Genomic DNA, 55532 nt, shown 5'->3' with positions numbered 1-55532 from the left:
GGGCGGAACGGAAAGGCATTGGCGAACATGGCAGCACAAGCCACCGGCGGCAGGGCCACCCCACGGAGCCCGCAGCCCGCCCGGGCCCCCAAGAGCCTCACCGTCCGGCAAAAGAAAATCCTGGAGACCATCCAGCGGTCCGTCACGGACAAGGGCTACCCGCCGTCGATGCGCGAGATCGGCGACACCGTCGGTCTCGCCAGCCTCTCGAGCGTGACCCACCAGCTCTCCCAGCTTGAGAAGCTTGGCTACCTGCGGCGTGATCCGAAGCGGCCCCGAGCCATGGAAGTGCTCATGCCGCTGACCCTGGACGAGGGAACCACGCCGATATCGGGGATCGAGAAATCCAGTCCCTTGCGGGCCGTGGGCGGCCTGTCGGTAACCGAGCTCGCCAGCGCCACTGACACGGCAATGGTGCCGTTCGTCGGACGCATCGCCGCCGGCGGCCCGATCCTCGCGGACCAGGTGGTGGAGGACGTCATGCCGCTGCCCCGCCAGCTCGTGGGTCATGGCGAACTCTTCATGCTCAAGGTCGCTGGCGATTCAATGATTGACGCCGCCATCTGCGACGGCGACTGGGTGGTTGTCCGCCGCCAGGGTGATGCCCTGAACGGCGACATCGTGGCCGCCCTGCTGGACGACGAAGCCACGGTCAAGACATTCCGCCAGCGGGACGGCCACACCTGGCTGCTGCCGCAAAACACCCAGTACGAGCCCATCCTCGGCGACCACGCCGTCATCATGGGCAAAGTCGTCTCGGTACTGCGCTCCCTCTAAACCGCGCTCCCTCTAAACCGCGCTCCCTCTAAACCGCGTTCCCTCTAAGCTGCGCTCCCCTTAGCCATCCCGGGCCAGGCCGCCAGTGGCGGCCACCCCGCGCGGAATTCCGCGCAGGGTGGCGCCTGGCTTGGGACCTAGTCTTTCGCGGGGTCCTTCGCCAGGCGCTTCAGGGCCGCCATGGCTATCGATGAATCGGTGGTGGGCCAGAACGGCGGCAGCGCGGCGCGCAGGAAGCCGCCGTAGCGCTCCGTGGAGAGCCGCGAATCCAGCACTGCCACCACGCCCTTATCCGAGGTCGAACGGATCAGCCGTCCGGCGCCCTGCGCGAGGCGGATGGCGGCATGCGTGGCCGAGACGGCCATGAAGCCATTGCCGCCGGCCTGGGCCACGGCCCGCGAACGTGCCGTCATCAGCGGGTCGTCCGGCCGCGGGAAGGGAATCCGGTCGATGACCACCAGCCGGCAGGACACGCCAGGGACGTCGACGCCCTGCCAGAGCGACATGGTGCCGAACAAACACGTGTCGGGCTCGTCGGCGAACTGCCGCACGAGCGCCGTCATGGTCGACTCCCCCTGGCACAGGATGCTGAGGCCCAGCCGGGGCCGCATGGCCTCGGCTGCTTCCTCGGCCGCACGCCGCGAGGAGAACAGGCACAGCGCACCGCCGCCGGAAGCGCGGATCAGCTTCTCGAGTTCGTCCAAAGCCTCGGGGGACGTTCCGCGGCCGGGTTTGGGCAGGTGCCTGGCGACGTAGAGGATGCCCTGCTTCGGGTAGTCGAACGGGGATCCGACGTCGACGCCGGTCCAGCTCGGGGCGCCGTTGCCAACCAGGCCCAGGCCTCCGGCGGCGGGTTCGAAGGCGGCGCCGATGGCCAGTGTGGCCGAGGTCAGGATGACGGTGTGGTCCGCGAACAGGCCTTCGCGCAACCGTCCTGCGACGCTCAGCGGGGCAACATTGATCAAGGCCGGCGCGCTCTCGTCCGGCTGGGAGTAGCCCTGTGCCGGGTCGAAGCTGCTGTTGCGGGAGAACCACACGACTTCGCGGTTTTCGCGCGCGGCCAGGAGGCGTTCACAGAGTTCCAGGATGACCATGAGCCGTGAACGGGCCAGCTGGCGTCCGCCGTCGGCCGTCGCGGAGCTGTCCCCCTTGGAATCGGACAGGGCGGCGCGGCACGCGTCGCGCAGCTGATCGATGCAGTCCAACTGCTCGCTGTTCAGGCCATTGGGCATCAGCCCGCTGGGGACGCCGTCGATGGCCAGCTCCAGGTGGGCGGCGGCATTGTTCAGCGCATCCACGGTGATGCCCGTGTGCTTCCGGGCCCCGGACGCGGCGGCGTGCACCATCGCCACGGAGAGCTGGCCCGAAACCGCGCCCGTGACGCGGTCCTGGAGTTCGTGCGCCTCATCCACCACCACGACGTCGTACTCGGGCAGCACCGCCAGGCCTTCGAAGGCGCTGACGGCGAGCATGGCGTGGTTGGTGACCACGACGTCGGCGTCGGCGGCGTTCTGACGCGCCAGCTCGCTGAAGCATTCGGCCGCGAGCGGGCATTTCTGCGCGCCGAGGCACTCCATGGAGGTGACCGAGACCTGGCGCCAGGCCCGGTCCGTGACGCCGGGCATGAGCTCGTCGCGGTCCCCCGTCGCGGTCTCCTCGGCCCATTCGCGCAGGCGGACGACTTCCTTGCCCAGCTGGGAGGACGGCCCGCCCAGTGCGGCGGCGAAATGCGGCACGCTGGTGTCCTCGCCAAGGGAAAACAGCTGTCCCTCGGAAGGTTCTTCGGACGGGAAGCCGCCCTCGAGTTTGTGCCGGCAGACGTAGTTGGACCGGCCCTTGACCAGGGCGACCTTGACGGGCCGTTCCAGGGCAGGCGTGATGGTCTTGAGCAGCCTGGGCAGGTCGCGGCCCACGATCTGGGTCTGCAGCGCCAGGGTGGCGGTGGAGACCAGGGTGGGTTTGTTGCTGGTCAGCGAATGCGCGATGAGTGGAATCAGGTAGGCCAGGGACTTGCCGGTGCCGGTGCCGGCCTGGACCAGCAGGTGGTCGCCGCTGTCGATCGCGCGCGCCACCTGCCGGGCCATTTCGTGCTGGCCATCGCGGCTCTGCCCGCCCATGCCGGACACGGCACGGTCGAGCAGCTTAACCACAAACTCCTCGCCGGCCGCGCCGGCAACCGAACCGGCATCAGGCTCGGCCGATCCACCATCCGCTGGTTCGGCGTCGGCTGGATCCGCGTCAGCTGGATCGGCGTCAGCCCTGGTCACCGCAGCCTCAGTCATTGCTGATGAAGGGATCCAGTTCGGCGGCGAGTCCTTCACGCACCATCACCACGGCACGGGTCCCGGTTTCCTCGTGGTCGAGGCTGAGGATCTCGGCGTCGCTTTCGTGGAGCTTGCTGATCAGATCCCCGCGGTTGTACGGGATCAGCAGTTCAAGCTTCACGCTGGGCCGCGGAATGCCGTCGCTGATGGCCTTGAGCAGTTCCGGAATGCCTTCGCCGGTGCGGGCCGAGACCACCACGTGGCGCGGCTCGCGCTGCTTGAGCCGCTCGACCACGAACGGGTCAGCGGCGTCGGCCTTGTTCAGGACAATGATTTCCGGAACCTTGCGCGCGTCGACTTCGCTGAAGACCGTCCGGACAGCGGCGATCTGGCCTTCCGGATCCGGGTGCGAGACGTCCACGACATGCAGGATCAGGTCAGAGTCGGCCACCTCTTCCAGCGTGGAGCGGAATGCCTCCACGAGCTGGGTGGGCAGGGAACGGACAAAGCCCACGGTGTCGGCCAGGGTGTATCCCAGCCCGTCAGCGGTTTCGGCCTTGCGGACGGTGGGGTCCAAGGTGGCGAACAGGGCGTTTTCCACCAGCACCCCCGCATCGGTCAGCCGGTTCAGCAGCGAGGACTTCCCTGCGTTGGTGTACCCGGCGATCGCGACAGAAGGCACGGCATTACGACGGCGGTTGGCGCGCTTCGTTTCCCGGGCAGGCTTCATGGCGGCGATTTCGCGCCGCAGCTTGGCCATCCGGGTGCGGATCCGGCGGCGGTCCAGTTCGATCTTGGTCTCACCGGGACCACGCGAGCCCATGCCGGCACCGGCGCCGCCCACCTGGCCACCGGCCTGGCGGGACATCGATTCACCCCAGCCGCGCAGGCGGGGAAGCAGGTATTCGAGCTGGGCGAGCTCCACCTGCGCCTTGCCTTCACGGCTCTTGGCGTGCTGGGCGAAAATGTCCAGGATCAGCGCTGTACGGTCAATGACCTTGACCTTGACGATGTCCTCCAGCCCGCGCCGCTGGGACGGGGCCAATTCGGCGTCGACGACGACGGTGTCGGCGCCGGTGGACATCACGATGGCCTTCAGCTCCTGTGCCTTGCCGGAGCCGAGGAAGGTCCCGGGATCGGGCTTGGCGCGCCGCTGGACGAGCCCGTCGAGGACCTCGGAGCCGGCCGTCTCAGCGAGGGCGGCAAGTTCGCGCAGGGAGTTCTCGGCGTCCGCGAGGGTGCCCTCGGTCCAGAGGCCGGCCAGGACGACGCGCTCAAGGCGCAACTGCCGGTATTCGACCTCGGTGACGTCTTCGAGTTCGGTGGACAGGCCGGCCTTGCGGCGCAGGGCGTGCCGTTCCTCAAGGTCCTGCTGGTCGCCGTCGAAGTTGGTGTAGACCTCGTCCAGGCGGGAGATGGCCTGCGCCTTGCCGAGCACCGACGTCGGGCTGCTGGTGCCAGCACCGGCGGCGGTGCCGTGGCTGGTGCCGCCGCCGCGGCCTGGGGCGGGGGTGTCCTTGGAAAGGATCCGGTCGATTACAGCTTGGATCTCCTCAGGGCTCATGTCCTGGGCTGCTGAATCGGGTCCGGTGTTGGGGTGGCTGGTCATGGTCTCCTTTAAGGGTTCGGCTCTTTCAGAATAGTGCCGATTGCTGCTCTGTGGGGCGGTATTCGCGCTGGGCTGACGGCGGGGGGTCATGCAGGCCTCCTGGAATGCCCGCGGCAACGGTGCCGGGGCGGGGCTGGCTCCGTCCGGAGCTATGGCTGGCTGAAGGGTAGAGGCGGCAGAAGCGCCTGGCTGTGGGACCACAGAATGTGGAGATCACAGTGAGGTAGGTGCCGTCCGCCAAGCCCGGCCACGGTGCACGCTGCCAAAAAGACACGGTGCTGGAAAGCGGCTGGATTCCAAGTGGTGCGGGCGCCAGCGGGTGAGAAAACTCACCCTTGCGATGGCGCACTCAGCGGAAGGCGTTTACCTGCGTCGCTCCGGGGACGGGCTGTCGCTCCTAAGAGAGACCAGGCCCGTGTCGGCTACTTGGAGATCAAGATCATGTTTCGTAGCGTAGCAGACGCCGGCGCTCCCGCCCGGTTTCCCATACGGGCTGGCCGCGAACTAATCTGGCCCATTATGGAGTCTGCACACTATTTCAGCGCCCAGCCGGCCGGGCCGTTCACCCGCAAGCCGCTCACCGTGGATCTTGCCGGCGAGACGCGCCGGCTGCAGACGTCCTCGGGGATCTTCAGCCCGGACGGGATCGACAAGGGGACGGCGGTGCTGCTCGCCGACGTCCCGGCGCCGTCGCCGCAGGGCAACCTGCTGGACATCGGCTGCGGCTGGGGACCGATCGCCCTGACTATGGCCCTGCGGGCACCGCACGCACAGGTCTACGCGGTGGACGTGAACGAACGTTGCGTGACCCTGACCAACGAAAACGCCGGCCTGTTGGGGCTGAACAACGTAACCGCCAGCACGCCGGACGCCGTCGACCCCGAACTGCGCTTTGACACCATCTGGTCCAACCCGCCGATCAGGATCGGCAAGGATGAGCTTCACGCCCTCCTGCGCCTGTGGATTCCCAGGCTGGCGCCGGGCGGATCGGCCTGGCTCGTGGTCCAGAAAAACCTCGGCTCGGACTCGCTGCAGCGCTGGCTCTCGGCGGAGCTCGACTCCAGCTTCAGCGTGACCCGGGAGAGCACGTCGAAGTCGTTCAGGATCCTTCGAATCAGGAAAGCGTCCCGCTAGCGACGATCACGGCCGGGCCGCTGAGTTCGACGTGTTCGTGCCCCTCCGGGCCCAGGAAGAATTTCACGCCGACGACGCCGCCGGGGACGTGGACGTTCCACGCGTCCGGTGCGCCCTGGCCGGCCCAGTGGCGAATCGCGACGGCGGCAGCGCAGGCGCCCGTGCCGCATGACTGGGTCTCCCCCACCCCGCGCTCGTGGACCCGCATGGTGATGGTGCCGGTGCCGTCGTGGACGAGTGGTTCGGCCGGCACAACGAATTCGACGTTGGTGCCGTGCGGCGGCGTCGGGTCCACCCGGGGGGCCGTGAACAGCTGCGTGGCTTCCAGTTCGGCCGTTTCGGCCAGGGCTACCACGGTGTGCGGGTTGCCCATGCTGACGGAGAGGGCGGGGCGCGCGACCTCGAGCCCGTCGGCGCTGACGAGCGAATCCATGGCCCGCGCCGTCGCCTCGCCCGGGAAAATGAACTCCCAGGGCCCCATGTCCACGGCGTACCCCGAAGCTGTCCGGACGATCGTCTTGGCACCGCCCCGGGTTCCAATGACGAGGGATTCGCCAGCCGGCAGGTCCACGAGGCCTTCGGCGATGAGGAAGTGCACAAACACGCGGACTCCGTTGCCGCACATCTCAGAGAGCGAGCCGTCGCCGTTGCGGTAGTCCATGAACCACTCGGCGTCGGGGTGCGCGGTCAGCAAATCCTGTCCCTCGGACAGGAGCCGCGAAGGCACGGCGCGGATCAGGCCGTCGCCGCCGATGCCGCGGTGCCGGTCGCAGAGCGCCGCGACGTGCTCCGGGCTGAGCTCGAGCGCGCCGTTGGGGTCTGCGATCAGGACAAAGTCGTTGCCCGTTCCGTGGCCTTTGGAAAACTTCAGACCGCTCAGGGGTGCGGTATCGCCGGCAGTACGGTCAGCGGCTACGGCTTGGGATTCGTCCATGCTCCAAGGTTACCGTTCCGTCCTGACCGCTACGGTACCGTGACCCAAGCGCTACGCCGGAGGCGGAACCGGCGTCGCCCGGCAGAGGCCGGCGGCCTCGGCCACCAGATCAGGATCGTTCCAGCCCAGCCACGTGATCCGGGGATCCGCACGGAACCAGGTCAGCTGCCGGCGCGCGAACTGCCGGGTGGCGATGATGGTTTCGTCCGCGGCCTGCTCCAGGCTCGAGGCACCGTCGAGCACCCGCAGGAACTGGGCGTAGCCGAGGGCCCGTGGCGCGGTCCGGCCGTTGCGGAGTCCAGCGGCGTCCAGCCGGCGGACTTCGTCCAGCAGCCCCTGGTCGACCATTGCGTGGACCCGGTCGGCGAGGCGCTGCCGGAGCAGTTCCCGGTCCACCTCGAGTCCGATCTGGACGGCAGGCTGGAAGTATTCGCGGGCCGGCATGAAGGAGCTGAATGGCCGCCCGGTGAGCTCGAAGACTTCCAGGGCTCGGATGATCCTGCGGTCGTCGCCGAGCCTGCCCGCGGACACGGGGTCCACTGCTGCCAGCCGTTCCCGCAGGGGCGCGGATCCCGCGGTGGCCAGTTCCGCCTCAAGCCGGCCGCGGATCTCCGGATCCGTGCCGGGGAACTCGAGGACATCGAGGGCGGCGCGGACGTAGAGTCCGGAGCCGCCGGCCAGGATGGCCCGCTTGCCCCGCCCGTGGATGTCGGCGATCAACGCGCGGGCCTGCTGCTGGAAGTCCGAGACGCTCGCTTCCTCGGTCACGTCCAGAATGTCCAGCAGGTGGTGCGGCACACCGCGGCGCTCGGCCTCGGTGATCTTGGCAGTGCCGATATCCATGCCCCGGTAGAACTGCATCGAGTCGGCGTTGATGACTTCACCGTCGAGCTCGAGGGCGAGGGAAACTGCCAGGTCTGATTTGCCGGATCCCGTCGGCCCGACGACGGCGATCACCGGCGGCGCAACCGGCTGTGCCCCCGGCACCGCCGTATTTTGCGCAGTGTCCCGCCGGGCAGTTTCCTGCTGGGCTGTGTCCTCGACTGGTGTGGCCTGGGCTGGTCTGGCCTGGGTTGCTGCGTCGTGCGCGGCACCCTGCGGGCCGGGCACGGCGCTAACGGCCGCGGACCGGAAGGCTGGGCATGCCCAGCGACACGCCGGAGGTGCCCTGCGCGCTGGCCTTACCCGCGGGGCTGGCCGGGGCTCCGCAGGAATCTGCCTGCGAACGGTCCCAGGCGTCACCGGCACGGGACCGGCGCAGGCTGTAGTCCTCGGCCGAGGCAGGGTCCGAGACGAGGTGGAACGCCGCCGCCTCCGTGATGGTGACGGTCACCAGATCGCCGGGCCGGGGCACTTCGGCCCCCGCGGGCACGGAGAAGTGCACCAGCCGCTGGTCCTGGGACCGGCCGGAGAGGCGGTGGGTTTCTCCAGCCTTACGGCCCGACTGGGCGGTCACCATGACTTCGACGCGGCGGCCGAGCTGCCGGGCGTTTTCCTCTGCGGCAATCCGGTCCTGCAGGGCCGTGAGGCGCTCAAAGCGTTCCTGGACGACTGCCTTGGGCAGCTGGTCCGGCAGGTCCGCAGCGGGCGTGCCTGGCCGCTTCGAGTACTGGAAGGTGAAGGCGGTGGCGAACCGGGACTTCTCCACGACGTCGAGGGTGGCCTGGAAGTCCTCCTCGGTCTCGCCGGGGAACCCGACGATGATGTCCGTGGAGATGGCGGCGTGCGGGATCTTCTCGCGGACCTTGTCCAGGATGCCGAGGAACTTGGCTGAGCGGTAGGACCGCTTCATGTCCTTGAGGACCTTGTCCGAGCCGGACTGCAGCGGCATGTGCAGCTGCGGCATGACGTTGGGGGTCTCGGCCATGGCGTCGATGACGTCGTCGGTGAAGGCGGCAGGGTGCGGGCTGGTGAACCGGACCCGTTCCAGGCCCGGGATGTCGCCGCACGCACGCAGCAGCTTGGAGAACGCCTGCCGGTCGCCGAATTCGACGCCGTAGGAGTTCACGTTCTGGCCCAGCAGTGTTACCTCGATGGCGCCGTCATCCACGAGCGCCTGGATTTCGGCCAGGATCTCGCCGGGGCGGCGGTCCTTTTCCTTGCCCCGCAGGGCCGGGACGATGCAGAAGGTGCAGGTGTTGTTGCAGCCCACGGAGATCGATACCCAGCCTGAGTAGACGGAGTCCCGCTTGGTGGGGAGGGTGGAGGGGAAGACGTCCAGCGATTCGAGGATCTCCAGCTGGGCCTCATTGTTGTGGCGGGCCCGGTCCAGCAGCACCGGCAGGGCACCGACGTTGTGGGTGCCGAACACGGCGTCCACCCACGGGGCCTTCTTGAGGATGGTCTCCCGGTCCTTTTGCGCGAGACAGCCGCCGACGGCGATCTGCATTCCGGGGTTGGCTGCCTTGACCGGGGCGAGGATGCCGAGGTTGCCGTACAGCTTGTTGTCGGCGTTCTCCCGGACCGCGCAGGTGTTGAAGACCACGACGTCGGCCAATTCGCCGGCGGAGGGGACGTAGCCTGCGGCTTCCAGCATGCCAGCCATACGCTCGGAATCGTGCACGTTCATTTGGCAGCCGAAAGTGCGCACCTGGTAGGTGCGGGGCTGGGCCGGGGCGGGACTTTCCGGTGCGGAAACGGGGTCTGCGCTGGTTGCTGGCTGCACCGCCGGTGGCGCTGTTGGAGAAGTCGTGCCGGCTGCTGGGGAGGGAATGGTAAAACTCACCTGTTAAGGGTAACGGGTATGGGTAGCGGGCAGCGGCTGGTCCCGCGCAGACCCCCGCCCGGCGGCCCTAGTTCCCGTCCCCGGCATGGCCGGCGGCGGCATCGAGCACCTCGCCCACCACCCGGAAGGCGAGCGACGGCTGGTATCCCTTGCGGGCCAGCATTGAGGCAAGGCGGCGCGTCACCTTGTCGCGTTCCGCCCGGTCTTCGCCGCCGGTGAATCCCCGCAGCTTGCGCTCCACGAGCTCCCGGGCTGCTGTTTCCTCGTCGGCGTCGCTGAGCTGATCCAGTGCGCCGGCAGCAGTCTCCGGGTCGATGCCCTTGTCCGCAAGTTCGCGCCGCAAGGCCCCCTTGGCGAGCTTGCGGGTCTGGGACCTGCTGCGGACCCACATGTCGGCGAACTCGGCGTCGTCAACCAGCCGCACTTCCTCGAAGCGGTCCAGCACGGCCTCCGCGACGTCCCCGGGGACGTTGCGTTCGGCCAGTTTACGCGCGAGCTGCAGCCGGCTCTTGGGCGAATTCGTCAGCTGCCGCAGCACGATGGCACGCGCCACGGCCGCGGGGTCCGCGTCCCGGTCTTGTTCGGCCGGCGAACCTGCGCCATGGGCGCTGTCCGCGGGCTGGTCGGGGTCGACAAAGCCGGGGGCAGGATTCCGTGATGGAAATCCTGCCCCCTTGCGCCGCCGGCTGTTAGAAGCCGTCAACGGCCTTCAGCTTCGGTGATTCCTCGGTCTCGGCCGGGGCCTTGACGCCGACACCGAGCTTTTCCTTGATCAAACGCTCGAGTTCGGCCGCCAGCTCCGGGTTGTCACGCAGGAAGCGGCGGGAGTTCTCCATGCCCTGGCCCAGCTGGTCGCCATCGTAGGTGAACCAGGAGCCCGACTTTTTGATCAGACCGTGCTCGACACCCATATCGATAATGCCGCCCTCACGGGAAATGCCCTGGCCGTAGATGATGTCGAACTCGGCGATCTTGAAGGGCGGGGCCATCTTGTTCTTGACGATTTTGGCCTTGGTGCGGTTGCCGACGGAATCGGCGCCCTCTTTCAGGGTCTGGATGCGGCGGACGTCGATGCGGATGGAGGCGTAGAACTTCAGCGCCTTACCACCGGTGGTGGTTTCCGGAGAGCCGAAGAAGACACCGATCTTTTCACGCAGCTGGTTGATGAAGATGGCCGTGGTCTTCGTCTGGCTCAGGCGGCCGGTGATCTTACGCAGGGCCTGGCTCATCAGGCGGGCCTGCAGGCCAACGTGGCTGTCGCCCATGTCGCCTTCGATTTCCGCGCGGGGAACGAGGGCGGCCACGGAGTCGATGACGATGACGTCAAGGGAGCCGGAACCAATAAGCATGTCCATGATTTCCAGTGCCTGCTCGCCGGTGTCCGGCTGGGAGACCAGGAGCGCGTCGGTGTCGACGCCCAGCTTGGCGGCGTATTCCGGATCGAGGGCGTGCTCGGCGTCGATGAAGGCGGCAATGCCGCCCTGGCGCTGGGCGTTGGCAACGGCGTGCAGCGCTACCGTGGTCTTACCGGATGATTCCGGACCGTAGATTTCCACGACGCGGCCGCGGGGCAGGCCGCCAATTCCCAGGGCGACGTCCAGTGCGATGGAGCCGGTCGGGATGACTTCGATGGGCGCACGGACTTCATCGCCGAGGCGCATAACCGAGCCTTTGCCGAACTGCTTGTCAATCTGGGCAAGCGCTGCGTCGAGCGCCTTCTGGCGATCCGGGGCTGCGGCCATGATTCACACCTCTAATACTTTCTCGCTGTGGAGTGGCCGTGGAGGCCTTTGTCTGTCATCACTGACGCTACTGGCACCCTCCGACAAAGTTGTCGAGGGAACCACTTATGTGGAAAACGGTCTGAAAAAAAGCATATCGCTATCCGAACAGATATTCGAACAAGCGGGCGGCGTGTCAGGCGCCAGCGGGGCTCAGCCGGCGTCAGCGGGGCCCGGCAGGCGCCAGCGGGGCTCAGCCGGCGTCAGCGAGGCCCGGTGGTGTCACGGGGTTTGACGTCCCGGCCCAGGCGGCGCTCCGGCGGGACGTCCTGGACGTCGCACAGGGCAAGCCACACCTGGCGGGGCGCAACGCCGGCGCTGAGGGCCTGGTCCGCGGTGCGGCCTCCAACCCCTGCCAGGACCAGCGAACTGCTCAGGACGCGGGAGTATCCCGCGCCGAACTCGTCGTCCATAAGCCGCCAAAAGTCACTGATTCGCACGAGTAAAGTCTCTCACGGCCCGGGACTCTAGAATGGTTGCCATGAGCAACCCAACTGAGTCCGCGGGAGATGCCGCTCCCGATCCTGCCGGCGCGGACGCCGCCCTGGACGCCGTCGAGAACCAGCTGAGCCTGCTCTGGCGCCGGGGCCGGTCGATTTCCCATCAGCTCTCGCGCCAGGTCCATCCGGACATGGAACCCGCCGCCTACGGGCTGCTCAGCGTGATCCGCAAGCAGGGCCCCATCCGGCTGACCGATCTCGCCTCCTGCATCGGTGTCGGCAAGCCTTCGGTGAGCCGGCAGATCGCCTTCCTCGAGGGCCTCGGGCTGGTGTCCAAGGAGGCAGACCCCCTGGACGGCCGGGCGCAGGCCATCCGGCTGACGCCCGAAGGCGAGGAAAGGATGCACCAGGTCCAGGACGCCCGGCGTGAGGTGTTTCGGGAACGCCTGGCGGAATGGCCCGCCGAGGATCTGCAGGCGCTGGCCATGTACATGGCCAAGCTCAATGCCACCTACGAACGCGATGGGTTCCCCCGGGACGAGCCCGCCTGACTCCCCCGCCGGGATTCCAGGTCCCCGGAACACGTCAGAGGACCTCCGGCCGGGGCCGGAGGTCCTCTTGTGCGTCTTAGGTCTTAAGTGAGTTGGGGGTTAGCGTGCTCCGGAGAGGAGGCCCTTAGCCAGCTCGTCCGTGAGGTCGGAGTTGAGCTCCCGGTCGAGGTCGCGGCCGTAGCGCTGCGCGAACTCCTGGGGAACGGTATCCGGAACCGCGACGCCTTCTGCGACTGCGACGCGGTCGCTGACTTCGCGGAGCATGCTCGAAAGCGGAACATCGAGGGCCGAGCAGATCGAGGAGAGCAACTCCGAAGAGGCTTCCTTCTGGCCGCGTTCCACTTCGCTCAGGTAGCCCAGGGAAACACGGGCACTGTGCGAGACTTCGCGGAGCGTACGGCCCTGGCGCTGGCGGACGTCGCGCAGGACATCACCGATTTCGTGACGTAGTACAACCATCTTGCGCTCCTTCTGTTCGCTCTTGGCCTGATCGGCGAGGCCCACATCCTTCCAGCGGACAACGCCGTTTACGGATACGGGCTGCTTTACCATCTGTATCGCCTTGCTCCTCGTACTGTCGAGTCCGCCGGTGGGGGCGGACTCTGCTGATGATTTCATCCTAGGCGCCTCCCTCATTTGGAAGCGACACAATGTAACAACTATTCGGAATCAACTTTTGTTCCCGGCAACTTTACGCCCGGTAGCCTTCGGAAGATAGGGCCTCCAGCAGACGCTCCAGCGCGGCGCCGCACGCGAGGGCGCGGATCTCGGCGCGGCTGCCCTCAAAGGAATAGGGGTACGACGTCGATCCTTCCGCCGTGGCGATGCCGATAAAGACCGTGCCGACCGCTTTGCCGTCGTGCGGTTCGGGCCCGGCCACGCCGGTGGTGGACACGCCGATGTCGGCGCTGCAGATGCGGCGCGCGCCGTCGGCCATGGCTGCGGCTACGTCGCCGTCCACGGAGCCGACGGAGTCGAGCAGCTCACCGGGGACGCCCAGGACGTCGGCCTTGACCGTGTTGGCGTAGGACACCACGCCGCCCTGCAGCATCCCGGAGGCGCCGGGCGTGTCGGCCAGCACGGCGGTGACCATCCCGGCGGTGAGGGATTCGGCGGTGGCGGCGGTCATGCCGCGGCCGAGGGCGCCGGTGACGGCCTGCTCCGCCAGGCGGTGCAGGTTGGGGTGCAGGTTGGGATGCAGTTGGGGATGAGGAGCGGGGTCCGGCTGGTTCATGGCTTGTTCTCCCTTGCACGTTGTTTCTCTGCCCTGATGCCGGCGGCCCGCAGCTTGAGCGCCTCGATGACGTATTCGCCGCCGGTCCACAGGGTGATGACCAGGGCAGCCATCATCACGACGAACGCCACAACGCCCAGCCACGGGGCGAGGGACGCCAGCGGAAGGACGTAGAGGAAGATGGCCACCGTCTGCACCACGGTCTTGAGCTTGCCGCCGCGCGAGGCCGGGATGACGCCGTAGCGGATCACGAAGAAGCGCAGCGCGGTGATGCCCCACTCCCGGACCAGGATCAGGATCGTGACCCACCACGGCAGTTCCTGGAGCAACGAGAGCATGACCAGCGCGGAACCGATCAGGAGCTTGTCGGCAATCGGGTCAGCAATCTTGCCGAAGTCGGTGACGAGGCCGCGGGACCGGGCGATGTCGCCGTCGAGCTTGTCCGTGTAGATGGCCACCGCGAAGACGAAGGCGGCCGCCCAGCGCCAGACGCCGTTCTGGGCCTGCAGTCCCGGCGCGTCGAGGAGGAGGAACCAGACGAAGAACGGCACCAGCACTATCCGCAGCATCGTGAGGACATTCGGCAGGTTCCAGATCCGCGAGGCGGATCCGGCGTTGGCTTCGGCGCTATTCACCTTCCTAGGCTACCGTCTGCGCTACCGCCCGGTGAGCGACCAGGCGTCCTCCGAGCCGTCCTCGTCGCTGGAACCGCCGTCGGCGCCGTCGTGGTAGTCGATCGCCTGGGTGCGGTTCTCCAGGTCGGCCGCCACGAGGTCCTCCGCGTAACCGCCCTGGGCGATGTTCGCGTTGGCGTTATCGCTCAGTGCCGCGGTCTGTGAGTCGGCGGACACCGGACCGTCCTGCCCCTTCATCGCGGCCAGCACGGCGGCGAGGTCATCGGGCTTGACCAGCACGTCGCGCGCCTTGGAACCTTCGGAGGGCCCCACCACTCCCCTGGACTCGAGCAGGTCCATGAGGCGGCCGGCCTTCGCGAAACCGACACGGAGCTTGCGCTGGAGCATCGAGGTGGAGCCGAACTGCGTGGTGACCACGAGCTCGGTTGCCTGGAGCAGGACCTCGAGATCGTCTCCGATGTCGTCGTCGATCTGCTTCTTCTGCGCCTCGGGCGCGACGTCGTCCCGGTAGACGGCCTTGAGCTGGCCCTTGACGTGCTCGACGACCTTGTGGATTTCGGATTCGGTGACCCAGGCACCCTGGACACGCATCGCCTTGGACGCCCCCATCGGCAGGAACAGGGCATCGCCCTGGCCGATGAGTTTTTCGGCGCCCGGCTGGTCCAGGACCACGCGGGAGTCGGTGACGGAGGACGTGGCGAAGGCCATGCGGGAGGGCACATTGGCCTTGATCAGGCCGGTCACGACGTCGACCGACGGGCGCTGGGTGGCCAGGACCAGGTGGATGCCGGCCGCACGGGCCAGCTGCGTGATGCGGACGATCGAGTCTTCGACGTCGCGCGGGGCCACCATCATGAGGTCGGCGAGTTCGTCCACGATCACCAGCAGGTACGGGTACGGCTTGATGACGCGCTTGGAACCCTCGGGCGGGTGGACCTTGCCGGCCCGGACGGCCTTGTTGAAGTCATCGATGTGCTTGAAGCCGTAATTGGCGAGGTCGTCGTAGCGGGCGTCCATTTCCCGGACCACCCACTGCAGGGCCTCTGCCGCCTTCTTCGGGTTCGTGATGATCGGGGTGATGAGGTGCGGGACGCCCTCGTAGGCCGTGAGTTCCACGCGCTTGGGGTCCACCATGACCATCCGGACCTCGTCCGGGGTGGCCCGCATCAGGATCGAGGTGATCATCGAGTTCACGAACGAGGACTTGCCGGCACCGGTGGCACCGGCCACGAGCAAGTGCGGCATCTTAGCCAGGTTGGCCACGACGTACCCGCCCTCGACGTCCTTGCCGACCCCCATGACCATGGGGTGGTCGGTGCGGCGGGCGTTCTGGCTGCGGAGCACGTCGCCCAGGGACACGGTTTCGCGGTCCGTGTTGGGGATTTCGATGCCGATGGCGGACTTGCCCGGGATGGGGCTCAGGATGCGCACATCCGAGCTGGCAACGGCATAGGAGATGTTCTTGGAGAGGGCGGTGACCCGCTCCACCTTGGTGCCCGGGGACAGCTCGATTTCGTAGCGGGTCACGGTGGGGCCGCGGCTGAAGCCGGTGACCTGCGCCTCCACGTTGAACTGGTTGAGGGTCTCGGTGAGCGAGGCGACAATCGCGTCGTTGGCCTCGGTGCGTTCCTTGGGGATGGAACCGGGTGTCAGCACGTCCGACGCCGGCAGGGTGTAGGTGACGTCGCCGGCCAAGGAGAGCTGTTCGGTGCGCTGCGGAATCGGGGTGGGCAGCGGTGCCGGCGCGACCGGGTTGGAGGGGACCTTGGCGGCCGCGGCGGCGGCATTGAGCGATCCCGCGGCCACCATCCCCGGAGTGACCAGCGGGATGGCCTCGGTGGCGTCGCCGCTGGACTCCGCCGCAGCGCCGGCGGATCCTGCCGAGCCCAGCCCCTGGGCGGCCTTGATCTTTTCGACGGCGATCTCGGCCTGGGTGGGACGTCGGACGCCGGGCGCCACATCGGGCGCGGCATCGGCCGCGGCGCCAGGGCGCGCCTTGCCCTTGGCGCCCTTGGCCGGACGTGCGTCGGCAGCTTCCTCATCTGCGATGAGGGCGCGCTCGAAGGCCTCGTCGCCGACGTAGCCTTCCAGGCCGGACTCGTCGTCGTGGTCCTTGCCGAAGAGGCGCTTGCGCTTCTTCCTGGCCGGGGCCGGTGCGTCGTTCTCGTACAGGTAGCTGCGGTCGTGGCGATCGCCGTCTTCGTCGTCCTGCAGGTCGATGCCCATCAGGTGCTCGTAGGCGTCGCGCAGGCGGCCGGGGATGGCGCCGAAGGGCGTGGCGGTGACGATCAGCAGCGAGGTGAAGGCCAGCAGGCCGTAGACCGCGACGGGGACGGCGGTGTGCACGGCGGCCAGCGGGGCGGCGGCGAGGTAGCCGAGCATGCCGCCGGCCCGGCGCAGGCCGTCAAAGCCGTCGGCGACGGTCGGCTGGCCGCCGATGATGTGGGCCAGCCCGGAACCGGCGAACGTCATGATGAGGAAGCCGATGCCGATCCGGTTGTTGCCGCGGCCGTCGTCGGGCTGGCGGAACAGGCGGAAGGCGCACACGAACAGCATGAGCGGCAGCAGCAGGGCCATCCAGCCGAATGTGCCGTTGACGATCGCAAAGATGAGATCGGGGAGCCAGCCCTGGAATCCCCACCACGCGAAGGTGGCGACGAAGACTCCCAGGGCCAGATTGAACAGGGCGGCGCCGTCGCGGCGGTCCTCGGGGGCGAGGTCGCTGACGTCGTGGCCGACCCGGCGGATGCCGGCGCCGATCACGTGGGCGACGCCCAGCCAGGCTCCGGCCAGCACCCGCACCACCCAGGGCCGGTGCGGCTCAACAACGGCCAGCTGCCGGGTCCGGGCGGTGGCTGTTGTTCTACCTGCGGTGCCGCCTGCGGCGCCCCGCGGCCGCGCGGATTTGGATGCGGCGGGACTGGACCCCCGGCCGGGAGAACTGCCTGATTTGCCGCTTGAGTTTCCTCTAGGCGCGGAAGAAGTACGAGTCGCCATACCCGCCACGGTACCGGATGCCGGGCCGAAAACCCCGAATTTCCGGGCGTCCGGGATCATGTTGCCGCCGGACCCAACGGGAACGGCCTCCCCCGCCTCCCGCGGCGCTCAGGCTGCGGGTTGGCCGGGAAGGCCGTTGACCAGGCGTGCGCCGGGTACGGGTGGAGGACTTACGCCCGGCGAACCACCTGAGGCTTACGCCCGGTGAACCACCTGAGGCTTACGCCCGGTGAACCACCTTAGGCTTACGCCTCAAGGACCACCGGGATGATCATGGGCTTGCGGCGCAGCTTGCGGTTGACCCACGTGCCGACGACCCGGCGGACGACCTGCTGCAGCTGGTGCGTCGTGTGGTCCGTGCGGTTCAGCACGGCTTCCTCGAGGGCCTCGTTGATCTTGGGGATGATCTCGTCGAAGACGGAATCATCCTCGGCCACACCGCGGGCGTGGATCTCCGGCCCGGACACCACCTTGCCGGTGGCACGGTGGATGACCGTGATGATGGAGATGAAGCCCTCATCGCCGAGAGTCTGGCGATCCTTGAGGTCTGCTTCCGTGACTTCGCCGACGCTGGAGCCGTCGACATAGACGAACCCAACCTCGACCTGGCCCACGATGTCGGCCTGGTGGTCGCGAAGATCGATCACGGTGCCGTTGTCCGCGAGCAGGATGCTTTCCTCCGGCACTCCGGATTCGAGGGCGATCTTGCCGTTGGCGATGAGGTGGCGGGTTTCGCCGTGCACCGGCATGGCGTTGAGCGGCTCAAGGATGTTGTAGCAGTACAGCAGCTCCCCGGCGGCAGCGTGGCCGGAGACGTGCACCTTGGCGTTGCCCTTGTGGATGACGTCGGCGCCGAGCTTCAGCAGGCCGTTGATGATGCGGAAGACGGCGTTTTCGTTGCCCGGGATCAGGCTCGACGCGAGGATGACGGTGTCGCCCTCGCCGACGACGACGCGGTGGTCGCCGTTGGCCATGCGGGACAGGGCGGCCATGGGCTCGCCCTGGGAGCCGGTGGACATCAGTACAACCCGGTTGTCCGGCAGGTTGTCGATGTTCTTGATGTCGACCAGGATCCCGGCCGGGACCTCCAGGTAGCCCAGCTTCGCGGCGATGGCCATGTTCCGGACCATGGAGCGGCCGACGAAGGCAACCTTGCGGTTGTGGTTGGCGGCGGCATCGAGAACCTGCTGGACGCGGTGCACGTGCGAGGAGAAGGACGCGACGATGATGCGCTTGGAGGCCTGCCCGAACAGCCGGTCCAGGGTGGGCCCGATTTCCTTCTCGGCGGTGGTGAACCCCGGGACGTCGGCATTGGTCGAATCCGACATGAACAGGTCCACGCCTTCTTCGCCCAGCTTGGCGAAGTGCCGGAGGTCGGTGATGCGGCCATCAAGCGGCAGCTGGTCCATCTTGAAGTCACCGGTGTGCAGGACGGTGCCGCCCGAGGTGCGGAGGAACACGGCCAGGGCGTCCGGGATGGAGTGGTTGACGGCGACGAACTCGCATTCGAAGGGCCCGTACTTCTCGACCTGGCCCTCGACGACGATCTTCGTGTTCGGCTTGATCCGGTGTTCCTGCAGCTTGGCCTCGATCAGGGCCAGTGTCAGCTGTGAACCGACGATGGGGATGTCGGCGCGCAGGCGCAGGAGGTAGGGGACGGCGCCGATGTGGTCTTCGTGACCGTGGGTCAGGACTACCGCGACGATGTCCTGGAGACGGTTCTCGATGTAGGAGAAGTCCGGCAGGATGAGGTCGACACCGGGCTGGGTCTCTTCGGGGAAGAGCACGCCGCAGTCAACGATGAGGAGCTTGCCATCGATCTCGAAAACGGTCATGTTGCGACCGATTTCCCCGAGTCCGCCGAGCGGCACGATCCGCAGGGTGTTCTTCGGGAGGCGGGGCGGCGTGACAAGGCCGGGAAGGGCGGTTTGGGTCATAGTGCACTACTTTCCAGGCTGAAGCCGGGCTGGTTCTTAACGATCAGGATTGGCTCCCGATCAGGAAAAGACCATCCCCGCTTCCGCCAAATCCTCGCGGATGGTTGCGATCTCGGCCTCGCCCGGCTCCACGAGGGGCAAACGGACAACCGAGTTGGGCAGGACTCCCTGCCACTTAAGAACCTGCTTGGCAGCGACAGCACCCTGAATGTGGGTCATCACTGCGCGGACCACGGGGTCCAGTTCGAAATGTAGGGTGCGGGCGGTAGCAAAATCGCCTGCAAGTGCGGCATCGATCAGCGCACGGAATTGCCGGGTCGCGACGTGCGCGGAAACGCTGACCAGCCCGACGGCGCCGGCGGCCATCCACGGCAGCGTGAGGCCGTCGTCGCCGGAGTAGACATCAAGATCGGTGTTCGCCAGGACGCGCGTAACGGCGTTGAAGTCGGCCTTGGCATCCTTGAGGGCGACGATCCTGGGGTGGTCGGCGAGCCGGATCATGGTCTCGGGCAGGATGGGCACGCCGGCGCGGCCGGGGATGTCGTAGACCATGACGGGGAGGTCGGCGGCGTCGGCCACGGCCTCGACGTGCGCCTGAATGCCCGCCTGGCTGGGCTTGTTGTAATACGGCGTGACGATCAGCTGGCCGTGTGCTCCGGCCTTGGCGGCGCGCTTGGCCATCTCGATCGAGTGCGAGGTGTGGTTGGTCCCGGTTCCGGCGATGACCTTGGCGCGGTCGCCCACGGCCTCGACGATGACGCGGAAGAGCTTCTCTTTTTCGTCGTCCTCGAGCGTGGAGGTCTCCCCCGTGGTGCCGGAGATCACGAGGGCGTCATTGCCGTCGTCGACGAGCTTGCTCGCCAGTTCCGCCGACTGCCGGTAGTCGACCTCACCGTCCGATGTGAAAGGCGTGACCATGGCAGTCACGAGGGTCCCGAACGTGTAAGAGCGAATATCAGAGTCAGCCATATGAAAAACGTTACCTTGTCTGCGGCATGTTAGGACAATGGCGGCGGTGTGACGAACGTCAAACTCGGCGGCCGTGCGTCACGTTTCAGCGGCCCGGCCGGACTCAGGCCGCCGAAACCGCGCCAGCACGCTGTGTTGAAGACTGGCGGTCAGCACCTCGGTACCGGTGCCGGCCGCCTGCCGCAGCGGGAGCCCGTCAGGACCCCAGAATCCGCTCAGGCCACACGACGGGCCGAGCGGCGTGGCGCCTGCCAGGTTCGCCAGGACGGAGAACATCCGGTTGTCCATGGCCCGGGCGCCGAGATGCAGTGCCAGCCGGTGGTCTTCGCCGGCCGTGTAGAGGGCCGAGACGGCATAGATGTCCGCCCCGGCGTCCGCGGCCCATTCCGCGTGGCCGGGGCGGGCTGCGTCGAAGCAGATCGCCAGGGCGACCTTCCAGCCGTCGATCTCCAGGATGGCGGGATTGCTGCCGGCCACGAAGAGCTCCTGTTCCGGTCCGTGCAGGTGCGTTTTGAAGCTGGTCTCGATGGAGCCTGTTGGGTGGACTGCGAGGGAGGCCAGCCGCGGCGTACCGTCCGGTTCTTTGAGCGCGGCCCCGATCACGGCGGTTATTCCGGTGCGCCGGCAGATTTCCCGTATGCCGTCCAGCCGCCGGTCCGCCGCGCTCAGCCACTCCCCTGACCCCTCCAGAAGGTCCAGCCGGTACCCCGTCAGCGAGAGTTCGGGAAAGATGACCAGCCGGGCCCCGTGCGACTCGGCGTCTTCGATGAGCCGGATGTGCTCGGGCACGTTGGCGGCGACGCCACCATCCAGGGCTTGGTATTGGACGGCGGACAGCGTCAGCGCGGTGATTGAGCCAGTGGTCACCCTGCCATCCTATGCACCCCGTCTTTCGCCGGAGGGTGCGGATCTTTCGCCGGAGGGTGCGGATCTTCCACCGGAGGGCGCCGAGCAGTAACGCCCAACGGCGGTTTCGCGCAGGGCCTCTGCCCAGGCGGCAAGGCGCTGGGCCGCCCGCACGTAGTCGAACAACTCTGTTGGAGTGAGGGCGTCAAGGTCCGTCTCGGCCAGCCGCCGGGCCAGCTCAGCCCCCGGCGGCACCGCAGCCAGCGCCGTGCCTTCGTTCCCCCACTGGACGTCCTCGGCCGGTTCGCCGGCCACCAGGCGCCGGAAGAGGAAGTCCACGACGCCCGGGCTCATGGCTTTGAGGACGCCGGCCGCCGACTCGCCACGGCCGGCCCGTCCGCCCGGCGTGGTCCTGGCCAGTTCCGGGCCGAACGGATCCGGACCCGGGATGTGCCGGTTTGTGGAATCCCGGCCGGTGGATCGGGGTTTCGGGAAGGCGGGCTCTGCGGCGTCGTTCATGCGCCCATCGTATTCGAACATATATTCGAATACAAGACTTGTTCGGAGCCGGGTTGGAGCTGCGGGCAGGCCGAGGATGGGACGATTACCCGGCCGATCGTGAGACGATCGGATGATGACCGCGCGCGGAATGACCACTGCTTCCCGGACCGTCCGGGGCACTTCCTCCGGCGCCCGGCTGGCCGGCATCGACGCCGCACGCGGCCTGGCCCTGCTGGCCATGATGGCCACGCACGTGCTGGCGACCTTTGAACCGGACCCGCAGCTCACGCCCACCTGGATCGGCCTGGCGTTTTCCGGACGGGCAGCCGCGCTGTTCGCCGTGCTGGCCGGAGTCGGCCTCGCGTTGTCCACGGGGAAGCAGCAGCCGCTCGAGGGCCCCGAACTGGGCGCGGGCCGCAGAGGCATCGCCCTGCGGGCGCTCGTGATCGGCGCCGTCGGGCTCTCCCTGGGCGGGCTGGAAGTCAATATCGCGATAATTCTGGTCCACTACGCCCTCCTGTTCCTGTGCGTGCTGCCCTTTATCGGGCTCGGGGTGAGACGCCTGGCCGCACTCGCGGTCCTCTGGATACTGGCTGCGCCCGCCCTGGCCTACCTCCTGCGGCCGTGGTTGCTGTCCGCCGATCCGCCCCTGCGGCTGGGTCACAACCCCAGCTGGGAGGATCTGGCCACGCCGGCCAGGCTGCTGGGCGACCTCTTCCTTACGGGCTACTACCCTGTCCTGCAGTGGATCGCCTATGTCCTTGTAGGGCTGGTGATCGGCCGGATGGCGCTGTGGAAAGCGGCCGTGCCGTTCCTGCTGCTGGCTGCCGGAACGGTGGTGGCGGTCATGTCCAAGTGGCTGGGGACGCTCATGTTGGAGGACTGGGGCGGCCGGCAGGCCCTGCAGGCGCACCTCGGCGATCCCGCCTACCCGCTGGAGAGCCTGCTGCAGGTCAACCTTGCCGGCGTCGACCAGTCAGGCTCGGTGTGGTGGCTGGCCACGAGTGCACCGCACTCCGGCACCACGCTGGATCTGTTGCACACTTCGGGGGCCGCTGCCGCCGTGATCGGCCTGTGCCTGCTGCTGGGACGGCTGGGTGAATGGCTGGAACTGGATCTGCTGCTCCCGCTGCGCGGCGCCGGGGCCATGACGTTGAGCCTCTACACGGCTCATCTGTGCATCATGGCTGCCCTGCACGATCAGCCGCTGATGCCGGGCTGGACCGTGGAGGGGGTGTACTTCGCGCAGGCTGTCGGGATGCTGGTGGCCGGCGGAGTCTTCGCGGCGATGGCGTGGCGCGGGCCGCTGGAGTGGGCAACGCATGCGGCCAACCAGGTTGGCAGCTATCAGCCGGCCCGGGTCCGCCAGCCTCCACGCCTCCGCTAAGGTCCGACGCCGGACCGGCGCGGCTGGTGCCACGGCCGGATCCGGCCTCATCGGCGATGGGTGTCCGGCTAGGGTTTCTGCGCCCCGGCACGGAACATCCGCACGGCGTCGCGCATTGCGGCGCGGGCGCGCTTGCGGTCTCCGGCAGCATCGTAGGCACAGCTGAGCCGGAACCAGGAACGCCAGTCCTCGGGGGCGGCTTCGGCCTCGGCGCGATACTTCTCAAATTCGGCGTCGGCGGCTTCGCGGATGATCCGGCCGGCGGGCGTGCGCGGCAGCGTGTCCTCCGGCAGGCCTCCTTCGGCTTCGAGGATCTTCGCCAGCCGCTCAGTGCGGGCGCCGAACAGCAGTTCCCGGATCAAGGCCCAGGCCCCGATGACCGGCAGCACCAGGTAGGCGACGCCGATCGCCTTCGCCACGAGGTTGGGGTCGGACATCAGCAGCACGGAACGTTGAAGGGACACCACCAGGTAAAACACGAGCAGCAGGGTGACGGCCCCCACCCAGATCTTGGTGCGGTTCGCTTTCAGGGCTGTCAAGGCAGCGGACATCGGGCTTAGAGTCCCAGGTCCAGGTAGCCGTCGAGTCCCACGGTGAGACCGGGGTGAGCGGCGACGTTGCGGATCCCCAGCAGCACTCCGGGCATGAAGGAGGCGCGGTCGAAGGAGTCGTGGCGGATGGTCAGCTGCTCCCCCGGCCCGCCCAGCAGGACCTCCTGGTGCGCAACAAGGCCCGCGAGCCGGACGCTGTGGACCCGGATGCCGTCGACGTCGGTGCCGCGGGCACCCGCGAGTTCCGAGGTGGTGGCGTCCGGGCTGGACGGCACGCCAGCGTCGGAGCGCTCGGCCGAGATCAGCTGCGCCGTGCGCACGGCCGTGCCCGAGGGCGCATCGACCTTGTCCGGGTGGTGCAGCTCAATAATTTCAACGGATTCGAAGTACTTGGACGCCTTGGCGGCGAAGGCGGAGGCCAGGACCGAGCCGAGGGCGAAGTTCGGGGCGATCAGGACACCAACTTCGGGCCGGTCGGCGAGGAGTGCCTGCAGCCCCGCGAGCCGGCCGGCATCCCAGCCGGTGGTGCCGACCACGGCGTGCATGCCGTGCTCGACGGCGAAGCGAACGTTCGCCTCGGTGCTTTCGGGGACGGTCAGGTCCACCACGATCTGTGCGCCGGAGCTGACAAGGGAGTCGAGGGAGTCGTTGCGGCCAAGGGCCGCGACGAGGTTCAGGTCCGCGGCGGCGTCGATGGCCTTCACGGCCTCTGCGCCCATGCGCCCGCTGGCGCCCAGCACGGCGACGGAGAGTTGTTCGGTCATGCCATCAACCCTACCGCCGGGGCCGCTGCGTTCCGGAACCGGCGGCCTTGGGTTACAGGCCCCGCCGCCGGTGGGGACAGCGGGATCCCTATGCCGTGTGAGCAACGTTCCGCAATGCCAAACCCCAGATCTGTCAGGCTGGATTGACGGGCCGGTTTTGTCAATCTAAACTGACAGGCATGGAGACTGACGACCTGTCCGCGCATATTCATTCACTCGACCCCGCCGTCGGTCTACGGGCGGTCGGCGCCCTCCATCGCCTCGCAGAACAGGTCGAGGCAGCACAGGTCCGAGCTGCCCGCCAGCAGGGATGGACCTGGGAGCAGATCGGTGACGCCCTGGGCGTCTCACGGCAGTCCGTCCACGCAAAATACCGAGAGTGAGATCAGACCATGTTTGAACGATTTGCCGGCGACACCCGAAAAATCGTTGGCTACGCCATGGACGAGGCCCGCTGCAGCGGCGACAAGCGGCTGGGCACGGATCATCTGCTGCTGGGGGCGCTTCACGATCCCGGTCCGGCCGGCGTTCTGGGAGTCACGCTCGATCAGGCACGGGCAGCGGCGGCGAGGCTTGACCGCACGGCACTCGCGTCAGTCGGTATAGACGCCCAAGGCTTTGAGCGCGCCCCCATGCCCAGCCGGGGGAAAAAGCCGCCCTTCAGCTCGGGCGCCCGGTCGGTAATGGAAGGCATGCTTCGGTACACCATGGATCAGAAGTCACGACAGATCACCACCGCGCATCTTCTGCTGTCACTGCTGGACCGCGAGGAACACGACCCGGCGGCCGAGCTGCTCAAGGAACTTGGGGTCGACCGGGCCGAGGTCCGGCGCAGGGTGCTTTCCTCCTGATCCCGAGCCGGCTTCCTGCCGGCCGGCCACCACCGCGCCTACTCGCCGGCGCCGACCCACTCCACACTGCCGTCGGCAAAGAACTGCTCTTTCCAGATGGGCACCTGGGCCTTGATCCGGTCGACAAGTTCTGCACATACGGCGAAGGCCTGGCCGCGGTGGGCCGCCGAGACGGCGCAGACCAGGGCAGGATCGCCGATCTCCAGCATGCCGATTCTGTGGGCCGCCCAGATCCGCACCGGCTGCTGCTCTTCCTGGGCGCCGCCGGCGGCGTCCTCCGGAGATCCGCCGGTCGCGCCGTCTTCGGCCGGGACAGAGTGCTCCGCCACGAGCCGGGCGACGACGTCGGCCATCACCTGGTGCGCCGTCGGGTGGGCGCTGTAGCTGAGCCGGGAGACCTGCTTTCCGCCGTCGTGGTTGCGGACGACGCCGCTGAAGCTGACCACCGCACCGGCGGTGTCCGACTCGACGGCCGCGATGGCCTGCTCCACCGAGATGGGCTCGGCGCTGAGCACGGCGTGCACAATTTCAAATCCGGTGTCAGTGCCCATGGCTGCCTTCCAGCTGGTCGCAAAGGTGTCCGAGGATGGGATCCAGTACGGCCAGGCCGTCCATCACACCCTTCGGGGATCCGGGCAGGTTCACGACGAACGTCCGGCCGGCCGCGCCCGCGTGGCCCCGGCTGAGCATGGCCATCGGCGTCTTGGCCGTTCCGGCGTTCCGGATGCCCTCCATGATGCCCGGGATTTCCCGGTCCAGCAGGGGCAGCGTCTGCTCCGGCGTTGCGTCGGTGGGGCTCAGCCCGGTGCCGCCGCTGGTGATGATGACGGCCGGCTGCTGGCTCAGCAGGGCCCTCAGCGCGGCCCCCACCGGCGCCCCGTCCGGCACCACCATGGCAGGGAACGGCTCGAATCCGTGTTCGGTGAGCCAATCGATGATGACAGGACCCGTGAGGTCCTCATAGACACCGGAGGCTGCCCGGGTGGAGGCGATCACGACGCCGGCCTTCCGGCCCGTGGCTTCGCCGTGGCGGTGGGGTTCGGGCATGTTCATAGGGTCCAGTCCCCGCTCTTGCCGCCGCTTTTGGCGAGCACTTTGATATCGGTCAGGACCGCGTGCTTGTCCACGGCCTTGATCATGTCGTACACGCTCAGTGCCGCGACCGAGGCCGCGGTCAGGGCTTCCATCTCGACCCCGGTGACGCCGCGGGTCTTGACGGTGGCGAAAATTGTCACGGAGTCGGCGTCGAGCTCAAAGTCGATGGTGACCTTGGCGATCGGCAGCGGGTGGCACAGCGGGATCAGGTCCGGCGTCTTCTTGGCGGCCATGATCCCGGCGATGCGGGCCACGGCCAGGGCGTCGCCCTTCGGGAGCTCACCGCCGCCGAGGAGGGAAAGGACCTCGGCCGTGCTGCGGACGGTCGCGGTGGCCGTGGCTTCCCGGGTGGACTGCGCCTTGTTGGACACATCCACCATCTGGGCCGTGCCGTCGTGGCGGAGGTGGGTCAGGCGGGTGTTGCCCACTGCGCTTTTGTCCGTTTCGCCGCTATCCGCTGGTGCGGCATCCGCTTCAGGGTTTTCTACATCATTCACAGGATCCATACTTCCACTTCGTCGCCCGCTGCGAGCGCCGCTGTTCCCTCTGGCACGTGGACCAGGGCATTGGACCGGGCCAGGGCATGAACCAGGTGGGAGCCCGCCCCGCCCTCCAGCCTGACCGTGCCGTCCGGAGCCAGCGTGCCGCGCCGGACCTGGTGCTTGCCCGCCGGGGACGTCAGCGGTTCGGCGAGGCGCGCGCGGACGGCGGGCCGGGGCGCCGGGGCGCCGAACAGCTCCGTGAGGACCGGGCGGAGGAACATTTCAAAGGACACGAGGCAGCTCACCGGATTACCGGGGAACCCCAGCACGGGGACGCCGTCGAAGCTGCCGATCCCCTGCGGGCCGCCCGGCTGCATCGCCACGGCGCCGAACTCGACGTCGTGTCCCGCCATCGCCTGCCGGACCACCTCATAGGCTCCTTTGCTGACGCCGCCGGTGGTGACGATCAGGTCCACGGCAGGGCCGTGCCGGCGCAGCAAGGCGGCGAGCTCGTCCGGCTGGTCCGTGGAGACGCCGGTCCGTGTGACCTGGAGCCCGGCCTGGCGCATGGAGGACTCGAGCAGTGTGCCGTTGGAGTCAAAGATCTTGCCCGGTCCCAGCGGACTGCCCGGTTCCACCACCTCGTCGCCGGTGGTGACCAGGAGGACCCGGAGGGAGGGACGGACGGGCACCTCCGTATAGCCCATCGCCGCCAGCAGGCCCAGCTGGCCGGGGCCGAGGAAGGCCCCCGCGGCGAGGGCGAGCTCGCCGGAGCGGATGTCGCTGCCGGCGTCGCGCACGAACGTTCCGACGGCCGCGGCCGGCAGGTAGACCGTGGCGGGCTCCCCCGGCACCGGGAAGGAATCGGGCACCGCCTGTTCGATGGGAACGACGGCGTCAGCCCCGGCCGGCATCATCGCGCCGGTCATGATCGGCGCTGCCGTGCCGGCGGCGAGTTCCGCCGGTGCGGCACCGGCCGGGACGGGCGCTACCACGCGCAGTTCCCTGCCGCCGTCGGGCACGTCGGCGCTGCGGATCGCGAAGCCGTCCATCTGCGAGTTGGCGAAGGGGGGAAGGTCCAGCGGCGACAGAATGTCGGCGGCCAGCCCCCGGCCCAGGGCTTCGAGCAGCGGGAGCCGTTCCACCCGCGCCTCGATGCGCAACGGGGCCAGCAGGGCCCGCACCTTGTCCCGGTGGGCTTCCACGCTGACATGCCTTGTCTCGGTGCGGTGCATGCTTTTCCTGACCTCTGCTCGGCTCGCTAGGACTTCACGTCAACTCTAACCGTGTGGTAACCCGTGGCTCCGTTCGGCGCGACCGGGGCCGATTCCTCGACCTGCGGCACACCGTCGAGGGCTGTGGCCCGGACCTGGACCTCGTACTGTCCCGGCTCCAGCGGCAGGGCCAGCTTCCACTGGTACCAGGTGTCCTTGGAGATGCCGGGGGCAAGCTCGGCCTGGCGCCAATCGCCGCGGTTGACGCGCAGCTCCACCTTGCCGATGCCCGTGTGCTGGGCCCACGCGACGCCGCCGAAGGCCACCGTCCCGCCTGTCACGTTGGCCCCGTCGCGCGGCACGTCAATGCGGGACGATGTCTTGATGGGCCCGCGCTCGCTCCAGCCGCGGGGAGTCCAGTAGGCGACGTCGTCCGCGTAGCGGGTCACTTTCAGCTCGGTGACCCACTTCGTGGCCGAGACGTAGCCGTACAGCCCGGGCACGATCAGCCGGACCGGGAATCCGTGTTCGAGCGGGAGCGGTTCCCCGTTCATGGCGACGGCCAGCAGCGCGTCGCGGCTGTCCGTGAGGGCTTCAAGCGGCGTCCCTGCCGTCCAGCCGTCCGTGCTGCGGGAGAGCACCATGTCCGCCCCGGGCTTGGGCCCGGCCATGGCGAGCAGTTCGCGCACCGGCCAGCCGAGCCAGCGGGCGTTGCCGATCAGGTCCCCGCCCACCTCGTTGGAGACGCAGGCGATGGTCACGTGCCGTTCCGTCAGGGGTTTGGCCAGGAGGGTGGCGAAGTCGAGCTCGATCTCGCGTTCCACCAGGCCCGTGACTTTCAGCGTCCATTCTGCCGGGTCCACCAGCGGGACGCGCAGGGCAGTGTCGATCCTGTAGAAATCCCTGTTGGGCGTCACGAGCGGGCCCAGCCCGTCCAGCCGGATCTCGGCGCCGGCCGGGATGGGCGGCGCGGGAGCGGCGGGCACCGGGAGGACCAGCTTGCTGCGCACGTCGCTGACGACGGCGGCCGCTCCCCTGAGGGTGGAGGCGAGCACGCCGGCGACGGCGGCAACCGCGACTGTCCCGCCCAGGGCCAGCAGGAACCGGCGCCGGGCGGGCCCGGCTTCATTGGCTGCAGTATCTGCAGGCGCCGCGGCCGGGGCTGTTTCCGGCGGGGCGGACTCCGCCGAGGGTGTTTCCGCCGGGGCGGACGCCGCCGGGGCTGTTTCCGCCGGGGCGGACGCCCCGGCCGGTCGGCCGCCCACAAAGGATTGCCACTCCAACAGTTTCCGGATGAGCCACCGCAACAACGCAATCCCCACCAGTGCCACCAGCACCGGGACGGGGATGGCATTGGCGGTCAGGTCGGCCCGGCTCACCACGGCCACGAGGCCCACAACGCCGAACACCGCAATGAGAATCACTCCGGCGAAACGGCGCCGCACTTCAAGGACGCCGGAGAGTGCCGCGAGGGCGGCAATGACCAGTGCCATGCCGCCCAGCAGTGCCACCTTGTCCGCCGTGCCGAACAAGGAAATCGCCCACTCCTTGACGCCCGGCGGGACGGTATCGATCACGGCCCCGCCCACGGCCGTCACTGGAGACACCGTAGGGCTCACCAGGCTGGCCGTGAGCTCGCCGAGGACCACCGCGGTCCCCACGGCCACCAGTCCGGCCCCGGCGGCCCACAGGTCCCGGGACCGCCGCTGCCGGGCCCGCGGTGCCCCCTGGCGCTGTTCGCTGCCAGCGAGGGTCCCGTCCATTTCTTTCCCCTGCCCGTCAAAGCCGACGCCGCTGCTCACTGTGCCCGTCCCGTCCGGAGTCTTTCCTCTACCGCGTCGCGCGGAATCCTGTTGCGTGCCCCCTGGGCTGATGTTGTCTGGGCCGATGCTGCCGGGACTGCTGCTCCCCCGGCAGTTGGCTCCCCGGCAGAAGTGCCATGGCTGCCGGCTGGCTCCTGGCCGGCGGCTCCCTGGCCGGGGAGCCGCAGCGAGAACCGGCATCCGCCGTCGACGTTCTCCACGGTGACGGTGCCCTGATGGGCGCTGACGATTCCGGCGACGATGCTCAGGCCAAGCCCGGCGCCGCTGTAGCGCATGACGCCTGCCGGCTCATCCGGCCCGGGCACCCGGAAGCCGTCGCCCGGAGCTCCGCCATCGGGGGCACGATCGTCCGGGCCGTCGTCGGGGGCGGTCCAACGGCCGGGCTGCCGCCGGGCCGGGTCTCTCTGCCAGCCGGTCTCGAACACATGCGGGAGGTCCGCTTCGGGGATTCCGCCGCAGCCGTCGGTGACCGCGACGACGGCCCGGTCACCGTCCCGGCCGACTTCCACGGTGACCCGGGAGCCGGGAGCGCTGTGGACGATCGCGTTGAGCACCACATTCCGGATGGCGCGCCCCATCGAGGGGCCGTCGGCGAGGGCGAGACTTTCCCGCTGGCCGCCGCCGTCGAGCGTAATGCCGTGCTGCTCCGCCAGCGCGGCGAGGTCGGCAATGGCGTCGCTGGCGAGGTCGTACAGGTCCAACGGCTCGGCCTTGAGCCGCATCGTTCCGGCGTGGATCTTCGACAGCTCCAGGAGATCGTTGACCATGCCGGCCATGAGGTCGGTCTGCGCGATGATCTTGCGGTAATAGCCGGGGACATCCGCGGCCATGCCGTCTTCCAGGGCCTCGGTCATGGCACGCATGCTCGCCAGCGGTGTCCGGAGGTCGTGGGAGATCCAGCTGACCAGTTCGCGGCGGGCGTTCTCGACGGCGGCCTCACGCTGCCGGGAGGCCTCCAGCATCCGGCTGCTCGATTCGAGCTCGGCGGCGAGGGCGGCAAGTTCGTGGCTCATCACCGGGGACTGGATCCCGGGGCTCTCGCCGCGGCCGATGCTCCGCGCGGCCTCGACCAACGCCTTCGCGTTCCGCGAGACCCTCGATCCCAGCACGAGCGCGATCGAGACAGCCACGGCGGAGGCCACCGCCAGGACGTACCACATCACTTCGAGGTCCCGGGCCGAGATGAACATGGCGTTGAAGGCGCTGACCATTCCGGCTGTCAGGACCGCCACGGCGGCGAGCCCCACCACACAGATCTGGACCGCGAACGAGGCCCTGCGCAAGGATTTCAGGATGAGCAGCGACGCGGCCCCGATCACGGCCCCCCAGGCCACGGCCCAGCCGATAATGGTCAGGAGTTCAGATGTCTGCATCGGCGGACTCCTCCTCGTCGCTGGGATCCAGGCGGTAACCCACGCCCCAGACCGTTTTCAGGACGGAGGGGCGGGTGGGGTCGTCCTCGATCTTCTCCCGCAGCCTCCGCACGTGCACCGTCACGGTGGACAGGTCCCCGTAGTCCCAGCCCCAGACGGCCTTCATCAGTTCCTCGCGGCTGAAGACCTGCCGGGGACGGCGGAGCATGAAGGCCAGCAGGTCGAACTCCCGGGCCGTCAGCGCCAGGGGCCTGCCGTAGCGGGAGACGGTGCGCGCGGCCGGGTTGAGGTCGAAACCGCCCACTTCGACGGCGGGCTCCGGGCTGAATTCGGGCATGCTCCGGCGCAGGACCGAACGGACCCGCAGTACCAGCTCGCGGGGCGAGAACGGCTTGGTGACGTAGTCGTCCGCGCCGGCTTCCAGGCCCAGGATCCGGTCGTCTTCGGTTCCGAGGGCGGTGAGCATGATGACCGGGACATCGTGTGCGGCGCGTAGCCGGCGGCAGACTTCCACGCCGTCCAGGCCCGGCAGCATCCGGTCCAGCAGGACGAGGTCCGGGCGGCGCTCGGCCGCAAGGCGCAAGGCCGTGAACCCGTCGGCGGCGAGGACCACCTGGAATCCCGCCTGGACGAGGTAGTCCCGGACCACTCCGGCGATGGTCGGTTCGTCCTCGACGAGGAGGATGCGCCGGTGCTCCGTTGCGTCCGGGGCCGGCTGGGTCTTGTTCACGCTTCCAGCATAGGTTCGCCGCCATGCTCCGGGCAGGGCTCCGGATCCCTGCAGGACATCGTTCCCGAATCCGTAAGATCCGTGCCGTCATGCGGCTGTGACGTGGGCCGCGAGGTGGCGTAGCCTGACTCTATGACAGTTCAACTGGGTATGCCCCAGCCCCGCGTGGCAGGCAGTCCCGGATCGGGAATGCCTGCTGCAGCCGCGCTGTCCGGGCGTCCGGAGGGCTTGCCTGCCGGGCTCGTCGATCGCTACGGGCGCCGGGCCACGGACATGCGCCTCTCACTGACGGACAAGTGCAACCTGCGTTGCACCTATTGCATGCCGGCCGAGGGCCTGGAATGGCTGTCCAAGCAGGCGGTGATGTCCGCGGAGGAGATCGTCAGGATCGTGCGGATCGGCGTCGACATGCTCGGCGTGCGCGAACTCCGGCTGACCGGCGGCGAACCGCTGGTACGCGCGGACCTGCTCGATATCATCGCCGCGCTCCGCCAGGCCCACCCCGAGCTGCCGATCTCAATGACCACCAACGCCGTCGGCCTGGACAAGAAAGCCGCCGGGCTCAAGGCCGCGGGACTGTCCAGGATCAACGTCTCGCTGGACTCCCTGCACGAGGAAACCTTTGCCAAGCTGACCCGCCGGCCCTTCCTGGACAGGGTCCTCGCCGGTGTCGACGCCGCCTGGGCCGCAGGCCTGGGCCCGGTCAAGCTCAACGCCGTGCTCATGCGCGGGATCAACGACGCCGAGTCCCCGGCCCTGCTGGCCTGGGCACTGGACCGCGGCTATGAACTGCGCTTCATCGAGCAGATGCCGCTCGACGCCGACCACGGCTGGACCCGGCGGAACATGATCACCGCCGCGGAGATCCGCGAACTGCTTTCCGCCGACTATGTGCTCAGTTCCGACCCGCGGGACCGCGACGGCGCCCCGGCGGAACGGTTCGAAGTCCGGGCCCGCGTTCCCGGCACCGACCAGGCCACCGGCCCCGTGCTCGGCACCGTGGGCATCATCGCCTCCGTCACGGAGCCGTTCTGCTCAGACTGCCGCCGGACGCGCATCACCGCCGAGGGAAAGATCATGAGCTGCCTGTTCTCGCGCGAGGAAGTGGATCTGCTGGGGCTGCTGCGCGAGGGCGCCAGCGACGAACAGCTCGCCGAGCGCTGGCAGGATGCCATGTGGATCAAGCCCAAAGCCCACGGCATGGACCATGTGGGCCTCGACGCGCCCGACTTCGTCCAGCCGGACCGCAGCATGAGCGCCATCGGAGGCTGATTTTTTCGTGAATGTACGCTACTTCGCTGCCGCGCGCGCTGCTGCCGGCGTGGATGAGGAACGCTACGAGCTCGCCGACGGCGACACCCTCGCCTCGCTGCTGGAGGCGATTCTCGCCGTCGAGCGCCCCGACCCGCCGGCCGGTACGCCGCCGCTGGCCCGCCTCCTGTCCCGCTCCAGTTTCCTGCTCAACGAAGTTGCCGTCCGGGACCACGCCGCGGTGCTCAAGGCGGCCGACGTCGTCGACGTACTGCCGCCGTTCGCCGGCGGGTAGGACGGGCACGCCCGCGCCATGAAGCCGGTATGCCGGGTGCAGAAATTCCGGGGTATCGCGTTTAGCTGGCCGGTTCTAGAGTGTGGAATATCCGCCGCGGCGGGCAACACACACCAACGAGGAGGGCAGCATGTTCACCTTGCAGATCGAGCATAAGATCAAGGATTTCGCCATGTGGAAAGCGGCGTTCGACCGTGATCCGGTGAACCGCGCGGCGTCGGGCGTCACCGCGTACCGCATCAACCAACCCGTGGACGACCCGCACTCTGTAGTCGTTGAGCTGGACTTCGAGCAGCGCGAGCAGGCGGAGGCCTTGTTGGCCAATCTTCAGGCGAAGGTGTGGAACTCCGCCGGGGCGGCGCCCGCCCTTGAGGGAACTCCAAAGACCCGGATCCTGCAGGCAGCCTCCTGAGGCCTTATGCGGGGACGAGGGCTCATGCCGGGACGGCGTCGCCCTCAGCGACGCGGCGGCACACAGTGGTCATGAAGGGGGTGAAGTCGCTCGCCTTGCCCAGGCGGAGACCGGCGGCGTGCGTCAGTTCGCCGTCGTCCACCCGGAAGGTGTGCCGTGCGGTGCCGCGGTCGCTGCGCCGTTCCACGGTCAATGTGCCACCCTCCATGCTGGCGCGCGCGGGCGCCTCGGGCGGCAGTCCGAGGCTGTTGACGTGGTACCAGAAGGTGTCGGGGTGGTCCGGGTCCGTCGTAAAGACACCATGGCCTTCGGAGCGGTTCCCGTCCGCGTCCGTGTGCCGGTAGCTCTGGGTGACGGCGAGCCCGGCGGCCGCCCGCGAAAAGATGATCTCGGTGTCCGCGCTGCGCGCCGGACCCCACGCCGTTGCCTCCCAGTGCGTCATCCCGGTCCAATGGCCCAGGAACCCCTCAAGCGCCTCGCATGCACTGCCTGGCAGTGGCCGGTCCACAGTTTCTCCCATATGGAGTTCCTCCCGAGTGACCCCGCCACCATCATGACGCCGCGCCAGCTGGGATGTCTAGGCCAGGAGCCCGAACGTCTCGGTTTCCTCGAACGGGCCGACCACCGTGACGGTCCGCGGGGCTGCCGCGAGCTCACGGGCGAGCTCCTGGACCTCGGCGGCTGTGACGGCCTTGATCTGGCGGAGGGTCTCATCGATGTCCTGGTATTCGCCGGAGACCAGTTCCGCGCGGCCCAGCCGGGACATCCGGGAACCGGTGTCCTCCAGCGCCAGCACGATTCCGCCGCACAACTGCCCCTCCGCCTTGCGGAGCTCCTCGTCGGAGATGCCGCCGGCAGCCAGCTTGTCCAGTTCGGCGCCCAGCAGATCAATGACCTGCCGGACCTTCGACGGCGTGCATCCGGCGTACATGCCGAAATAGCCGGCGTCGGCGTAGGAGGAGGCGAACGAGTAGGTCGAGTAGACGAGGCCGCGCTTTTCCCGGACCTCCTGGAAAAGCCGGGAGGACATGCCCCCGCCGAGGACGGCGTTGAGAACGCTCATGACGAACCGCCGGTCGTCCGTGGGCGACCAGCGAGGGGCAACCCATAATGATGTTGGCCTGTTCTACCTGCCTCTTGACCACATGCAGGCCGGCCGTGCCGGTGATGGATGCACGCTCGGTGGAGCGGCGCTGCACGGGGGCGGCCGCGGCCTCAAGGTTCCAGCCGGCGGAGTGCAGGGCCTCCACCACGAGCCCGCAGACGACGTCGTGGTCCAGCCCGCCGGCAGCGGTGACCACGAGCTCGTCGGGACGGTAGTAGCGGCGGTAGTGGTCCCACACCGAGTCGCGCGCCACGGCCCGGATGGCTGCCGGGGTGCCGCCGATGGGGCGGCCCAGCGGGTGCGTTCCCAGCACGGCGGCGACGAAGTTCTCATGCGCGACGTCGGTGGGGTCGTCGCTGTCCATGGCGATTTCCTCGAGGATGACGTCCCGTTCCTGCTCCATCTCCTGCGGGTCCAGGACCGCGCCGGTGATCATGTCCGCGATGACGTCGATCGCCATGGGAAGGTCGGTGTCCAGCACGCGGGCGAAGTAGCAGGTGCTTTCCTTCGCGGTGGCGGCGTTCGATTCCCCGCCGACCTCGTCGAAGGCCGACGCGATTTCCAGCGCGGTGCGGCGCTTGGTGCCCTTGAAGAGCAGGTGCTCCAGGAAGTGCGTGGAGCCGTGCTGGCCGGGGGCCTCGTCGCGGGAGCCGACGCCGACCCAGAAACCGATCGTGGCAGAGCGCTGGCCGGGCATCGCTTCGGTGAGGACGCGGACGCCGCCGGGCAGGACCGAGCGTCGCACCTCGGAGCCGCCGTCGGCGCCGTGGATCAGGGTGTCAGCGTGCTGGTTCTGCTCTAGCGGCAGGGGGACGACAGTCATCAAGGCCTTTCATTGAACACATGCCAAATCTGCCTGCCATCCTACCTTTAACAGCAGCGGGGCCGGTGGTTGATCCACCGGCCCCGCTGCTGTGATGCTCGAGACTACTGTGCGGACTCCTCCGAGACCTCAGCGTTGTCTGCGTTTTCTGCGTTGTCTGCGCCTGCCTCGTCAGCCACTACGGGCGACAGGGACAGCTTTCCGCGATCGTCGATCTTGGTGATTTCCACCTGGATCTTCTGGCCCACGGAGACGACGTCGTCGACGTTGTCCACGCGCTTGCCGCCGGCGATCTTGCGCAGCTCGGAGATGTGCAGCAGGCCGTCCTTGCCCGGGGTCAGGGAAACGAAGGCGCCGAAGGTGGTGGTCTTGACGACCGTGCCCAGGTAGCGCTCACCGATTTCCGGGATCTGCGGGTTGGCGATGGCGTTGATCGCGGACCGTGCTGCGTCGGCAGACGGGCCGTTGGTGGCGCCGATGTAGACAGTTCCGTCGTCCTCGATCGAGATGTCGGCTCCGGTGTCTTCCTGGATCTGGTTGATCATCTTGCCCTTCGGGCCGATGACCTCGCCGATCTTGTCAACCGGGATCTTGACCGCGATGACGCGCGGCGCGAACTCGGAGAGCTCATCCGGGGTGTCGATCGCGGAGTTCAGGACGTCCAGGATGTGCAGGCGGGCTTCGCGGGCCTGCTTCAGGGCGGCGGCCAGGACCGAGGCGGGGATGCCGTCGAGCTTCGTGTCCAGCTGGATGGCCGTGACGAACTCGGAGGTACCGGCAACCTTGAAGTCCATGTCGCCGAAGGCATCTTCGGCGCCGAGGATATCGGTCAGGGCGGCGTAGCGGGTCTGGCCGTCAACCTGGTCGGAAACCAGGCCCATGGCGATACCGGCAACGGCAGCCTTCAGCGGCACGCCTGCGTTGAGCAGGGACAGCGTGGAGGCGCAGACGGAACCCATCGACGTCGAACCGTTGGAGCTGAGAGCCTCAGACACCTGGCGGATGGCGTAGGGGAATTCCTCGCGGGACGGCAGCACCGGCATGATGGCGCGCTCGGCGAGGGCACCGTGGCCGATTTCGCGGCGCTTCGGGGACCCGACGCGGCCGGTCTCGCCGGTGGAGTACGGCGGGAAGTTGTAGTTGTGCATGTAGCGCTTGCGCGTCACGGGAGACAGCGAGTCGATCTGCTGTTCCATCTTGAGCATGTTCAGCGTGGTGACACCCATGATCTGGGTCTCGCCGCGTTCGAAGATGGCCGAGCCGTGGACGCGGGGCAGAACCTCAACCTCGGCGGTGAGCTGGCGGATGTCCGTCAGGCCGCGGCCGTCGATGCGGATCTGGTCCTTGAGGATGCGCTGGCGCACAACCTGCTTGGTGACGGAGCGGAAGGCTGCGGACAGCTCCTTCTCGCGGCCTTCGAACTGGCCGGCCAGGGAAGAGGTGACCTCGTCCTTGAGCTCGTCGGACGCGGTGTCGCGTTCCTGCTTGTCGGCGATCTGGAAGACAGCGGCCAGCTTCTCGGCGGCAGCGGACTCCACAGCGGCGTAGACGTCGTCCTGGTAGTCCAGGAAGACCGGGAACTCGACGGTCGGCTTGGCGGCGCGGGCTGCCAGGTCGGACTGTGCTTCGCAGAGGGCCTTGATGAACGGCTTGGCAGCCTCGAGGCCCTCGGAGACAACCTCTTCGGTCGGGGCGGTGGCGCCCTGTTCCTTGATGAGGTTCCAGGAGTTGTCGGTCGCTTCGGCTTCAACCATCATGATGGCGACGTCGTCACCGGCGATGCGGCCGGCGACGACCATGTTGAAGACGGCGTTCTCGAGCTGGGAGTGCTTCGGGAACGCAACCCACTGCGAGCCGTTCTCGTCGGCGACGAGGGCAACGCGGACGCCGCCGATCGGGCCGGAGAAGGGCAGGCCGGAAAGCTGGGTGGACATCGACGACGCGTTGATCGCGACGACGTCGTAGAGCTCGTCCGGGTTGATGGACAGCACGGTGACGACGATCTGGACCTCGTTGCGCAGGCCCTTGACGAACGCGGGGCGCAGCGGGCGGTCCATGAGGCGGCAGGCCAGGATGGCTTCCGTCGAAGGACGGCCTTCGCGGCGGAAGAACGAGCCCGGGATGCGGCCGGCGGCGTACATACGCTCTTCGACGTCGACGGTCAGCGGGAAGAAGTCGAAACCTTCACGCGGGTGCTTGCCGGCGGTGGTTGCGGACAGCAGCGCGGTCTCTTCGTCGATGTAGACCATCGCTGCGCCGGCTGCCTGCTTGGCAAGGCGGCCGGTTTCAAAGCGGATTACACGCTTGCCGAAGCGGCCATTGTCAATGACTGCTTCTGAGAACTGGATTTCGGGACCCTCCATAGAGAGTCACCTCCGTTTCTTGGTTCACGGAGCCCAGCCGCATCAACCCAGTCCAGCATCTGTCTACTGGCCTGCACTGCACCCGGTCATCGATCGAGACCCACGGGCCGGGCCTCATTCCTTGAGGCCGTTCCCGGGGATCACTACCGAGGACCGCGAATGCGTGATGCGGTTGATCCTCCTGTTTAGTTTTTTCCTGAAGAAGGCGGCCCTTTCCGGTCCGGAAGGGGCCGCCCCTTAAAGCTGACTAGCGACGCAGGCCGAGGCGCTCGATGAGCTTACGGTAGCGGGTGATGTCAGTGTTCTTGAGGTAGGTGAGCATGCGCTTGCGACGACCAACCATGGCCAGCAGACCGCGCTGGGTGTGGTAATCGTGCTTGTGCTCCTTCATGTGCTCAGTGAGATCCTTGATCCGCTGAGTCAGGACTGCAACCTGGACCTCCGGCGAACCGGTGTCGCCCTCGGACGTTGCGAAATCCTTGATGATGGACTGCTTTACAGCGGCTTCAAGTGCCACAATAACTCCTAGAGATGTGCCGTGAGGCCCGAATCAGTAATGCACTGCCGGGGGTGCCGTCCCGGAATCCCCCGCCGAAGCCGGGCATTCCGTACACAACAGGAGCCAGCCGCCACGGACTGCAGCCGGATCCAACGTTCAGTTTAGTGGCACGTCCGTGGTCTTGTCGAAACCGCCGGGCGCGCCCGCCGGCCCGGCCGGCGATGCGGATCCGCTTTCCTGGCCTGCGAGCAGCGCACGAATTGCCTCGATGCCCCGGTACAGCTCCGCGAAGGACGTGCTCAGCGGCGACAGCCCGATCCTGATGCCCTGCGGGGCGCGGAAATCGGGAATCACATCCTGGTCCCACAGCGTGGCCGTCATTTCACGGAAGGCCGGGTGGTCGATTGTCACATGGCTGCCGCGCAGTTCCGCGTCCCGCGGGGTGGACAGCTGCACGCCGGCCGGCGCCAGCCAGGCATCGTAGAGTTCGAGGGCATACGCCGTCAGCAACCGTGACTTCCCACGCAGTGACGCCATCCCTGCTTCCTCGATCAGGTCCAGGGTGCCGCGCATGGCGAGCATCCCGAAGATCGCCGGAGTGCCGCTGAGGAAGCCGCGGATGCCGGGAGCGGCCTCGTAGCCGGGACCCATTTCGAACGCGTCCTTGCGTCCCATCCAGCCCCAGATGGGCTGCTGCAGTCCGGACAGGTGCCGGGCGTTGACGTAGGCGAACGCGGGCGAACCCGGTCCCCCGTTCAGGTACTTGTAGGTGCAGCCTGCCGCGAAGTCGACGTCGGCGTCGTCCAAAGCGATCTCCACAGACCCGGCGGAGTGGCAAAGGTCCCACACCACCAGGGCGCCGGCGTCGTGGACTGCGGCGGTGATGGCCGGCAGGTCCGCGAGGAAGCCGGAGCGGTAGGCGATCTGGCTCAGGACCACGACGGCGGTGGCCGGGCCGGTGGCGTCCCGCACCTGCTCGACGGTGACACCGGAGGCGGGATCGGCGTCGATCCAGCGCAGGGTCAGGCCTTCTTCGCGGGCGATTCCCTCCACCAGGTAGCGGTCGGTGGGGAAATTGTCCGTGTCCAGGACGATCTCGGTCCGGGCCGGATCAGTGACGGCTGCCAGCGCGGCGCGGATGAGCTTGTACAGCACCACGGTGGTGGAATCGGCAATGATGGTCTGCCCCGGCGCCGCGCCGAGCACGGCGCGGCCGAGCTGGTCGCCGATCTTCTGGGGCAGCTCGAGCCATTCCTCGTCCCAGCCCCGGATCAGGCGGCCGCCCCAGCTGTCCTGGATGAAGCTGCCGATGTCGGTGACGGTCCGCTTGAGCGGACGGCCCAGGGAGTTGCCGTCAAGGTAGGACAGGTCCGTGTCCGTGCCGACGAAGTGGTCGCGGTAGCCTGCCAGCGGATCCGCGGAGTCGAGGTCGAGGGCGCGCTGCCACAGGATGTCCGTCGCTTCGGTGTTGGCGGAGACGCTCACTGGCCGATCTCCGTCCGCACGGCGAAGAGCTCGGGGAAGAAGGTCAGTTCGAGGGCCTTCTGCAGGAACGCGGCGCCGCTGGATCCGCCGGTGCCGGCCTTCATGCCGATGGTCCGCTGGACAGTGCGCAGGTGGCGGAAACGCCACAGCTGGAAGTTGTCCTCAAGGTCCACCAGTTCCTCGCAGGCCTCGTACGCGCCCCAGTTGTCGGCGGCGTTCTCGTAGATGTACTTGAACACCGGGACCAGTTCGGGGCAGAACTCGTGGGCCTTGGTGACGTCGCGCTCCAGCACGGAGGCCGGGACGTCAAAGCCCTGGCGCTTGAGGTAGGCGAGGAAATCGTCATAGATGCTGGGGGCTTCGAGCAGTTCGCGCAGCATCTCGTGGGCATCGGGGTCCGATTCGAACACCGGAAGCATCTTGGCGTTCTTGTTGCCGAGGAGGAACTCGACCGCACGGTACTGGCTGGACTGGAATCCGGACGAGTTGCCGAGGAAGCCGCGGAACTGGGAGTACTCGGTGGGCGTCAGGGTGGCCAGCACGGACCATTGCTCGGTGAGCGTCTTCTGAATGTGCTTGACGCGGGCGATCGCCTTCAGGGCGGACCCGAGGTCGTCCGACCGCAGCCACGCGGCGGCGCTGCGAAGCTCGTGCAGTACCAGTTTCAGCCACAGCTCCGTGGTCTGGTGCTGGATGATGAACAGCATCTCGTCGTGGTGTTCCGGGGTGCTGACCGGCTGCTGGGCGCTGAGCAGGGTGGGCAACTGCAGGTAGGACGAGTAGCTCATCCGCGCGCTGAAGTCCCGGACAATGTCCTGGTCCAGTTCCCTCGTGTTTTTCTCGATGGTCATGCGTCTTGCCTTCCTTGCCACATGGCTGCCAATCAGCGCGCGGCTCCAGTGAATCAGAACATTGTCAGCGCGGGGGCCGACGCCGATCCGGCCCGGTTTTCAGCGGGCGAACAGGAGGTCGTGGGCCTGGACGACGTCCAGGCGCATCTGCTCCACCAAAGCTTCAGCCCCACGGTACGCCACCATGCCGCGGAGCCTGGCGACAAATTCCACCACAACTGTCTGGTCGTACAGATCGAAGTCGTCGGGAGACTCTTCCGGGCGGTCGATCACGTGGGCCTCGACCTGGCGGCTCACGCCGTCGAACGTCGGGTTCGAGCCCACGGAGATGGCGGCGGGCCAGCGCGTGCCGGCCTGGTCCACGAGCCAGCCGGCGTAGATGCCGTCCGCGGGGATGTACCCGGTGGCCGTCGAGGCGAGGTTCGCGGTGGGGAAGCCGAGGTCGCGGCCGCGTGCGGCGCCGTGCACCACCTCGCCGCGCATCCTGTGCGGCCTGCCGAGGACGGCAGCGGCGGTGGCAACGTCGCCCGCGCGCAGGGCCTCGCGCACCCAGGTGGACGAACAGCGGCGGTCCGTGCCGTCGTCGTCGTGGATGGGAAAGCCCTCTGAACCGAACTCGCTGATGACCAGCACCTCGAACCCGAGCTTCTTGCCCAGCTGCTGCATGGTGGAGAGGTCGCCGGAATTGCCGCGGCCAAACCGGGCGTCGTGGCCGACCACCACATGGCTGGCCTTGAGGCTGTCGACCAGCACTGTCGCGACGAATTCCTCGGGAGTGAGGCTGGCGAGCTCCAGCGAGTACTTCATGACCAGCACGGCGTCGAGGCCGAGCTCTCCGAGGGCCACGAGCTTGTCCTCCAGCCCCATGATCAGTTCGGGAGCCGATTCGGGGCGGTGTACCTGCGCGGGGTGCGGGTCGAAGGTGATGGCGACGGCGCGTGCGTGGTTCAACCGGGCGGTACGGATGAGCTGCGACAGCACCTGCTGGTGGCCGCGGTGCACGCCGTCGAAATTGCCGAACGTGACCACCGACGGACCAAAGTCCGCCGGGACCTCGGACAGATCGTTCCAGATGTGGACCATCAACCTCGCCTTTTGCTGCCTGCCATGAACTCCTCCGGAGCGACCGTGCCGGCTCCGGAACTCTCTAAGATTACCCGCAATCCGGGCAACTCCCGGACGGTCCGCCGGGCACCCGGGGCAGCCCCGCAAAGGCCCCGCCGGCGGGACCAGGGTTAGGCGGCGGCAGGTCGAAGGTGTGAGGCGGGCGCGCACTATCGCCCGAGCAGAAGCCGCCGCTCGCTATCGCGCACCGCATGTTTCCGCCAATTTCGCCAATGCAGCAGCACGGCGACGAGGATGAGGGGGACGTGGAGCCCGGGCAGGATATTCGCCAACCACCGCGGCAGGTAGATGTCCGTGACGGAGCCCGAGCCGTCACCAAGTGTTTGCGCGACGACGGTCAACGGGCATTGGAAGCCGGTGCCTGCGAAGATCAGCGATTCGCCGGCGACCACGACGGCGGCAGCCCTCGTCTTCCGGTCATTGCGGCCCGTGATGCCGGCGTACAGGACGTAGGCCATGCAGGCCTCGATCACGAGCCAGGCAAGGGTGTGGATCGTCTTCACTGCCCGCAGCATCAGACTGCGCTGGTCCATGCCTCCACCCTAGGCCCGCCCGGGCGCGCATGCTTGGGACTTTCGGCCCGGTGCAGGGATGGGCGCCGCCCCTACTCTGGACCGTTCCCGCTTCGAGCCGCTAGGTTCTGAAGATGCGGAGGCCGGTGCAGCTCGGGTTGGTGGGATGGATCCTTTGCATGCTGATGGCAGGATGCGGTCTGCTGCCGGGCTCGACGACCGAAACCTGCGTCGACTGGATCCGTTTCGAGACCGCCCAGGAACAGTTCCGGCAGGCGACCCTGGTAGTCATCGGGACACCGCAGGGCACCGAGTCGGAAACCAGAATTTACGGCTACACGGCCCATATCCATGTCGTGGAGGTCGAGGACGTCCTGAAGGGCGATCCGGGGCCAGGGCCGCTCCGTATCGCTTCGATGCCGGTGACATGCACCGGAGGGGTGTCCTATCCGGAAGGCGATCCACTCGACGGGCGCCGGCGGATGCTGATCTATGCCACCGAGCAGGACGGCTACTGGTTTACCGTGACGCCGGCGCAGGGTGCCGTTCCGTTCGACGTCGGCACGCCCCTCCCGTTCGAAACGTCCCCGACCGAAACCTCCCCCGCGCAGAAGTAGCCGTGCCGGAAGGTTTGGCGCAATGCGCGGTTCATTCCAGGCGGAAGTATGTGTTCCGGCGGGGTGTCTGGGCGGGGTCGAGGTGGGGTGGCGGGATGAACCACGGGATGCCGGTCCGCATCTGGATGTTCCAGTGTTCCTTGTGGATCACGTGGTGGTGATGGGAGCAGAGCAGGGTTCCGTTCCCGGTTCCGGTGGTTCCGCCGCGGGACCAGTAGGTGATGTGGTGGGCCTCGCACCAGGGTGCGGGAATGGTGCAGCCGGGGAAGGCGCAGCCGCGGTCCCGGGCGGTGATGGCCTTGCGGATCTGCGGCGGGAAGACCCGGGAGGCGCGGCCGATGTCCAGGACCCGGCCCTTCCCGCCGAGGACGACGGGGATGATGTCGGCGTCGCAGGCGAGCTTGCGCACCGTGGACGCCGCAATTGGGCCGGTGAACAGCAGCGATCCCGTGCCGCCCTCGTTGTCGCTGCCGGCACTGCCGAGCCGCTGGACGAGGTCCCGATAGTCGATGGTGGCCATGACCTGCGGCCGGAGCCCGCCTGCGGCGGGAAGACCTCCCGTGGCCAGGGCAACCTTGCAGGCACCGACGAGGCCGTCCAGCAGCCGTTGCGGCCGGGAACGGAGGTCCAGCGGTGGTGCTTCGCCATCCTCGGCGGACAGTGAGGCCACCGCACTTACTGGATGCCCCGCCGGTCCGCCCCGGCACGGTCGCCACCATCTATGCGGGGGTTGGTGGCGGTGTTCATGACGGTCACGAGGTGTTCGAACTGGTCGGCGGTGGCGAAGATTTCGAGGTGCTGCAGGCCGTGCCGGGGTTTGCGGATAAAGGCGCCCTGGACCCGGCGGAGCAGTTCCTCGGAGGGTTCCGCGCCGTCCTGGTCCAAGGCCTCCGTCCACCGGCGCGCGATCCGGGCCAGGAAGTCGGCGTCGTTGTCGATGGCCGTCACGGTCAAGGCATGTTCCATGGTGGCGGCGGCCTCGGGGAGGCAGCTGTGCCGCACCCGGTCCAGGGCGAGTGTGATGAGCGTTGCGGCGCGTGAGGCGACGTCTCCGGACGCGACGGCGGCCGCGAGCTCCTCCCACACCGGTGGCCCGGTATGGCTGCCGCTGCCGGCGCGGGGCAGCAGCTCGGCGGCGAGCGTCAGCCGGCGCCGGGCCTCGGCGGCGCTGATAGCGGAAGCGATTCTGGTCTCGCGCGCAACTCATAGTGGAGGGACCACCTCAGTGCACCTCGGTGCACGTCGTGCACGTAACACTGCGTACGCTGCCCGCCCTCCCAAGGACCGGTGCGTGGCAAGCTGTAGGGATGGACAGCACAGCCGCGCCCCAGGCCGGGGAATCACCGTTCGCACCACCGCTGCCGGGCGATCCGCGCCGCCCGTTGGGCCCACGCGATCCGGGCGATGCCTGGGTTGAGGGCGACCGGGGGCGGTTCTGGGGTCGGTTCGGATCCGCCGGGCTCCTGGTCCACGACCCCGCCAAGGGGGTCTTGCTCCAGCACCGCGCGCTATGGAGCGATCAAGGCGGCACGTGGGGGCTCCCCGGCGGCGCCTTGCACCAAGGGGAAGAGGCCATCCACGGCGCGCTGCGGGAAGCACAGGAGGAAGCGGCCGTGCCGCCGGAGAACGTCCGCGTCCTGTTTACGTCAGTGTTCGACGTCGGCTACTGGACGTACACGACCGTCGTCGCCGAGGCCCTGCAGCCCTTCGATGCCGCAATCAGTGATCCGGAAAGCCTCGAACTGCAGTGGGTGGGGATTGACGCCGTCGCCTGCATGCAACTGCACCCGGGCTTCGGCGCGGCTTGGCCCGGGTTGCGAAGCAGGCTCACCGAGGCCTTGCGCCTGACCAGTCAGGAGTAAGGGGCAACCCCCGCTGATCGTTAGGTGAAGTCCCGGCGCAAGCGGAACGAACCGCCTTCGTCCCGCCGCGGACCACCCGGCCCTAGGCCTTGCGGGGCGCGGGCCGGCGGCGGTACAGCCAGATGAGTCCCAGGATCGGCAGCAGGAGCGGGATGAATCCGTAGCCGCGGCCAAACAGGGACCACACCGTCTCGTGCGGGAAGTTCACCGAGTCGAACACGCTGAGTGCTCCCACGACCAGGACGCCCACAAGCTCCACCAGGACTGCCGCCACGGAGACCTTGAACGCGGTGCGCCCCGGCTTCGCCAGGGACACGGTGGCCACAACGTAGACGGCGGCGGCGAACGCGGACAGCAGGTACGCCAGCGGTGCCTCGGAAAACTTCGTGAGAATCTGGTAGCCGGCCCGGGCCGTCGCCGAAATCGCGAAGATGGCATAGACAGCAATCAGCAGCCGTCCCGGCCCGGTGTTGCGGGTATCGGTCACCGCCGGCGCAGTTTCGGCGGATCCAGCGTCCGCCGGCCCGGTGGTCCGGGAATCCGGCCCCGCCGGGTTCCGGATGCCGTCGTGCGGGGAGTTTGCGCTCACGTTTTCTGCCTCTTCCATCTCAATACCAGATCTGGTTCATGCGGGCCGCCATCACCAGGGCGGTGACGCCGACGGCGGCCAGGACAAAGTTGCTCCAGCGGGTCCGCTCCAGGATGGACCAGTACACGGCCCCGATCGGGAGGATCATCGCCGTCGCCAGATAGCCCCAGAACTCCCAAGACTCCCCCGCGATCTGCTCGCCGCTGGCCACCCGGACAATCGAACCCACCAGATAGACCAGGAGGGCAAGTTCGACGGCGGCCACCGACAGTATCGTCGTGTCGTTGGGCGCCTTCTTCAGGATGCCTGCGACGACGCAGATGACGCTGGAGAGCAGGCCAACCACCAGAATGATGTAGAAATACGCGTCCACTACTGGCCGGCCAGCTTTTCTGTGGGCTGCTTTTCTGTGGGCTGCTTTTCTATGACTGGCTTGTCGTTGCCGTGCTTTTCATTGTCCGGTGCGAAGACCAGCACAGGTTTGGCGTAGCTTCCCGCATCGGCCAGGAGGGCCACGAGCGAACCGTCCGGTGCGAACGCCGCTGCCGGTTTGTCCGCCGTCGCCGCCTCCGGCGTGCCGGCCGAGGCTCCAGCGGCGATCCTGCGGCCGAAGGAAATCTCGGTGGTCTCCGCCTCGCTCAGTTCACGGTTCGGCATCAGTGCCCGGGCCGCGTCCGAGATTTCCAGGACGTCCAGCTTCTCGGCCAATTGTTCGAGGGTGTGCGCCTGGTCAAGGGTGTACGGTCCCACTTGGGTCCTGCGCAGTGCCGTCAGGTGGCCGCCGACGCCGAGGGCTTCACCGAGGTCGCGGGCCAGGGCACGGATGTAGGTTCCGGAGGAGCACTCCACGGTGACGTCCACGTCGAGGGCCTCCCCGTCGTGGACGGGACGGGTCTCGTGGATCTCAAAGCGGTGGATCGTCACGGGCCGGGCTGCGAGCTTGACCTCTTCACCGGACCGGACCCGGGCGTAGGCGCGTTCCCCGTTGACCTTGATGGCGCTGACGCTGCTGGGAACCTGGTCGATTTCCCCGGTCAGTGCCGCGACGCCGGCGCGGACGGAGTCCTCGGTGACCCCGGCGGCGCTGCGGGTGGCCGTGACCTCACCTTCGGCGTCGTCCGTCACGGTGGATTCACCGAGCCTGATGGTGGCCGTGTAGGTCTTGGACGTGCCCACGATGTAGGTCAGCAGACGGGTGGCCTTGTTGATCCCCACCACCAGAACGCCGGTGGCCATCGGATCCAGTGTCCCGGCGTGGCCGACCTTTCGGGTGCCGGCGATCCGCCGCATCCGTCCAACCACATCGTGGCTGGTCCAACCTTGCGGCTTGTCTACTATCACCAGTCCAGAAAGCACGCCTCCCAGTATATGCGGGCCAGCCCTGCCCCGACGCCCACCGTCCCGCCGGCACTGCGGACGCCGGGCGTTAGGATGGCACACATGCCCGAGCTTGCCGCACATGTCCGCGACGTCCCGATCAACCAGATCCGTGAGATCACCGAAGCCGCCTGGGGAACGCCCGGTGCGATCGTGCTGAGTATCGGGGAGCCGGGCTTCGCAGTCCCCCGCCACGTCCTCGAGGCCGGCATGGCGTGCCTCGACCGGGACGAGACCAACTACACACCTAACGCCGGGATCCCCGCCCTGCGGGAGGCCTTCGCCGCCCGCTTCCGTGAACACAATGCGACGCCGGTCGGCGCGGAGCGCGTCTACGTGGTCGACGGCGCCCAGCAGGGCCTGCACTTCGCCATGAGCCTGCTGCTCTCCCCCGGGGACGAGATCCTCATCCCCAATCCCGGCTACCCCACCTTCGCGATGACGTCCAGCCTGCTGCACGCCGTCCCGGTCCGCTACCCGCTGTACCCGGAGCACGATTTCCAGCCGCGGATCGAGGACATCGAGGCGCTCATCACGCCCCGGACCAAGGTGCTGATCCTGAATTCTCCGTCCAATCCGCTCGGCGCTGTCCTGGGCGAGGAGCTGACGCGCCGCCTCGTCGAGCTGGCAAAACGGCACGATCTGTGGGTCATCTCCGACGAATGCTACGAGGCGTTCACCTACGATGTCCCGCACGTCAGCCCGGCCCGCTTCGACAGCGACGTCCCGGGCGAAGCACGCGTTTTCACCTCGCTCACGCTCTCCAAAACCTACGGGCTCACGGGACTGCGGATCGGCGCCCTGATCTGCCCGCCGGGGCTGGAACAGAAGATGAACAACGTCATGGAGTCGATCGTGTCCTGCGTGGCCTCGCCGTCGCAGTACGCCGCGCTGGCAGCGCTGACCGGCCCGCAGGATTACGTCAGCCACGCCCATGACCATTACCGGGCCAACCGCGACGCGGCCTCGGCGGTGCTGCGCGCCCACGGCATCCCCTACCTCGCGGCCCAAGGCGCGTTCTATTTGTGGGCGGACGTCTCGCATGCCAGCGGCGGGGATGTCCGGTCATGGACGCGCCGCTTCCTCGCGGACTCCGGCGTGGCCTTCGCCCCCGGCACGGCGTTCGGCTCCATCGGCGAGGGCTGGATCCGGATAGCGCTCTGCGGCAGCCAGGCCGATCTGGTGGAAGGCCTCGGGCGCATCCCTGCACGTAAGCCGGCAGCGGGCAGCGACAGGTCCACCGGCCCTATCGCCGGACCCGCCGGCGCCCTAGCCTAAGCTCACGGCGCTTCCGGGCTGGCCCGCCAACCTGGCGTCGGGCCGCCCTGGCCCATCAGGGCGCCGTGGATTTCCAGCCGAGGGAGTACATCGTGTGGTGGCAAGACCTGCTGTGGGGTTTCTGGAATGGGCTGACGGCATGGATCGTCCTGATCGCCCATGTATTCGGGTTCTGGAGTGAATTCCCGTTCTATAACTCCGCCCGTGCGGGGAACTGGTACGACTTCGGCTACCTGCTGGGCATGGGATCCCCCGTGCTGGGCGGCGGCCTGGGAGCCCGAGGGCGCTCAAAACGCCGCTAGGCCGGCTGACGTGCAGCGCCCCCAATCGCCGCGTGATAGACCGTTCGAGACGGCATCTAGCGGCGGGGACGGACACAGGCCCAGACGAATTCAGAGCATGATTTCTTCCTCTGGCGCCTCGGCCGGCATGGAAGCCTTGGTGAAGGACATCCGGATGATGAAGTGGCCTTCGGCGGAGTTCCTGGCGATGATGGCCCCGGCCTCTCCCGCCAGCTTCACGCCGAACTGAAGCTCCAGGTGCTCTGGACCTAGTTCCTTCATCACCTCCGCGGCGGCGTTGGCCGCCGGCCGGACCGCCGAGAGCGCGTCTTCGAGGCGGCGCCCGGCGTCGAGGATTCCCTGCTCGTTGCGGGATGGCCGCTCCACCCCGAAGCTGTTGTCCTCGACCTCCACCAGCACCGTCCCCGACCCGACTTCATAGCGCAGGATCTCGGTCATTGCGTCCTCCATTTCAGCGTACTGTTCAGGCGGGATGATGCCGCCGGGATGACCGGCACCGGGTGCTCACCTCGGGCTTGCGGACAGCGCGGCATCCAGCCAGCTGCGAAGGGCCGCGGCCGGCGGCGCCCCGGCCTGACGCGCCACCACCGCGCCGTTCTTGATGAGCAGCAACGTCGGAATGGCTTGAATATCGAACCGTCGGGACAGCCCCGGGGACGTGTCGACGTCGACCTTCACGAGCTTGAACGTCCCCGCCCTTTCGTGCGCCAGCTTGTCCAGCACCGGGCTGACCATGCGGCACGGGCCGCACCACGCCGCCCAAAAGTCGACGAGCACCGGAACGGACGACTGCTCCGCAACCGCCGGGAAGTCGGCATCTCCCGCCGCCACGATCCACGGCAGGTCCCGGCGGCAGCTGCCGCAGCGCGGATGCCCGGCCGCGGCCGCAGGAATCCGGTTGGTCTTCCCGCAGTGCGGGCACTTGATCAGGCTGGAATCCACGGCGCTCCGGCGCCTCCCCGCATACCTGCAGTCATGGTTCCATGGGACTCCCCGCCCTCGAAAGGGCATAGGGTCGAAGGTCCCCCGGCCCGCCGCCGCCCCTGGTCACGGCAGCCACCGCGTCCTCCGCCGGAACAGGCACCCCGGAACACCAACGAAAACAGCAGGGGCCGGATCCGTTACCGGTTCCGGCCCCTGCTGTAGAAAGAATTCTTACTTGTTGCGGTCCTCATCGATGGCGTCGTTGTCGATGAGGTCCAGGTCCTCTTCGTCAAAGTCGTCCTCGTCGAGTTCCACGTCCTGCGGCGTGTCGCTCTTGTAAGGATCGGCGTCGCCGGCGTGCTTTGCACTTTCGGCAAGCGCGGCCACCTCGGCGTCGCGCTTCTTCGCGGCCCGGAGCAGTTCCTCAAGGTTCGAGGCGTTGACGGGGATCTGGTCGGCCACGAACTCGAGCGTCGGAGTCAGCCGAACAGTGATGTTCCGGCCGACTTCCTGCCGCAGCACGCCCTTGGCCTTCTCCAGCCCCTTGGCGGCATCGGCCTGGGCCACTTCGTCACCGAACACTGTGTAGTAGACAGTCGCGTGCTGCAGGTCGTTGGTCACCCGCGAGTCGGTCACGGTGACACCTTCTAGACGGGGATCCTTCACCCTCCGGCCCAGCGCCTCAGCAACGACAACCTTAATCCGCTGCGCCAACTTGGCAGCCCGTGCGGGATCAGCCATGACATCCTCCTGAATTCTAGAAACTTTGGGGAGCGCCGGGTGACATTATCACCTTAGCGCGTAGCGGTTGAGGGGGCCCGGGAGTGGCATCGGGCCTGCCGGAGACGGGCGGCCACGATCGAAGATCGCTGGCCGTCCGTCGAAGGGGCGGGGCCCCCTCAATCGCGAAGCGCGGGGCCGCCGGATAAATCCAACGGCCCCGCACCTTTACTACTTATTCACCCGAGGGTGGACCGGCTAGACGCGCGGCTTCTCGCGCATCTCGAAGGTCTCGATGATGTCGCCTTCGGTGATGTCGTTGAACGAGCCAAGACCGATACCACACTCGAAGTCCGTGCGGACCTCGGTGGCGTCGTCCTTGAAGCGCTTGAGCGTCTCAACGGTGAGGTTGTCACCGATGATCTTGCCGTCGCGGCTGATGCGGGCCTTGGCGTTGCGCCGGATGACACCGGAGCGGACGATCGAGCCTGCAATGTTGCCGAACTTAGAGGAACGGAACACTTCGCGGACCTCGGCGGTGCCAAGCTGGACCTCTTCGTACTCCGGCTTGAGCATGCCCTTGAGGGCCGCCTCAATGTCATCGATTGCTGCGTAGATGACGGAGTAGAAGCGCATGTCCACGCCCTCGCGGTCTGCCAGTTCGGCAACACGCTCGGCGGGCTTGACGTTGAAGCCGATGATGACGGCGCTGTCGACCGTTGCCAGGTTGACGTCGTTCTGCGTGATCGCACCGACACCTCGGTGGATGACGCGGAGCTGGACACCCTCGCCGACGTCGATCTTGAGCAGCGCGTCTTCGAGGGCTTCCACGGCACCGGACACGTCACCCTTGAGGATGAGGTTGAGGGTGTCGATCTTGCCATCGGCGACGGCCTGGTCGAAGTCTTCCAGGCTGATGCGCTTTCGGCGCTTGGCCAGGGCGGCGTTGCGGTCGGCGGCTTCACGCTTCTCGGCGATCTGGCGGGCGGTGCGCTCGTCAGCGGTCACGAAGAAGGTGTCACCGGCGCGCGGGACGTTGGACAGACCCAGGACCTGCACGGGGCGGGACGGGCCGGCCTCGGTCAGGGCGCTGCCGTCGTCGTCGAACATCGCACGGACGCGGCCGTGGGCCGTGCCTGCCACGATGGTGTCGCCGACGTGCAGGGTACCGGACTGAACCAGGACGGTGGCCACGGAACCGCGGCCCTTATCCAGGTTGGCTTCAATCGCGATGCCGCGGGCGTCCTTGTTCGGGTTGGCGCGCATGTCCAGGGCAGCGTCTGCGGTGAGCAGAACGGCGCCGAGGAGCTCGTCGATATTCAGGTTCTGGCGGGCAGAGACCTCCACGAACATGGTGTCGCCACCGTATTCTTCCGGAACCAGGCCGTACTCGGTCAGCTGGCCGCGGACCTTGTCCGGGTTGGCGCCTTCCTTGTCGATCTTGTTCACGGCCACGACGATCGGCACGTTGGCCGCCTGGGCGTGGTTGAGGGCTTCAACGGTCTGCGGCATGACGCCGTCGTCCGCTGCGACCACCAGGATGGCGATATCGGTGACCTTCGCACCACGGGCACGCATGGCGGTGAACGCCTCGTGGCCCGGAGTATCGATGAAGGTGATCTTCCGATCGATGCCTTCATGGGCGTGGGTGACCTGGTAGGCACCGATGTGCTGCGTGATGCCGCCGTGCTCGCCCGCCATAACGTCGGACTTGCGGATGGCATCGAGCAGTCGGGTCTTACCGTGGTCAACGTGACCCATGACGGTGACAACCGGAGGACGTGCCTCGAGGTCTTCATCGCCTTCGGCTTCCAGTTCGGCGTCGAAGTCGATGTCGAAGGTGGAGAGCAGCTCGCGCTCCTCGTCCTCCGGGGACACAACCTGAAGCTTGTAGCCAAGCTCCTCGCCGAGCAGGGCGAAGGTCTCTTCATCCAGCGACTGCGTGGCCGTGGCCATTTCGCCGAGGTGGAAGAGGACCGTCACCAGTGCTGCCGGGTTTGCCTCGATCTTGTCGGCGAAGTCCGTGATGGACGAGCCACGGCGAAGCCGGACTACGGTGTTGCCGTCGCCGCGGGGTACGCTCACGCCACCCAGCGACGGAGCACTCATCTGCTCCAGTTCCTGACGCTTGGCACGCTTCGACTTGCGCTGCTTGCCACGGCCTGCGCCGCCCTTACCGAAGGCGCCCTGGGTGCCGCCGCGACCGCGACCGCCCTTACCAAAGCCACCACCGGCCGGAGCGCCGCCACCGGCACCGGGAGCACCGGTACCCGGAGCGCCACCCGGACGGCCCGGACCACGGCCGCCGCCGCCGGGACGGCCGGCACCAGCGGGCGCGGGACGTTCGGTGCGGTTAGGCATCATGCCCGGAGTCGGGCGGTTGCCGCCGGCTCCTGCCGGACGGCCAGCGCCGGGAGCGCCGGCCGGACGCGGGGCGCCGGGGCGGGGGCCGCCTGCGCCTGCTGCCGGACGGGGACCACCCGGACGGGGGCCGCCTGCGCCTGCTGCGGGGCGCGGGCCACCGGGGCGTTCACCCTCGGTGCGGCTTCCGCCCGGACGGGGCATGCCCTGGGAAGGAGCGAACGGGTTGTTGCCCGGACGCGAGGGACGTTCGTTGTCGCCGCCGCGGCCGCGGGGCATGCCCTGGGACGTGGCGAACGGGTTGTTGCCGGGACGGGGACCGCCCGGACGCGGTGCAGAGCCGCCCTGGCGTGCCGGAGCAGCCGGGGTTTCAGCCTTGGGAGCCGGACGCGCGCCGGGCTTGACGCCCGTCGAGGGTGCGGCCGGGGCCTGGGCAGCGGGGGCTGCCGGAGCCTGGGCGGCGGGGGCTGCCGGTGCGGCGGGCGCGGCGGCAGGTGCCGCAGCGGCCGGAGCCGGAGCTTCAGCCTTGGGTTCTGCAGCCTTGGGCGCAGCGGGGCCAGGCGCAGGCGCCGGACGGGTCGCTGCCGGGCTGGCAGATGCCTGGGGGGCGGACGCCGGAGCTTCGGACTTCGAAGCTGCGGGGGCGTCGGGGAAAGCGTTGCGCAGTTTCCGCACAACGGGAGCCTCGATTGTTGACGAGGCGGAGCGAACGAATTCGCCCAGTTCCTGCAGTTTGGTTACTGCATCTTTGGAAGTAATACCGAGCTCTTTAGCAAGCTCATGTACGCGGACCTTGGCCACATTTCTCCTGTCTCGGTCCGCACCGAGCCAGGCACGAACCGTCTACTTCTTACTGCGGGCCTCCGCCGCGAATGCAGCTGAAAGGCCCATTGCAGAGCGCAACAAAGTTGTCATCGTTGCGCACTCATCGCTGGGAACTCATCGGGTTTCCATCAGTTTTCTGACCCGCTTTCAGGTTGGACGGTTGTTGCTGTGGCCACCGGGGTGCCCACGGCTTCCGTGCCGGCAGTGATCCGGCGTTCAACGTCGGCTGTACCGGCTGCGCCGTTGAGGGCGCGGCCGAACGCTCGGCGCTTGACCGCCAGTGCCAGGCACTTTTCGCTGGGGTGCAGCCATGCTCCCCGGCCAGCCATCCGGCGTCGTTCATCGACCACGACGGCGGACGAACCACCGGCGCCGGCGACGAGCCGGAGTAACTCCGACCGCGACCCTTTTTGTCGGCATCCGATGCAGGTGCGCTGCGGCTGATTCCCGAGGTGTTGCACATGTGCCACGTTCGAGTATCTTCCTGCCAGTTCAACTGCTTGGTGAATCACCGCGTCCCGGGAATCCGGGAAAAACCCAGACGCGCCAAAGACACACGGATACCGGCCGTTAGGCGCGGTCATGTCTATTCTAGCCCCTCCGGAGCCCGGGTCCTGAACCCAGGCGTGCCGGTCAGCTTGGAAATCACGGCTAATTGAAAATCACGGCTAACCCGTGAGAGCGCATACAAGCTGCGGGCCGCGACGGCGGCCCGCAGCTTGTCAGTGCGCGGGGGCGCTCCGAGCTATTTGCCGGTGTTGACGGCGGCGTCGGAGACGATGTCGATTCGCCACCCCGTGAGTTTGGCGGCGAGACGGGCGTTCTGGCCCTCTTTGCCGATGGCGAGGGAGAGCTGGTAGTCGGGAACGACCACCCGTGCCGAACGCGTCGCCTCGTCGGTGATCGTGACCGAATTCACGCGCGACGGCGAGAGGGCGCTGGCGATGAAGGTTGCCGGATCGTCGTTGTAGTCAACGATGTCGATCTTTTCGTCGTTCAGTTCGGTCATGACCGCCCGGACGCGCGAACCCATTTCACCGATGCAGGCACCCTTGGCGTTCACGCCGGGGGTGTTTGCCTTCACGGCGATCTTGGTGCGGTGGCCGGCTTCGCGGGCAAGCGCCACGATTTCGACCGAACGGTCCGCAATCTCGGGAACTTCGAGTTCGAAGAGCTTCCGGACGAGCCCGGGGTGGGAGCGGGACAGCGTGATGGACGGGCCCTTGGTGCCGCGGTGGACGTCGATCACGAAGGCGCGCAGCCGGTTGCCGTGGATGTACTTCTCGCCGGGAACCTGCTCGGGCGGCGGCAGCAGTGCCTCCACCGTGCCCAGGTTCACCTGGATCATATGCGGGTTGTTGCCCTGCTGGATGGTGCCGGCGACGAGCTCGCCTTCACGGCCCTTGAACTGGCCCAGGACGTTGTCGTCCTCAGCGTCCCGGAGGCGCTGCAGGATGATCTGCCGTGCGGTGCTCGCCGCAATGCGTCCGAAGCCTGCGGGGGTGTCCTCGAACTCGCCGATCGGGGCGCCGTCGTCGTCGATCTCGGTGGCCCAGATGGTCACGTGGCCGCTCTTGCGGTCGAGCTCGGCCCGGGCCTTTTCGAAGGCGCCGGGGGTCTTGTGGTAGGCCACCAGCAGTGCCTGCTCGATTGTTGGAATCAGGAGATCCAGCGGGATTTCACGCTCACGCTCCAGGAGTCTCAGTGCGCTCATGTCAATATCCATCAGGCCTCCTCAGAAGGTCCATTGTTTGCTTTTTCCAGGCCGGCCTCTTCGAGGTGGCTGAACTCTATCTCGACTTTTCCGCTGCGGATCCTGTCGAAAGGAAGCTTGACGGGCTCACCCTGTTTGGGCTTCATGCCCTTCTTGACGGCAATTTCCGGGACGATGGTGACTCCCCCGTCGTCCACGGACTGGACCCTTCCGGTGACGTTGTCGCCCTGGATCACGTTCACGTTGACCATCCGCCCGCGGGCGCGGTGCCAGTGCCGCTCCTCTGTCAGTGGACGGCCGACGCCGGGTGATGAGACTTCGAGCTCATAAGGGCGCGCGTCCATGCTGGGATCGTTGTCCAGGGTGTCCGAGAGGGTCTTGGAGATCTCGGCGATGACGTCGAGCCCGACGCCCCCGGTCTCCTCCTGCGGCAGGTCCACCACTACGTGGACCACCCGGTTGGCGCCGGCGACATGGATGGATACGTCCTCCAGGTACAGCCGGTTCGCCAGCACTGCGGGTTCCAGGAGTGCGTGAAGGCGCTCGGCCTCGACATTTTGAACGGTTGCGGCTTCAGCCTTACCCGTCCCGGTCCGGTCTGTTGAAGTCGTGGCTTCTGCGTTGGTCATGATGCCGGC

The 55532-nt window shown here is 67.8% G+C and carries 57 protein-coding genes and 1 pseudogene; 13 read left to right on the top strand and 45 right to left on the bottom strand.

The genetic code is table 11. From position 1 onward, the window contains the following. The first annotated feature begins 27 nt into the window (after nucleotides 1–27). Complete coding sequence (lexA, locus tag ABH915_RS08050) at nucleotides 28–777, top strand: transcriptional repressor LexA (RefSeq protein ID WP_026266605.1); 750 nt, start codon at nucleotides 28–30, stop codon at nucleotides 775–777. Between the two features lie 137 nt (nucleotides 778–914). Here lexA and ABH915_RS08045 read toward each other — a convergent pair whose 3' ends face one another. Together ABH915_RS08045 and hflX are read right to left on the bottom strand one after the other, a co-directional pair. Next, nucleotides 915–3059: an ATP-dependent DNA helicase gene (locus ABH915_RS08045; RefSeq protein WP_370119730.1), complete on the bottom strand. Its 2145-nt coding sequence runs from the start codon at nucleotides 3057–3059 to the stop codon at nucleotides 915–917. Further along, the gene (hflX, locus tag ABH915_RS08040) at nucleotides 3052–4650 is read right to left on the bottom strand and encodes a GTPase HflX (protein WP_370119727.1); all 1599 of its coding nucleotides are present in this window, start codon (nucleotides 4648–4650) and stop codon (nucleotides 3052–3054) included. The genes ABH915_RS08045 and hflX overlap by 8 nt, the downstream gene beginning before the upstream one ends. Nucleotides 4651–5169: 519 nt before the next feature. On the opposite strand from hflX, the gene ABH915_RS08035 reads away from it, so the two are divergent. Beyond that, nucleotides 5170–5784, top strand: coding sequence for a class I SAM-dependent methyltransferase (locus ABH915_RS08035; RefSeq protein ID WP_018774452.1), 615 nt, complete (start codon nucleotides 5170–5172; stop codon nucleotides 5782–5784). On the opposite strand, the gene dapF is transcribed toward ABH915_RS08035, so the two are convergent. The 6 genes from dapF to ABH915_RS08005 all read right to left on the bottom strand — a co-directional run bounded on the left by dapF (nucleotide 5765) and on the right by ABH915_RS08005 (nucleotide 11664). Then, on the bottom strand, nucleotides 5765–6718 hold the full coding sequence (gene dapF / locus ABH915_RS08030) for a diaminopimelate epimerase (RefSeq protein WP_370119724.1): 954 nt from the start codon (nucleotides 6716–6718) through the stop codon (nucleotides 5765–5767). The two genes, ABH915_RS08035 and dapF, sit on opposite strands and share 20 nt — an antisense overlap. A 51-nt stretch (nucleotides 6719–6769) precedes the next feature. After that, entirely contained in the window at nucleotides 6770–7705 is a 936-nt protein-coding gene (gene miaA, locus ABH915_RS08025; protein ID WP_370119721.1) for a tRNA (adenosine(37)-N6)-dimethylallyltransferase MiaA, read from the bottom strand. Between the two features lie 127 nt (nucleotides 7706–7832). Next, the gene (gene miaB / locus ABH915_RS08020; RefSeq protein ID WP_370119718.1) at nucleotides 7833–9383 is read right to left on the bottom strand and encodes a tRNA (N6-isopentenyl adenosine(37)-C2)-methylthiotransferase MiaB; all 1551 of its coding nucleotides are present in this window, start codon (nucleotides 9381–9383) and stop codon (nucleotides 7833–7835) included. 127 nt (nucleotides 9384–9510) lie between these two features. Then, nucleotides 9511–9996, bottom strand: coding sequence for a regulatory protein RecX (locus ABH915_RS08015; protein ID WP_370124965.1), 486 nt, complete (start codon nucleotides 9994–9996; stop codon nucleotides 9511–9513). Between the two features lie 136 nt (nucleotides 9997–10132). Then, nucleotides 10133–11185, bottom strand: coding sequence for a recombinase RecA (gene recA, locus ABH915_RS08010; protein WP_018774457.1), 1053 nt, complete (start codon nucleotides 11183–11185; stop codon nucleotides 10133–10135). 242 nt (nucleotides 11186–11427) lie between these two features. Further along, nucleotides 11428–11664 carry a DUF3046 domain-containing protein gene (locus ABH915_RS08005; protein ID WP_370119714.1) on the bottom strand — a complete coding sequence of 79 codons (237 nt, stop codon included), beginning with the start codon at nucleotides 11662–11664 and terminating at the stop codon, nucleotides 11428–11430. Between the two features lie 41 nt (nucleotides 11665–11705). On the opposite strand from ABH915_RS08005, the gene ABH915_RS08000 reads away from it, so the two are divergent. Further along, complete coding sequence (locus ABH915_RS08000) at nucleotides 11706–12215, top strand: MarR family winged helix-turn-helix transcriptional regulator (RefSeq protein WP_370119711.1); 510 nt, start codon at nucleotides 11706–11708, stop codon at nucleotides 12213–12215. A 99-nt stretch (nucleotides 12216–12314) separates the two neighbouring features. On the opposite strand, the gene ABH915_RS07995 is transcribed toward ABH915_RS08000, so the two are convergent. From ABH915_RS07995 to ABH915_RS07960, 8 genes are all read right to left on the bottom strand, one after another. Beyond that, complete coding sequence (locus tag ABH915_RS07995; RefSeq protein ID WP_026538316.1) at nucleotides 12315–12767, bottom strand: helix-turn-helix domain-containing protein; 453 nt, start codon at nucleotides 12765–12767, stop codon at nucleotides 12315–12317. Between the two features lie 139 nt (nucleotides 12768–12906). Next, nucleotides 12907–13449: a CinA family protein gene (locus ABH915_RS07990; protein ID WP_370119708.1), complete on the bottom strand. Its 543-nt coding sequence runs from the start codon at nucleotides 13447–13449 to the stop codon at nucleotides 12907–12909. Next, nucleotides 13446–14084, bottom strand: coding sequence for a CDP-diacylglycerol--glycerol-3-phosphate 3-phosphatidyltransferase (gene pgsA / locus ABH915_RS07985; RefSeq protein ID WP_370119705.1), 639 nt, complete (start codon nucleotides 14082–14084; stop codon nucleotides 13446–13448). The genes ABH915_RS07990 and pgsA overlap by 4 nt, the downstream gene beginning before the upstream one ends. A gap of 21 nt (nucleotides 14085–14105) precedes the next feature. Further along, nucleotides 14106–17081 carry a DNA translocase FtsK gene (locus ABH915_RS07980; protein ID WP_370119702.1) on the bottom strand — a complete coding sequence of 992 codons (2976 nt, stop codon included), beginning with the start codon at nucleotides 17079–17081 and terminating at the stop codon, nucleotides 14106–14108. A 245-nt stretch (nucleotides 17082–17326) separates the two neighbouring features. Then, on the bottom strand, nucleotides 17327–19018 hold the full coding sequence (locus tag ABH915_RS07975) for a ribonuclease J (RefSeq protein ID WP_018774464.1): 1692 nt from the start codon (nucleotides 19016–19018) through the stop codon (nucleotides 17327–17329). Nucleotides 19019–19078: 60 nt separating this feature from the next. Further along, on the bottom strand, nucleotides 19079–19987 hold the full coding sequence (gene dapA / locus ABH915_RS07970) for a 4-hydroxy-tetrahydrodipicolinate synthase (protein ID WP_028277221.1): 909 nt from the start codon (nucleotides 19985–19987) through the stop codon (nucleotides 19079–19081). 78 nt (nucleotides 19988–20065) lie between these two features. Then, nucleotides 20066–20854, bottom strand: coding sequence for a carbon-nitrogen hydrolase family protein (locus ABH915_RS07965; RefSeq protein WP_370119698.1), 789 nt, complete (start codon nucleotides 20852–20854; stop codon nucleotides 20066–20068). A 9-nt stretch (nucleotides 20855–20863) separates the two neighbouring features. Further along, nucleotides 20864–21352, bottom strand: a complete 489-nt coding sequence (locus ABH915_RS07960; RefSeq protein WP_370119695.1) for a hypothetical protein — start codon at nucleotides 21350–21352, stop codon at nucleotides 20864–20866. 115 nt (nucleotides 21353–21467) lie between these two features. On the opposite strand from ABH915_RS07960, the gene ABH915_RS07955 reads away from it, so the two are divergent. Beyond that, nucleotides 21468–22721, top strand: coding sequence for a heparan-alpha-glucosaminide N-acetyltransferase domain-containing protein (locus ABH915_RS07955; RefSeq protein ID WP_370119692.1), 1254 nt, complete (start codon nucleotides 21468–21470; stop codon nucleotides 22719–22721). A gap of 68 nt (nucleotides 22722–22789) precedes the next feature. Here ABH915_RS07955 and ABH915_RS07950 read toward each other — a convergent pair whose 3' ends face one another. Then, nucleotides 22790–23272 (bottom strand): hypothetical protein, encoded by a 483-nt coding sequence (locus tag ABH915_RS07950; RefSeq protein ID WP_370119689.1) that lies wholly within the window; start codon nucleotides 23270–23272, stop codon nucleotides 22790–22792. Between the two features lie 5 nt (nucleotides 23273–23277). Then, nucleotides 23278–24036, bottom strand: coding sequence for a 4-hydroxy-tetrahydrodipicolinate reductase (gene dapB, locus ABH915_RS07945; RefSeq protein WP_026538308.1), 759 nt, complete (start codon nucleotides 24034–24036; stop codon nucleotides 23278–23280). 179 nt (nucleotides 24037–24215) lie between these two features. Here dapB and ABH915_RS07940 point away from each other — a divergent pair, with 179 nt between their 5' ends. Beyond that, on the top strand, nucleotides 24216–24419 hold the full coding sequence (locus tag ABH915_RS07940) for a helix-turn-helix domain-containing protein (protein WP_026266610.1): 204 nt from the start codon (nucleotides 24216–24218) through the stop codon (nucleotides 24417–24419). Between the two features lie 9 nt (nucleotides 24420–24428). Next, nucleotides 24429–24887: a Clp protease N-terminal domain-containing protein gene (locus ABH915_RS07935; protein ID WP_370119685.1), complete on the top strand. Its 459-nt coding sequence runs from the start codon at nucleotides 24429–24431 to the stop codon at nucleotides 24885–24887. A 38-nt stretch (nucleotides 24888–24925) separates the two neighbouring features. On the opposite strand, the gene ABH915_RS07930 is transcribed toward ABH915_RS07935, so the two are convergent. The 7 genes from ABH915_RS07930 to ABH915_RS07900 are packed head-to-tail and all read right to left on the bottom strand — an operon-like array spanning nucleotide 24926 to nucleotide 31604. Next, nucleotides 24926–25438, bottom strand: coding sequence for a molybdenum cofactor biosynthesis protein MoaE (locus ABH915_RS07930; protein ID WP_370119682.1), 513 nt, complete (start codon nucleotides 25436–25438; stop codon nucleotides 24926–24928). After that, entirely contained in the window at nucleotides 25428–25940 is a 513-nt protein-coding gene (locus ABH915_RS07925) for a MogA/MoaB family molybdenum cofactor biosynthesis protein (protein ID WP_018774473.1), read from the bottom strand. The genes ABH915_RS07930 and ABH915_RS07925 overlap by 11 nt, the downstream gene beginning before the upstream one ends. Further along, nucleotides 25937–26479 (bottom strand): cyclic pyranopterin monophosphate synthase MoaC, encoded by a 543-nt coding sequence (gene moaC, locus ABH915_RS07920; protein ID WP_370119678.1) that lies wholly within the window; start codon nucleotides 26477–26479, stop codon nucleotides 25937–25939. The genes ABH915_RS07925 and moaC overlap by 4 nt, the downstream gene beginning before the upstream one ends. Beyond that, nucleotides 26476–27699 carry a gephyrin-like molybdotransferase Glp gene (gene glp, locus ABH915_RS07915; RefSeq protein WP_370119675.1) on the bottom strand — a complete coding sequence of 408 codons (1224 nt, stop codon included), beginning with the start codon at nucleotides 27697–27699 and terminating at the stop codon, nucleotides 26476–26478. Before glp ends, moaC begins: the two co-directional genes overlap by 4 nt. 26 nt (nucleotides 27700–27725) lie before the next feature. Then, nucleotides 27726–29441, bottom strand: coding sequence for a molybdopterin-dependent oxidoreductase (locus tag ABH915_RS07910; RefSeq protein WP_370119672.1), 1716 nt, complete (start codon nucleotides 29439–29441; stop codon nucleotides 27726–27728). 35 nt (nucleotides 29442–29476) lie between these two features. Further along, nucleotides 29477–30874, bottom strand: a complete 1398-nt coding sequence (locus tag ABH915_RS07905; RefSeq protein WP_370119670.1) for a sensor histidine kinase — start codon at nucleotides 30872–30874, stop codon at nucleotides 29477–29479. Beyond that, complete coding sequence (locus tag ABH915_RS07900; protein WP_370119667.1) at nucleotides 30861–31604, bottom strand: response regulator transcription factor; 744 nt, start codon at nucleotides 31602–31604, stop codon at nucleotides 30861–30863. Before ABH915_RS07900 ends, ABH915_RS07905 begins: the two co-directional genes overlap by 14 nt. A gap of 132 nt (nucleotides 31605–31736) precedes the next feature. Between ABH915_RS07900 and moaA the strand changes: the two genes are divergently transcribed. From moaA to ABH915_RS07885, 3 genes are all read left to right on the top strand, one after another. After that, nucleotides 31737–32876 carry a GTP 3',8-cyclase MoaA gene (gene moaA / locus ABH915_RS07895; RefSeq protein ID WP_370119664.1) on the top strand — a complete coding sequence of 380 codons (1140 nt, stop codon included), beginning with the start codon at nucleotides 31737–31739 and terminating at the stop codon, nucleotides 32874–32876. A gap of 7 nt (nucleotides 32877–32883) precedes the next feature. Beyond that, entirely contained in the window at nucleotides 32884–33150 is a 267-nt protein-coding gene (locus ABH915_RS07890; protein WP_370119661.1) for a MoaD/ThiS family protein, read from the top strand. Between the two features lie 130 nt (nucleotides 33151–33280). After that, nucleotides 33281–33562, top strand: coding sequence for a hypothetical protein (locus ABH915_RS07885; RefSeq protein ID WP_370119658.1), 282 nt, complete (start codon nucleotides 33281–33283; stop codon nucleotides 33560–33562). A 22-nt stretch (nucleotides 33563–33584) separates the two neighbouring features. On the opposite strand, the gene ABH915_RS07880 is transcribed toward ABH915_RS07885, so the two are convergent. The 8 genes and pseudogenes from ABH915_RS07880 to ABH915_RS07845 all read right to left on the bottom strand — a co-directional run bounded on the left by ABH915_RS07880 (nucleotide 33585) and on the right by ABH915_RS07845 (nucleotide 42346). Further along, nucleotides 33585–34082 (bottom strand): hypothetical protein, encoded by a 498-nt coding sequence (locus ABH915_RS07880; protein WP_043423003.1) that lies wholly within the window; start codon nucleotides 34080–34082, stop codon nucleotides 33585–33587. Between the two features lie 57 nt (nucleotides 34083–34139). Next, a pseudogene (locus ABH915_RS07875) lies at nucleotides 34140–35490 on the bottom strand (M16 family metallopeptidase). A gap of 104 nt (nucleotides 35491–35594) precedes the next feature. Next, a complete protein-coding gene (locus ABH915_RS07870) occupies nucleotides 35595–37853 on the bottom strand; it encodes a polyribonucleotide nucleotidyltransferase (RefSeq protein WP_026538296.1) in 2259 nt (752 codons plus the stop codon). Between the two features lie 247 nt (nucleotides 37854–38100). After that, a complete protein-coding gene (gene rpsO / locus ABH915_RS07865) occupies nucleotides 38101–38370 on the bottom strand; it encodes a 30S ribosomal protein S15 (protein ID WP_018774485.1) in 270 nt (89 codons plus the stop codon). A gap of 138 nt (nucleotides 38371–38508) precedes the next feature. Further along, nucleotides 38509–39837 (bottom strand): kynureninase, encoded by a 1329-nt coding sequence (gene kynU / locus ABH915_RS07860; protein ID WP_370119653.1) that lies wholly within the window; start codon nucleotides 39835–39837, stop codon nucleotides 38509–38511. Next, on the bottom strand, nucleotides 39834–40688 hold the full coding sequence (gene kynA, locus ABH915_RS07855) for a tryptophan 2,3-dioxygenase (RefSeq protein WP_370119650.1): 855 nt from the start codon (nucleotides 40686–40688) through the stop codon (nucleotides 39834–39836). Before kynA ends, kynU begins: the two co-directional genes overlap by 4 nt. A 99-nt stretch (nucleotides 40689–40787) precedes the next feature. Beyond that, the gene (locus ABH915_RS07850; protein ID WP_026538295.1) at nucleotides 40788–41771 is read right to left on the bottom strand and encodes a bifunctional riboflavin kinase/FAD synthetase; all 984 of its coding nucleotides are present in this window, start codon (nucleotides 41769–41771) and stop codon (nucleotides 40788–40790) included. A 191-nt stretch (nucleotides 41772–41962) separates the two neighbouring features. Further along, complete coding sequence (locus ABH915_RS07845) at nucleotides 41963–42346, bottom strand: hypothetical protein (protein ID WP_370119647.1); 384 nt, start codon at nucleotides 42344–42346, stop codon at nucleotides 41963–41965. 158 nt (nucleotides 42347–42504) lie between these two features. Here ABH915_RS07845 and ABH915_RS07840 point away from each other — a divergent pair, with 158 nt between their 5' ends. Next, nucleotides 42505–42942, top strand: coding sequence for a hypothetical protein (locus ABH915_RS07840; RefSeq protein ID WP_370119644.1), 438 nt, complete (start codon nucleotides 42505–42507; stop codon nucleotides 42940–42942). 31 nt (nucleotides 42943–42973) lie between these two features. Here the strand turns inward: ABH915_RS07840 and ABH915_RS07835 are convergent, their stop codons facing one another. Further along, on the bottom strand, nucleotides 42974–43612 hold the full coding sequence (locus ABH915_RS07835; RefSeq protein WP_370119641.1) for a DUF222 domain-containing protein: 639 nt from the start codon (nucleotides 43610–43612) through the stop codon (nucleotides 42974–42976). A 5-nt stretch (nucleotides 43613–43617) separates the two neighbouring features. Continuing rightward, the gene (locus tag ABH915_RS07830; protein WP_370124964.1) at nucleotides 43618–44088 is read right to left on the bottom strand and encodes a hypothetical protein; all 471 of its coding nucleotides are present in this window, start codon (nucleotides 44086–44088) and stop codon (nucleotides 43618–43620) included. Between the two features lie 161 nt (nucleotides 44089–44249). Between ABH915_RS07830 and ABH915_RS07825 the strand changes: the two genes are divergently transcribed. Further along, nucleotides 44250–44804: an NUDIX domain-containing protein gene (locus ABH915_RS07825; RefSeq protein WP_370119638.1), complete on the top strand. Its 555-nt coding sequence runs from the start codon at nucleotides 44250–44252 to the stop codon at nucleotides 44802–44804. An 82-nt stretch (nucleotides 44805–44886) separates the two neighbouring features. Here ABH915_RS07825 and ABH915_RS07820 read toward each other — a convergent pair whose 3' ends face one another. The 3 genes from ABH915_RS07820 to truB are packed head-to-tail and all read right to left on the bottom strand — an operon-like array spanning nucleotide 44887 to nucleotide 46749. After that, nucleotides 44887–45411: a hypothetical protein gene (locus ABH915_RS07820; protein WP_370119635.1), complete on the bottom strand. Its 525-nt coding sequence runs from the start codon at nucleotides 45409–45411 to the stop codon at nucleotides 44887–44889. A gap of 1 nt (nucleotide 45412) precedes the next feature. Then, entirely contained in the window at nucleotides 45413–45766 is a 354-nt protein-coding gene (locus ABH915_RS07815) for a hypothetical protein (RefSeq protein ID WP_370119632.1), read from the bottom strand. After that, complete coding sequence (gene truB, locus ABH915_RS07810) at nucleotides 45766–46749, bottom strand: tRNA pseudouridine(55) synthase TruB (RefSeq protein WP_370119629.1); 984 nt, start codon at nucleotides 46747–46749, stop codon at nucleotides 45766–45768. Before truB ends, ABH915_RS07815 begins: the two co-directional genes overlap by 1 nt. Nucleotides 46750–46833: 84 nt before the next feature. Between truB and ABH915_RS07805 the strand changes: the two genes are divergently transcribed. After that, the gene (locus tag ABH915_RS07805; protein WP_370119626.1) at nucleotides 46834–48048 is read left to right on the top strand and encodes a pyridoxal phosphate-dependent aminotransferase; all 1215 of its coding nucleotides are present in this window, start codon (nucleotides 46834–46836) and stop codon (nucleotides 48046–48048) included. Between the two features lie 92 nt (nucleotides 48049–48140). Next, nucleotides 48141–48350: a hypothetical protein gene (locus ABH915_RS07800; RefSeq protein WP_026266615.1), complete on the top strand. Its 210-nt coding sequence runs from the start codon at nucleotides 48141–48143 to the stop codon at nucleotides 48348–48350. A gap of 90 nt (nucleotides 48351–48440) precedes the next feature. Here the strand turns inward: ABH915_RS07800 and ABH915_RS07795 are convergent, their stop codons facing one another. The 7 genes from ABH915_RS07795 to rimP form a co-directional block, all read right to left on the bottom strand. Further along, nucleotides 48441–48788 carry a CU044_2847 family protein gene (locus tag ABH915_RS07795; protein ID WP_018774497.1) on the bottom strand — a complete coding sequence of 116 codons (348 nt, stop codon included), beginning with the start codon at nucleotides 48786–48788 and terminating at the stop codon, nucleotides 48441–48443. A gap of 66 nt (nucleotides 48789–48854) precedes the next feature. Further along, the gene (gene trxA, locus ABH915_RS07790) at nucleotides 48855–49292 is read right to left on the bottom strand and encodes a thioredoxin (protein ID WP_370119621.1); all 438 of its coding nucleotides are present in this window, start codon (nucleotides 49290–49292) and stop codon (nucleotides 48855–48857) included. Between the two features lie 213 nt (nucleotides 49293–49505). After that, nucleotides 49506–50015 (bottom strand): 30S ribosome-binding factor RbfA, encoded by a 510-nt coding sequence (rbfA, locus tag ABH915_RS07785; RefSeq protein ID WP_018774499.1) that lies wholly within the window; start codon nucleotides 50013–50015, stop codon nucleotides 49506–49508. A 237-nt stretch (nucleotides 50016–50252) separates the two neighbouring features. Beyond that, complete coding sequence (infB, locus tag ABH915_RS07780; RefSeq protein WP_026266616.1) at nucleotides 50253–53156, bottom strand: translation initiation factor IF-2; 2904 nt, start codon at nucleotides 53154–53156, stop codon at nucleotides 50253–50255. Nucleotides 53157–53308: 152 nt separating this feature from the next. Continuing rightward, nucleotides 53309–53764, bottom strand: a complete 456-nt coding sequence (locus ABH915_RS07775; protein ID WP_370119617.1) for a YlxR family protein — start codon at nucleotides 53762–53764, stop codon at nucleotides 53309–53311. Between the two features lie 161 nt (nucleotides 53765–53925). Further along, nucleotides 53926–54906: a transcription termination factor NusA gene (gene nusA / locus ABH915_RS07770; protein WP_018774503.1), complete on the bottom strand. Its 981-nt coding sequence runs from the start codon at nucleotides 54904–54906 to the stop codon at nucleotides 53926–53928. Then, entirely contained in the window at nucleotides 54906–55523 is a 618-nt protein-coding gene (rimP, locus tag ABH915_RS07765; protein WP_018774504.1) for a ribosome maturation factor RimP, read from the bottom strand. The genes nusA and rimP overlap by 1 nt, the downstream gene beginning before the upstream one ends. Nucleotides 55524–55532 lie beyond the last annotated feature (9 nt).

The organism is Arthrobacter sp. MW3 TE3886 (assembly GCF_041262145.1).
GTDB lineage: Bacteria > Actinomycetota > Actinomycetes > Actinomycetales > Micrococcaceae > Arthrobacter.
Note: the sequence above shows the minus strand (reverse complement) of the source record. Positions and strands in the feature narration are given on the sequence as shown.

Bases quoted from the DNA above. Each gene is read 5' to 3' on its own strand.
- ABH915_RS07995 (WP_026538316.1), bottom strand. From the start codon at position 12,767: ATGGTAAAGCAGCCCGTATCCGTAAACGGCGTTGTCCGCTGGAAGGAT.
- recA (WP_018774457.1), bottom strand. From the start codon at position 11,185: ATGGCCGCAGCCCCGGATCGCCAGAAGGCGCTCGACGCAGCGCTTGCC.
- ABH915_RS07930 (WP_370119682.1), bottom strand. From the start codon at position 25,438: ATGGGCACTGACACCGGATTTGAAATTGTGCACGCCGTGCTCAGCGCC.
- hflX (WP_370119727.1), bottom strand. From the start codon at position 4,650: ATGACCAGCCACCCCAACACCGGACCCGATTCAGCAGCCCAGGACATG.
- kynA (WP_370119650.1), bottom strand. From the start codon at position 40,688: ATGACCATCGAGAAAAACACGAGGGAACTGGACCAGGACATTGTCCGG.
- ABH915_RS08045 (WP_370119730.1), bottom strand. From the start codon at position 3,059: ATGACTGAGGCTGCGGTGACCAGGGCTGACGCCGATCCAGCTGACGCG.
- ABH915_RS07795 (WP_018774497.1), bottom strand. From the start codon at position 48,788: ATGACCGAGATCCTGCGCTATGAAGTCGGGTCGGGGACGGTGCTGGTG.
- ABH915_RS07880 (WP_043423003.1), bottom strand. From the start codon at position 34,082: ATGGGAGAAACTGTGGACCGGCCACTGCCAGGCAGTGCATGCGAGGCG.
- rimP (WP_018774504.1), bottom strand. From the start codon at position 55,523: ATGACCAACGCAGAAGCCACGACTTCAACAGACCGGACCGGGACGGGT.
- ABH915_RS07975 (WP_018774464.1), bottom strand. From the start codon at position 19,018: ATGACCCAAACCGCCCTTCCCGGCCTTGTCACGCCGCCCCGCCTCCCG.
- ABH915_RS07805 (WP_370119626.1), top strand. From the start codon at position 46,834: ATGCCCGAGCTTGCCGCACATGTCCGCGACGTCCCGATCAACCAGATC.
- ABH915_RS07940 (WP_026266610.1), top strand. From the start codon at position 24,216: ATGGAGACTGACGACCTGTCCGCGCATATTCATTCACTCGACCCCGCC.
- glp (WP_370119675.1), bottom strand. From the start codon at position 27,699: ATGCACCGCACCGAGACAAGGCATGTCAGCGTGGAAGCCCACCGGGAC.
- ABH915_RS07885 (WP_370119658.1), top strand. From the start codon at position 33,281: ATGTTCACCTTGCAGATCGAGCATAAGATCAAGGATTTCGCCATGTGG.
- dapF (WP_370119724.1), bottom strand. From the start codon at position 6,718: ATGGACGAATCCCAAGCCGTAGCCGCTGACCGTACTGCCGGCGATACC.
- ABH915_RS07955 (WP_370119692.1), top strand. From the start codon at position 21,468: ATGACCGCGCGCGGAATGACCACTGCTTCCCGGACCGTCCGGGGCACT.
- dapA (WP_028277221.1), bottom strand. From the start codon at position 19,987: ATGGCTGACTCTGATATTCGCTCTTACACGTTCGGGACCCTCGTGACT.
- ABH915_RS07935 (WP_370119685.1), top strand. From the start codon at position 24,429: ATGTTTGAACGATTTGCCGGCGACACCCGAAAAATCGTTGGCTACGCC.
- ABH915_RS07825 (WP_370119638.1), top strand. From the start codon at position 44,250: ATGGACAGCACAGCCGCGCCCCAGGCCGGGGAATCACCGTTCGCACCA.
- moaA (WP_370119664.1), top strand. From the start codon at position 31,737: ATGACAGTTCAACTGGGTATGCCCCAGCCCCGCGTGGCAGGCAGTCCC.
- ABH915_RS07840 (WP_370119644.1), top strand. From the start codon at position 42,505: ATGCTGATGGCAGGATGCGGTCTGCTGCCGGGCTCGACGACCGAAACC.
- lexA (WP_026266605.1), top strand. From the start codon at position 28: ATGGCAGCACAAGCCACCGGCGGCAGGGCCACCCCACGGAGCCCGCAG.
- nusA (WP_018774503.1), bottom strand. From the start codon at position 54,906: ATGGATATTGACATGAGCGCACTGAGACTCCTGGAGCGTGAGCGTGAA.
- ABH915_RS07980 (WP_370119702.1), bottom strand. From the start codon at position 17,081: ATGGCGACTCGTACTTCTTCCGCGCCTAGAGGAAACTCAAGCGGCAAA.
- ABH915_RS07775 (WP_370119617.1), bottom strand. From the start codon at position 53,764: ATGACCGCGCCTAACGGCCGGTATCCGTGTGTCTTTGGCGCGTCTGGG.
- ABH915_RS07850 (WP_026538295.1), bottom strand. From the start codon at position 41,771: ATGGTCCACATCTGGAACGATCTGTCCGAGGTCCCGGCGGACTTTGGT.
- dapB (WP_026538308.1), bottom strand. From the start codon at position 24,036: ATGACCGAACAACTCTCCGTCGCCGTGCTGGGCGCCAGCGGGCGCATG.
- ABH915_RS08000 (WP_370119711.1), top strand. From the start codon at position 11,706: ATGAGCAACCCAACTGAGTCCGCGGGAGATGCCGCTCCCGATCCTGCC.
- ABH915_RS07870 (WP_026538296.1), bottom strand. From the start codon at position 37,853: ATGGAGGGTCCCGAAATCCAGTTCTCAGAAGCAGTCATTGACAATGGC.
- ABH915_RS07925 (WP_018774473.1), bottom strand. From the start codon at position 25,940: ATGAACATGCCCGAACCCCACCGCCACGGCGAAGCCACGGGCCGGAAG.
- ABH915_RS07820 (WP_370119635.1), bottom strand. From the start codon at position 45,411: ATGGAAGAGGCAGAAAACGTGAGCGCAAACTCCCCGCACGACGGCATC.
- rbfA (WP_018774499.1), bottom strand. From the start codon at position 50,015: ATGGCTGATCCCGCACGGGCTGCCAAGTTGGCGCAGCGGATTAAGGTT.
- ABH915_RS07905 (WP_370119670.1), bottom strand. From the start codon at position 30,874: ATGCAGACATCTGAACTCCTGACCATTATCGGCTGGGCCGTGGCCTGG.
- ABH915_RS07960 (WP_370119695.1), bottom strand. From the start codon at position 21,352: ATGAACGACGCCGCAGAGCCCGCCTTCCCGAAACCCCGATCCACCGGC.
- ABH915_RS07910 (WP_370119672.1), bottom strand. From the start codon at position 29,441: ATGGACGGGACCCTCGCTGGCAGCGAACAGCGCCAGGGGGCACCGCGG.
- ABH915_RS07990 (WP_370119708.1), bottom strand. From the start codon at position 13,449: ATGAACCAGCCGGACCCCGCTCCTCATCCCCAACTGCATCCCAACCTG.
- ABH915_RS07950 (WP_370119689.1), bottom strand. From the start codon at position 23,272: ATGTCCGCTGCCTTGACAGCCCTGAAAGCGAACCGCACCAAGATCTGG.
- ABH915_RS07845 (WP_370119647.1), bottom strand. From the start codon at position 42,346: ATGGACCAGCGCAGTCTGATGCTGCGGGCAGTGAAGACGATCCACACC.
- ABH915_RS08035 (WP_018774452.1), top strand. From the start codon at position 5,170: ATGGAGTCTGCACACTATTTCAGCGCCCAGCCGGCCGGGCCGTTCACC.